Annotated in this window: 45 protein-coding genes, 1 tRNA gene, 1 rRNA gene and 1 pseudogene; 32 read left to right on the top strand and 16 right to left on the bottom strand. The window is 66.6% G+C overall.

Annotation, left to right across the window (positions count from 1 at the left end):
* Window positions 1–213 precede the first annotated feature (213 nt).
* A complete protein-coding gene (locus tag QN357_RS02565) occupies window positions 214–624 on the bottom strand; it encodes a DUF4383 domain-containing protein (RefSeq protein WP_134448480.1) in 411 nt (136 codons plus the stop codon).
* An 84-nt stretch (window positions 625–708) separates the two neighbouring features.
* Here QN357_RS02565 and QN357_RS02570 point away from each other — a divergent pair, with 84 nt between their 5' ends.
* Entirely contained in the window at window positions 709–1,242 is a 534-nt protein-coding gene (locus tag QN357_RS02570; protein ID WP_323504420.1) for a DinB family protein, read from the top strand.
* 72 nt (window positions 1,243–1,314) lie between these two features.
* Here the strand turns inward: QN357_RS02570 and QN357_RS02575 are convergent, their stop codons facing one another.
* Complete coding sequence (locus QN357_RS02575) at window positions 1,315–1,581, bottom strand: GlsB/YeaQ/YmgE family stress response membrane protein (protein ID WP_134448476.1); 267 nt, start codon at window positions 1,579–1,581, stop codon at window positions 1,315–1,317.
* A 291-nt stretch (window positions 1,582–1,872) separates the two neighbouring features.
* Here QN357_RS02575 and QN357_RS02580 point away from each other — a divergent pair, with 291 nt between their 5' ends.
* Entirely contained in the window at window positions 1,873–3,333 is a 1,461-nt protein-coding gene (locus QN357_RS02580) for a nitronate monooxygenase (protein ID WP_322136854.1), read from the top strand.
* Between the two features lie 62 nt (window positions 3,334–3,395).
* On the opposite strand, the gene QN357_RS02585 is transcribed toward QN357_RS02580, so the two are convergent.
* Both QN357_RS02585 and QN357_RS02590 read right to left on the bottom strand, forming a co-directional pair.
* Window positions 3,396–4,295 (bottom strand): D-hexose-6-phosphate mutarotase, encoded by a 900-nt coding sequence (locus tag QN357_RS02585; protein WP_322189047.1) that lies wholly within the window; start codon window positions 4,293–4,295, stop codon window positions 3,396–3,398.
* A gap of 114 nt (window positions 4,296–4,409) precedes the next feature.
* Window positions 4,410–5,348: an NAD(P)-dependent oxidoreductase gene (locus tag QN357_RS02590; RefSeq protein WP_322189049.1), complete on the bottom strand. Its 939-nt coding sequence runs from the start codon at window positions 5,346–5,348 to the stop codon at window positions 4,410–4,412.
* 218 nt (window positions 5,349–5,566) lie between these two features.
* Between QN357_RS02590 and QN357_RS02595 the strand changes: the two genes are divergently transcribed.
* From QN357_RS02595 to QN357_RS02610, 4 genes are all read left to right on the top strand, one after another.
* The gene (locus tag QN357_RS02595; RefSeq protein WP_241975191.1) at window positions 5,567–6,508 is read left to right on the top strand and encodes a D-2-hydroxyacid dehydrogenase; all 942 of its coding nucleotides are present in this window, start codon (window positions 5,567–5,569) and stop codon (window positions 6,506–6,508) included.
* A gap of 19 nt (window positions 6,509–6,527) precedes the next feature.
* Window positions 6,528–7,295, top strand: coding sequence for an SDR family NAD(P)-dependent oxidoreductase (locus QN357_RS02600; protein WP_134448468.1), 768 nt, complete (start codon window positions 6,528–6,530; stop codon window positions 7,293–7,295).
* 79 nt (window positions 7,296–7,374) lie between these two features.
* On the top strand, window positions 7,375–8,430 hold the full coding sequence (locus QN357_RS02605; protein ID WP_134558142.1) for an L-idonate 5-dehydrogenase: 1,056 nt from the start codon (window positions 7,375–7,377) through the stop codon (window positions 8,428–8,430).
* A 6-nt stretch (window positions 8,431–8,436) separates the two neighbouring features.
* Complete coding sequence (locus QN357_RS02610; RefSeq protein ID WP_134448464.1) at window positions 8,437–8,967, top strand: gluconokinase; 531 nt, start codon at window positions 8,437–8,439, stop codon at window positions 8,965–8,967.
* A gap of 24 nt (window positions 8,968–8,991) precedes the next feature.
* Here the strand turns inward: QN357_RS02610 and QN357_RS02615 are convergent, their stop codons facing one another.
* A complete protein-coding gene (locus QN357_RS02615) occupies window positions 8,992–9,909 on the bottom strand; it encodes an NAD(P)-dependent oxidoreductase (protein WP_322189053.1) in 918 nt (305 codons plus the stop codon).
* A 130-nt stretch (window positions 9,910–10,039) separates the two neighbouring features.
* On the opposite strand from QN357_RS02615, the gene QN357_RS02620 reads away from it, so the two are divergent.
* The 8 genes from QN357_RS02620 to QN357_RS02655 all read left to right on the top strand — a co-directional run bounded on the left by QN357_RS02620 (window position 10,040) and on the right by QN357_RS02655 (window position 17,823).
* A complete protein-coding gene (locus tag QN357_RS02620) occupies window positions 10,040–10,831 on the top strand; it encodes an IclR family transcriptional regulator (RefSeq protein ID WP_134448460.1) in 792 nt (263 codons plus the stop codon).
* A gap of 229 nt (window positions 10,832–11,060) precedes the next feature.
* On the top strand, window positions 11,061–12,389 hold the full coding sequence (locus QN357_RS02625) for an MFS transporter (protein ID WP_241975193.1): 1,329 nt from the start codon (window positions 11,061–11,063) through the stop codon (window positions 12,387–12,389).
* A 41-nt stretch (window positions 12,390–12,430) separates the two neighbouring features.
* On the top strand, window positions 12,431–13,168 hold the full coding sequence (locus tag QN357_RS02630; protein WP_134448456.1) for a fumarylacetoacetate hydrolase family protein: 738 nt from the start codon (window positions 12,431–12,433) through the stop codon (window positions 13,166–13,168).
* Between the two features lie 126 nt (window positions 13,169–13,294).
* Window positions 13,295–14,017 (top strand): TetR family transcriptional regulator, encoded by a 723-nt coding sequence (locus tag QN357_RS02635; protein WP_134448454.1) that lies wholly within the window; start codon window positions 13,295–13,297, stop codon window positions 14,015–14,017.
* Complete coding sequence (locus tag QN357_RS02640) at window positions 14,014–15,072, top strand: ABC transporter ATP-binding protein (protein ID WP_134558145.1); 1,059 nt, start codon at window positions 14,014–14,016, stop codon at window positions 15,070–15,072. Before QN357_RS02635 ends, QN357_RS02640 begins: the two co-directional genes overlap by 4 nt.
* Window positions 15,069–15,896, top strand: a complete 828-nt coding sequence (locus QN357_RS02645) for an ABC transporter permease subunit (RefSeq protein WP_134448450.1) — start codon at window positions 15,069–15,071, stop codon at window positions 15,894–15,896. Before QN357_RS02640 ends, QN357_RS02645 begins: the two co-directional genes overlap by 4 nt.
* 64 nt (window positions 15,897–15,960) lie before the next feature.
* The gene (locus QN357_RS02650) at window positions 15,961–16,848 is read left to right on the top strand and encodes an NAD-dependent epimerase/dehydratase family protein (protein ID WP_134448448.1); all 888 of its coding nucleotides are present in this window, start codon (window positions 15,961–15,963) and stop codon (window positions 16,846–16,848) included.
* 132 nt (window positions 16,849–16,980) lie between these two features.
* Complete coding sequence (locus QN357_RS02655) at window positions 16,981–17,823, top strand: fructose-bisphosphatase class II family protein (protein WP_241975195.1); 843 nt, start codon at window positions 16,981–16,983, stop codon at window positions 17,821–17,823.
* Window positions 17,824–17,935: 112 nt separating this feature from the next.
* Here QN357_RS02655 and QN357_RS02660 read toward each other — a convergent pair whose 3' ends face one another.
* Entirely contained in the window at window positions 17,936–18,727 is a 792-nt protein-coding gene (locus tag QN357_RS02660) for a ferredoxin reductase (protein ID WP_241975196.1), read from the bottom strand.
* Entirely contained in the window at window positions 18,724–19,317 is a 594-nt protein-coding gene (locus tag QN357_RS02665) for a sulfite oxidase-like oxidoreductase (RefSeq protein WP_134558146.1), read from the bottom strand. Before QN357_RS02665 ends, QN357_RS02660 begins: the two co-directional genes overlap by 4 nt.
* An 87-nt stretch (window positions 19,318–19,404) precedes the next feature.
* On the opposite strand from QN357_RS02665, the gene QN357_RS02670 reads away from it, so the two are divergent.
* Both QN357_RS02670 and QN357_RS02675 read left to right on the top strand, forming a co-directional pair.
* Window positions 19,405–20,106: an SOS response-associated peptidase gene (locus QN357_RS02670; RefSeq protein ID WP_322189059.1), complete on the top strand. Its 702-nt coding sequence runs from the start codon at window positions 19,405–19,407 to the stop codon at window positions 20,104–20,106.
* A gap of 52 nt (window positions 20,107–20,158) precedes the next feature.
* The gene (locus QN357_RS02675; protein WP_134558148.1) at window positions 20,159–21,022 is read left to right on the top strand and encodes a Sir2 family NAD-dependent protein deacetylase; all 864 of its coding nucleotides are present in this window, start codon (window positions 20,159–20,161) and stop codon (window positions 21,020–21,022) included.
* Window positions 21,023–21,084: 62 nt separating this feature from the next.
* Here QN357_RS02675 and QN357_RS02680 read toward each other — a convergent pair whose 3' ends face one another.
* A complete protein-coding gene (locus QN357_RS02680) occupies window positions 21,085–21,954 on the bottom strand; it encodes a DeoR/GlpR family DNA-binding transcription regulator (protein WP_134558149.1) in 870 nt (289 codons plus the stop codon).
* 270 nt (window positions 21,955–22,224) lie between these two features.
* Here QN357_RS02680 and QN357_RS02685 point away from each other — a divergent pair, with 270 nt between their 5' ends.
* From QN357_RS02685 to QN357_RS02705, 5 genes are all read left to right on the top strand, one after another.
* Window positions 22,225–23,517 (top strand): ABC transporter substrate-binding protein, encoded by a 1,293-nt coding sequence (locus QN357_RS02685; protein WP_198413433.1) that lies wholly within the window; start codon window positions 22,225–22,227, stop codon window positions 23,515–23,517.
* Between the two features lie 84 nt (window positions 23,518–23,601).
* On the top strand, window positions 23,602–24,522 hold the full coding sequence (locus QN357_RS02690) for a carbohydrate ABC transporter permease (RefSeq protein ID WP_241975197.1): 921 nt from the start codon (window positions 23,602–23,604) through the stop codon (window positions 24,520–24,522).
* Window position 24,523: 1 nt separating this feature from the next.
* The gene (locus QN357_RS02695; RefSeq protein ID WP_134448438.1) at window positions 24,524–25,369 is read left to right on the top strand and encodes a carbohydrate ABC transporter permease; all 846 of its coding nucleotides are present in this window, start codon (window positions 24,524–24,526) and stop codon (window positions 25,367–25,369) included.
* Between the two features lie 51 nt (window positions 25,370–25,420).
* Window positions 25,421–26,281 carry a ketose-bisphosphate aldolase gene (locus QN357_RS02700; RefSeq protein ID WP_134448436.1) on the top strand — a complete coding sequence of 287 codons (861 nt, stop codon included), beginning with the start codon at window positions 25,421–25,423 and terminating at the stop codon, window positions 26,279–26,281.
* Between the two features lie 19 nt (window positions 26,282–26,300).
* On the top strand, window positions 26,301–27,488 hold the full coding sequence (locus QN357_RS02705) for an ADP-dependent glucokinase/phosphofructokinase (protein ID WP_323504428.1): 1,188 nt from the start codon (window positions 26,301–26,303) through the stop codon (window positions 27,486–27,488).
* Between the two features lie 84 nt (window positions 27,489–27,572).
* Here the strand turns inward: QN357_RS02705 and QN357_RS02710 are convergent, their stop codons facing one another.
* The 3 genes from QN357_RS02710 to QN357_RS02720 are packed head-to-tail and all read right to left on the bottom strand — an operon-like array spanning window position 27,573 to window position 28,854.
* Complete coding sequence (locus tag QN357_RS02710; RefSeq protein WP_322189066.1) at window positions 27,573–28,322, bottom strand: SDR family oxidoreductase; 750 nt, start codon at window positions 28,320–28,322, stop codon at window positions 27,573–27,575.
* 13 nt (window positions 28,323–28,335) lie between these two features.
* The gene (locus QN357_RS02715) at window positions 28,336–28,704 is read right to left on the bottom strand and encodes a GNAT family N-acetyltransferase (protein ID WP_323504430.1); all 369 of its coding nucleotides are present in this window, start codon (window positions 28,702–28,704) and stop codon (window positions 28,336–28,338) included.
* A 3-nt stretch (window positions 28,705–28,707) separates the two neighbouring features.
* Complete coding sequence (locus QN357_RS02720; RefSeq protein ID WP_323504431.1) at window positions 28,708–28,854, bottom strand: hypothetical protein; 147 nt, start codon at window positions 28,852–28,854, stop codon at window positions 28,708–28,710.
* A 364-nt stretch (window positions 28,855–29,218) separates the two neighbouring features.
* Between QN357_RS02720 and QN357_RS19510 the strand changes: the two are divergent.
* The 3 genes and pseudogenes from QN357_RS19510 to eda all read left to right on the top strand — a co-directional run.
* A pseudogene (locus tag QN357_RS19510) lies at window positions 29,219–29,653 on the top strand (gluconokinase); the annotation flags it as partial.
* 117 nt (window positions 29,654–29,770) lie between these two features.
* Window positions 29,771–31,603, top strand: coding sequence for a phosphogluconate dehydratase (gene edd, locus QN357_RS02725; protein ID WP_369125144.1), 1,833 nt, complete (start codon window positions 29,771–29,773; stop codon window positions 31,601–31,603).
* Entirely contained in the window at window positions 31,603–32,235 is a 633-nt protein-coding gene (gene eda / locus QN357_RS02730; RefSeq protein ID WP_322189070.1) for a bifunctional 4-hydroxy-2-oxoglutarate aldolase/2-dehydro-3-deoxy-phosphogluconate aldolase, read from the top strand. The genes edd and eda overlap by 1 nt, the downstream gene beginning before the upstream one ends.
* 38 nt (window positions 32,236–32,273) lie before the next feature.
* Here eda and QN357_RS02735 read toward each other — a convergent pair whose 3' ends face one another.
* Window positions 32,274–33,056 carry a hypothetical protein gene (locus tag QN357_RS02735; RefSeq protein WP_134448414.1) on the bottom strand — a complete coding sequence of 261 codons (783 nt, stop codon included), beginning with the start codon at window positions 33,054–33,056 and terminating at the stop codon, window positions 32,274–32,276.
* A gap of 71 nt (window positions 33,057–33,127) precedes the next feature.
* Window positions 33,128–33,198: transfer RNA gene (locus tag QN357_RS02740), tRNA-Gly, on the bottom strand.
* Between the two features lie 72 nt (window positions 33,199–33,270).
* On the opposite strand from QN357_RS02740, the gene dcd reads away from it, so the two are divergent.
* Together dcd and QN357_RS02750 are read left to right on the top strand one after the other, a co-directional pair.
* Window positions 33,271–33,873 carry a dCTP deaminase gene (gene dcd, locus QN357_RS02745; protein WP_134448386.1) on the top strand — a complete coding sequence of 201 codons (603 nt, stop codon included), beginning with the start codon at window positions 33,271–33,273 and terminating at the stop codon, window positions 33,871–33,873.
* A 96-nt stretch (window positions 33,874–33,969) separates the two neighbouring features.
* A complete protein-coding gene (locus QN357_RS02750; RefSeq protein WP_134558155.1) occupies window positions 33,970–34,503 on the top strand; it encodes a hypothetical protein in 534 nt (177 codons plus the stop codon).
* 7 nt (window positions 34,504–34,510) lie between these two features.
* On the opposite strand, the gene QN357_RS02755 is transcribed toward QN357_RS02750, so the two are convergent.
* The 3 genes from QN357_RS02755 to QN357_RS02765 all read right to left on the bottom strand — a co-directional run bounded on the left by QN357_RS02755 (window position 34,511) and on the right by QN357_RS02765 (window position 37,222).
* Entirely contained in the window at window positions 34,511–34,957 is a 447-nt protein-coding gene (locus tag QN357_RS02755; protein ID WP_134558156.1) for a hypothetical protein, read from the bottom strand.
* A gap of 68 nt (window positions 34,958–35,025) precedes the next feature.
* A complete protein-coding gene (locus QN357_RS02760) occupies window positions 35,026–35,826 on the bottom strand; it encodes an isocitrate lyase/PEP mutase family protein (RefSeq protein WP_134448381.1) in 801 nt (266 codons plus the stop codon).
* Between the two features lie 76 nt (window positions 35,827–35,902).
* The gene (locus QN357_RS02765) at window positions 35,903–37,222 is read right to left on the bottom strand and encodes an MFS transporter (protein WP_134561011.1); all 1,320 of its coding nucleotides are present in this window, start codon (window positions 37,220–37,222) and stop codon (window positions 35,903–35,905) included.
* Window positions 37,223–37,418: 196 nt separating this feature from the next.
* Here QN357_RS02765 and dnaK point away from each other — a divergent pair, with 196 nt between their 5' ends.
* The 6 genes from dnaK to QN357_RS02795 form a co-directional block, all read left to right on the top strand.
* Window positions 37,419–39,287, top strand: a complete 1,869-nt coding sequence (dnaK, locus tag QN357_RS02770; RefSeq protein ID WP_134448377.1) for a molecular chaperone DnaK — start codon at window positions 37,419–37,421, stop codon at window positions 39,285–39,287.
* Window positions 39,287–39,892 (top strand): nucleotide exchange factor GrpE, encoded by a 606-nt coding sequence (locus QN357_RS02775; protein WP_134448375.1) that lies wholly within the window; start codon window positions 39,287–39,289, stop codon window positions 39,890–39,892. The genes dnaK and QN357_RS02775 overlap by 1 nt, the downstream gene beginning before the upstream one ends.
* Window positions 39,885–40,895: a DnaJ C-terminal domain-containing protein gene (locus QN357_RS02780; protein WP_134448374.1), complete on the top strand. Its 1,011-nt coding sequence runs from the start codon at window positions 39,885–39,887 to the stop codon at window positions 40,893–40,895. Before QN357_RS02775 ends, QN357_RS02780 begins: the two co-directional genes overlap by 8 nt.
* Window positions 40,896–40,897: 2 nt before the next feature.
* Complete coding sequence (locus tag QN357_RS02785; protein ID WP_134448372.1) at window positions 40,898–41,314, top strand: heat shock protein transcriptional repressor HspR; 417 nt, start codon at window positions 40,898–40,900, stop codon at window positions 41,312–41,314.
* A complete protein-coding gene (locus QN357_RS02790) occupies window positions 41,301–42,470 on the top strand; it encodes a methyltransferase (protein ID WP_416347605.1) in 1,170 nt (389 codons plus the stop codon). The genes QN357_RS02785 and QN357_RS02790 overlap by 14 nt, the downstream gene beginning before the upstream one ends.
* Window positions 42,471–43,047: 577 nt before the next feature.
* Window positions 43,048–43,114, top strand: a 16S ribosomal RNA gene (locus tag QN357_RS02795); the annotation flags it as partial.

Consider the following 43,114-nt stretch of genomic DNA (forward strand, 5'->3'; position numbering starts at 1 on the left):
CGGCGCCCCAGCCGAGCTCGGCAGCGCCGAGCCCGACCAGGGTGATCATGAGGAGCACCGGGGCGCTCGCACCCACGGCGAGGTGGATCGTTCCCGCGCCGATGGCGGCAGAGGAGAGCCAGAGGCGGCTGATCGGGGTCATCGAAGCTCCTGTTCGTGGATGCGTGGTGCGGCGTGCTGCGTGGCGAATGCGGGTGTGGAGCGGCCGGCGGTTCAGGCGACCGCGGAGTGGCGGACGACCTTGTCGGCGGCGAGGCCCGCACCGAGCAGCACGATCGCACTGGCGAGGTGCAGGAAGTGGTCTGGCGTGTTGAGGGCGAGGATGTTGAGCTCCGAGCCAGCGATGAAGAACCCGACGATGCCGAGGAGCAGGTAGACCGCGCCGATCGTGGTGTTGACGGACTTGGCCGCGGTGACGCCCGAGAGGCCGGCGATGAGCAGTGCGGCGCCGATCAGCAGGTGGGCGACGTTGTGCAGCGGGTTGACGGCGAAGAGGCCGAGCAGGAGCCCGCCCTGGGTGGCGATGAAGCTGACCCCACCCGTGACGGCGAAGCCGAGCAGGCCGACGAGCAGGTAGACGGCTCCGAAGACGGTGGCGACGAGGCGGTTCGGTGAAGTGCGCATGAGATTTCCTCCTGGTAGAGACCGCGGGGGTGCGGTTGCCAGTAGTTCGGAATGAACCTCACAGCGGATTGGTAGGCTCGCGGCATGAATATTCCCCCGGACACCAAGGACTGGACCTGGGTGCTCGAGCGCCCCTGCCCCGAGTGCGGTTTCGTCGCCGCGGATGTCGTCTTCGAGGACATCCCACGGTTGATCCGCGAGAACGCCGCGGCCTGGCTGCCCGTGCTCGAGCGAGCGGATGTCGCGGTGCGGCCGAGCGAGCACACCTGGTCCGCCCTGGAGTACGCCGCCCATGTTCGCGATGTGTTCCGTAGTTTCACCGTCCGGCTCGCGCTGATGCGCTCGGAGGACGACCCCCTGTTCCCGAACTGGGACCAGGACGCGACGGCCGTGGCGGAACGGTACGGCGAGCAGGCCCCGGAACGGGTCGCCGTCGAACTGGCCGAGGCCGCGGCATCCGCGGCCGTTGCGTTTACCGCGGTCCCCGCCGCCGAACTCGGTCGGGTCGGCAGGCGCAGCGACGGCGCCCGGTTCACTGTGACGACGATGGGACAGTACTTCGTGCATGACCCGGTGCATCACCTGCACGACGTCACCGCGGTGTCAGAGCACCGCTAGAGTCGCGGCTGCCGTTTCTGAGGCGGGCAGCGCAGGTGACGGTGGTGATGCACCGGGCGTGTGCGGCCGCCGCTACGCGGTGTGCCTCCGGTTGACGACGGCGCCATAGATCAGCAGCACGATGATCGACCCTGCAATGGCGAGCAACCAGCTGGACAGCTGGAAGAAATCGCCGATGCCGACGCCGAAGAGGAGGGACCCGAGCCAGCCGCCGAGGATCGCGCCCACCACTCCGAGGAGCAGGGTCACGAACCAGCCGCCGCCCTGGGTGCCGGGCAGGATGGCCTTGGCGATCGCGCCGGCGATCAGGCCGAGAAGTAGAAATCCGATGAAACTCATGTCAAGCGTCCTTTCGCTTACAAGCGTTGTCTCACATGGTGTGTCATCACATGCCTGCCCGCAGACTCTGGCGCGGGTGCAGGCCAACCTCCATCTCCGTCTTACTCATCGAGTCTGCCACGATCCGGTATCCCGGTCACGGGGTCGCGGCCCGAATGCAACCCGATTCGGGAATATGCCGTGAGTTACGATTGCCCTGCGCCCTGCAACTGATCACCCCCGGTCTCAGCGACTGCAGTGGCACCCCCGTTCTCGCGGCGGACGCCCCGGCGCAGATCGACGGAGGCCCTCTTGTCCGACAGAACACTGCCCGTGGTCATCCAGGGCGGCATGGGCATGGCCGTCTCGTCCTGGCGGCTCGCCAATGCGGTGGCCCGCACCGGCCAGCTCGGCGTCGTCTCCGGCGTCGCCCTCGACTCCGTCCTCACACGCAGGCTTCAGGACGGCGACGCCGGCGGACACATCCGCCGGGCGCTCGCCGCGTTCCCGGTTCCCGCACTGGTCGGGCCCGTTCTCGAGCGCTACTTCCAGGCCGAGGGCCGCGCGGAGGGCGAGCCGTACCTTCCCGTACCCAAACTGTCCCTGAAGCCCACCCGCGAGCAGCAGGAGCTCAGCGTGCTCGGCAACTTCACCGAGGTCTGGCTGGCCAAGGAGGGCCACACCGGGATCGTCGGGATCAACTACATGGAGAAGGTGCAGATGGCGACCCCGCCGGCCGCACTCGGCGCCATGCTCGCCGGGGTCGACTACGTCCTGATGGGCGCCGGCATCCCGCGCCAGATCCCGCACCTCCTCGATGAGCTCGCCGCCGGCCGGGTCGGCACGATCGACATCGACGTGCACGGGGCCGAAGCGGATGCCGTCCACACCGTGAGCGTGGATCCCGTCGACGTCCTCGGGCTGACGCCGGAGACCTTCCCGCCGCTACTCCGCCCGTTCTTCCTCGCCATCGTCTCGGCGCACGTGCTCGCGTTCTACCTCGCGCGCGATGCGGACATCCGCCCGGACGGGTTCATCATCGAGGGCCCGACGGCAGGCGGGCACAACGCGCCCCCGCGCGGCCGGCTCACCCTTGACGACGACGACCAGCCGATTTACGGCCCGCGCGACGACGCGAACATCGTCAAGATCGCCGAACTCGGCCTGCCGTTCTGGCTCGCCGGCGGCTACGGGCAGCCGGAACGCCTCGCCGTCGCGCTCGCCGCGGGAGCACAGGGCGTGCAGGTCGGCACCCTGTTCGCGCTCAGCCAGGAGTCCGGCCTCGCCCCCGAACTGCGCGACCAGGTGCTCGGCCGCCTCGACGCGACGGAGCTCTCGATCCGCACCGACGCCGCCGCCTCGCCGACGGGATTCCCGTTCAAGGTGGCCCAGCTGCCGGGCACGTTGTCCGAACCGGCGGTCTACGCCGACCGGGTGCGTCTCTGCGACCTCAGCTACCTGCGCGAGCCCTATGCGAAGAAGGACGGCACGGTCGGGTTCCGCTGCCCGAGCGAACCCGTGCACATGTACGTGCGCAAGGGAGGCACCGCCGAGGATGCTGCCGGCCGCGCCTGCCTCTGCAACGCGCTCACCGCGACCGTCGGCCTCGGCCAGACCCGCAAGACCGGCTACGTCGAGGCGCCGCTGCTGACGCTCGGCAACGACATCGACGGGGCCGCCGTGCTCCTCGCTGCACATCCGGAAGGGTGGAGCGCCGCGGACGCCATCGGCTGGCTGCTCCGCGACGCCCCGGTCTCCCCGACCGCCTCCTGACCACTACCTTTCCGGTCGAGAGTGCCCGTTACAGCGGTCACTCTCGACCGGAAAGGTGACTCTCAAGCTGCTTCAGTGACGGTGAACTCCGCTGTCATCGTGTGGCTCGTGCCGGGGGCGAGGGTGATCGCGGCTGCGCCCACGTTGCAGGTCTCGACGCAGACCATGCCGGTCCATTCCTGGGAGCCGAAGTCCGCCATTGCCGCGGCCTTGTCGATCCATGGGTTCCAGACGACGGTGCTCTCGGAGCCGGTCTTCGCGACGGCGATGCTGCGCGTCCCGTCCTTGATGACCGTGGTGGCCGTGGTGCCGGGGTAGACCCGGTCGGTCTCCGCCACGAAGCCGACGGGGCCGTCGGCCCCTGGCTCGAGCGTGCCGCCTGAGACCTTGTCGAGGAACGGGGCGCCCTCGAGCCCGGTGACCGTCGTCCGGTGGATGTCGTCGATCGCGAAGTAGCTGTGCAGCGCCTCCTCGACGGTCACGGCCACCGTGTCCCGGTTGGTCACGGTCAGCTCGAGGCGGAGCGTCGCACCGACGGTCACGGTGTAGCGGGCTTCGAACGGATGCGGCCACGCCGACGCGCGCGTCGCGGGCGAGTCCGTCAGGTGGAAGGTCAGCACCACATCGTCAGCGACCTCGGCGGCGCCGGACAGCTGCCACTCGGTCACGCGGGCGAACCCGTGGGCCGGCGCCGTCGTATCCGCTGCGTTCGGACCGAACCAGGGGAAGCAGATCGGGATTCCGCCGCGGATGGCGGTGCCCGGGGTGAAGCGGCTCGCCGCGCTCATCCAGAGCACGGGGGCTCCGCCGGCCGGAACCCACGAGGCGACGTGCGCACCGTGCAGGTACACCTCGGCCGACCCGGCGCGGCCGGTGACACGGACGATGGGGAGCCCGCCGACGCCGGGGGCGAGGTGGACGGACGCCGGCAGGACGGGAAGTGCTGTGGGAATGGTTGACATGGGAAACCTCCAGGGTTCACCTGATTTTCCCACAGTGGGACTGTTGATGAGCGGGCGCGATTCTCAGCCGGTGCCTGCCCGCTGTGTGGCAGACATCGGACCATCAGGGTGCGGTTAGGCGACTGCGACCGGTGGCGGGTTCTTCGACTCGACATAGGCCCGCGTGACCGCAATGTCCTGGTCGCCGAAACCGTGTGCGGTGAGATCGGTGAAGGTGTCGAGCAGCAGACGCAGCTGAGCGGCATCGGTGCCGGTTCGATCGGCTTCTTCGAGTGCGTAGCGGAGGTCCTTGATCATGTACCTGGCGACTCCGGACGGGCGATAGTCCGCGTCGACGATACGCCGCTTCCGGCTGTCCAGGACCCGACTGCCCGCGTACCCGTTTTCGAGAAGGTCGAAGAGGGCGCCGAGGTCGAGGCCGCTCCGTTCCGCCAGGACCGCAGCTTCGCCGAGCGCCAGAATATTCGCCGCCACGATGAGTTGATTGCAGAACTTGGCGATTGCGCCGGCACCGAGCGGACCGAGGTGCGCCGGGGTCCCGATGGCCCGTAACACGGGCAGTGCGAGGTCGACATCGTCAGCGCTGCCGCCGACCATAATCGAGAGTGTCCCCGCGACCGCACCGTCTTCGCCGCCGCTCACAGGGGCATCGACGACGTGGAGGAGACCGTTGGTCTCAGTTGCGAGCCTGTCCGCGAGCTCACGGATGCCGGACGCGGAGGACGTGGAGGAAATCACCAACAAAGTGAGGGTCGTGATACCCGAAACGATACCGTCGGGGCCGTTCAGAACCTGTTCAAGTTGCGGAAGGTCCGGGAGCATGTCGACGATGATGTCGGCCTGTTCAGCGAGCCGCCGCGGGGATTCCGCCCAGGAGGCTCCCGAATCCAAGAGTTCGGAATAGCGTTCGCGTCCTCGGTCGCTGATGACAACGTTCCAGGAGGCTGCAGGGCTGCGCAGGAGGCTTGCAGCCATCGGGCGGCCCATCACTCCCAATCCAATGACTCCGACAGTAAGCGAATTTGCAGCAGGAAAACTACGTTGGTTTGACATGTCGTTCACTCTAGCGAACTCTGTTCAGTAGGATGGATGCAGCTTGACATTCAGGAGCGCCGCACACCGACCCCTATTCGGCGCAGAAAAGGGTAAATACAGTGATCGAATCAGATACTCGCCTTCGAGTCGTTGTCGCGGCTCCACTGTCCGAGGAACTATGCCACCGCATCGAAACGGGTGAACCCCGCCTGCAGCTCATCCGCGATCAGGAGCTGTTGCCCCCGCAGCGCCATCCCGGCGATTTCAACGGCGACCCTTCCTTCCACCGCACTGCTGCGCAGCAGGAGCGCTTCACGGCCCTCGTCGATAGCGCGGACGTGCTCTACGGCATCCCGGACGTCGATTCCGCGGCACTGAAGAAGACCGTCGGAGTCAACCCGCGCTTGCGCTGGGTGCAAACCATGGCGGCGGGCGGCGGCGGACAGGTTGCCGCCGCAGAGCTCAGCGCGGCGCAGCTGGAACGGGTTGCCTTCACGACTTCCGCCGGCGTGCATGGCGGTCCCCTCGCCGAATTCGCACTCTTCGGGGTGCTCGCCGGCGCCAAGTCATTGCCGCGCCTCCTTGCCCAGCAGCACGACCACACCTGGAGTGGCCGCTGGACCATGGGGCTTGTGAGTGAGCAGACGGTCCTTGTCGCCGGTCTCGGTGGCATCGGTGCCGGAGTCGCTTCCCGTCTTGCCGCACTCGGCGCACGCGTGATCGGCACGACCCGTGGCTCGCAGGACATCCCGGGAGTCTCCCGCTTCATCCAGCCCGAAGAAATCCCCTCCGTGGCGCACGAGCTGGATGCTGTCGTCGCGACCCTGCCCGGGACCGCTGCGACCAACGGACTCTTCGGCAGCGACTTCTTTTCCCGGATCAAGCCGGGCGCGACCGTCGTGAACGTGGGACGTGGGACCGTCATCGACCAGGACGAACTGTTGCGTGCGCTGCGGAACGGCCGGGTCGGGTTCGCGGCCCTCGACGTGTTCGCCGAAGAACCCCTCGCCACCGACAGCCCATTCTGGGATCTGCCGAACGTCCTGGTCAGCCCGCACACCGCCGCTCTCAACGCTGCAGAGGACCGGCTGATCGCCGAGCTCTTCACCCGCAATGCCACTCGCTTCCTCGACGGACAACCCCTGATAAACCGGGTCGATACCGTCGAGTTCTACTGAAAGACACAGGAGAGAACTGATGAACACGCTATTTGACGTCTCGGGGAAGACGGCACTCGTCACGGGATCGAGCCGAGGAATCGGACTTGCGCTCGCGGGCGGCCTCGCGGACGCGGGAGTGCGGGTTGTCGTCCACGGACGCAACCGCGATCAGGTTGACGCGGCCCGCTCCGGGCTGGAGAAATCCGGCCGGGTGGAAACGATCGCATCCACCTTCGACATCACCGACCCGGCCGCCGTCGCCGATGGAATCGCGGCGATCGAGAATGAGTGGGGTGTGCTGGACATCCTGGTCAACAACGCCGGAATTCAGCGCAGGGCCCCGTTCACCGAGTTCACCTTCACTGACTGGAACGACATCGTCGCGACCAACCTCACCGGTGCATTCCTGGTCGGCCAGCAGGCCGCTCGAGGGATGGTGACCCGCGGCAGCGGCAAGATCGTGAATATCGGATCGGTGCAAAGCCAGCTCGGGCGAGCAGGCATTGCGCCATACGCTGCGACCAAGGGCGGAATCTCGATGCTGACGAAGGGCATGTGTGCTGATCTTGCGGTCAGCGGCATCCAAGTGAACGCCCTCGCGCCCGGGTATTTCGCGACCGAGCTCACGAAGGCTCTGGTCGCGGACGAGGCCTTCAGCTCCTGGGTGCGCACGCGAACACCTGCCGGACGCTGGGGCGATGTCGCAGACCTGGTCGGCACCCTGATCTACCTCGTGTCGCCCGCGTCGGACTTCGTCAACGGGCAGACGATCTTCGTCGACGGCGGAATGACCGCCGTGGTGTGACGAGACCCGGTCAGCAACCTGGCCTGCGCACAGCGGATTCAGCGAACGGAACCACATTCACAGGACAGAGGAGTCCAACATGTCGAATATTCACACCGGCGTTCTCGGCGTTGTCGCCCACGCCAAGGGAGACCTTCGGGTCGAGGCCATCGGAGAGCCGCGGCCTGAGGCTGATGAGGCGGTCGTTGAGGTCGCCTTCGGTGGCATTTGCGGATCAGACCTGCACTACTGGCTCGATGGGGCGGCCGGAGAATCCATTCTCCGAGAGCCGCTTCTGCTCGGGCATGAAATCGTCGGAACGGTCGTCACGTCGGCCGCAGACGGATCCGGACCCGTTGCCGGGACCCGTGTCGCGGTACACCCCCTGACGCCGGGGCCGGGTGATGGCAGTCGCTATCCGATCGAGCGGCCGAATCTTGCACCGGGCGGGACCTATCTCGGCAGTGCTGCCCGGTTCCCGCACCGGTCGGGTGCATTTGCCAGGCGGGTCGCGCTGCCCAGCCGGATGCTGCGGAAACTCCCGAAGGGGCTGTCGCTTCGCGACGCCGCTCTCGTGGAACCGGCCGCCGTTGCGTGGCACGCCGTTGGGCGAGCAGGCGAGGTGCGCGGCAGACGAGCTCTCGTTGTCGGGTGCGGTCCGATCGGGTCGCTCGTGATCGCCGTGCTGCGGCACCATGGCGCAGCGGAGATCATCGCGGTCGACACGGTCGAGCCGCCCCTGTCGAGGGCGCGCCTGCTCGGTGCGACCCAAACGCTCCTCGCCACCGATGCGGACGCGATTGCGCGCGTCGACGCCGATATCGTGATCGAGTCGTCCGGCAACTACCGGGGACTCGAATCGGCGGTGCGCGGTGCCACCCGTGGAGGACGCATCGTGATGGTCGGACTGCTGCCGTCCGGCGAGCAGCCGGCCCTGATCTCGCTGGCGATCGTCCGCGAGCTGGAACTCGTCGGATCGTTCCGGTTCAATGACGAGATCGACGAGGTCGTGGCCGCTCTCGCCGACGGCTCCCTCGACGTCGGCGGAATCGTGACCCAGGTCTTCCCCGTTGGTGAGGCCGCTGCGGCCTTCGAAATCGCCCGCGACCCCGCTGCATCCGGCAAGGTCTTACTCAGCTTCGAAGAACGGGACTAGAACGCCATGATCAACTCCGTCCAACATCCGCTTGTCGTCGTGATGGGAGTGTGCGGTGCGGGCAAGTCGACAGTCGGTGAACAGCTTTCGCGGGCCATCGGCGAGTCGTTCATCGACAGCGACGTGCTCCACCCCGCGGCCAATATCGCCAAAATGGCCGCAGGCCGTCCCCTCGACGACGCGGACCGGATGCCGTGGCTCTCGCTCGTCGGCGGCGCCCTTTCCGCCGCGCGAGCCGATGGCCAGGGGCTCGTCATTGCATGCTCCGCGCTCAAACGGAGCTATCGGGACGCGATTCGTGCCGAGGCGCCTGGAACGTACTTCGTGCACCTTTCTGGTACTCCTGAATTACTGGCGGCGCGCCTCCGCGACCGCGGAGGACATTTCATGCCGCCTGAGCTTTTGGAGTCCCAACTCCGTACTCTTGAGCCGCTCTGCGACACCGAGGAGGGAACCGTCGTCGACATCGCCGCAGGGGTCAGCGAAATTGTTGCCGCTGCGGTCACGTCCCTGCGGGTTCCGGCGGTGTCTCAGTAGCTGCCGAAGCCTCGACCAATGAAATCAAAGACTGCCGACGTATCGGTGGATGACGGCGAGATCCTGGTCTCCGAGGCCCGCTTCGGTCAACCGTAGGAAGGATTCCCGCACGGCGGCCAGGGTCGGGGCCACCGTGCGGGTATCTGCAGCAGCGGCTGCCGCGAAACTCAGGTCCTTGACCATGAATTTGGCCGCCCCTGTTGGCGTGTAGTCGCGCTCGACGAGCCGTCGACCCTTCGTCTCCAGAACGCGGCTGCCCGCATAGCCGCCCTGGAGAAGGTCCAACAGGGCGCCAAGGTCAAGGCCTGAGCGTTCGGCGATCACGCTCGCTTCGGCGATCGCGCTCATTGTCGCAGCGACGATGAGCTGGTTGCAGGCTTTGGCCACGGCGCCGGCTCCAAGTGGCCCCAGTCTCAATGGGGACCCACAGGCGCTGAGGACCGGCAGGACGCGTGCGACGGGTTCGACGTCGCCGCCGACCATGATCGAGAGTATTCCTGCTTCCGCGCCTTCGGTGCCGCCGCTGACGGGGGCGTCGACAAGAACCATTCGCCCGTGCGTACCGTGACGGAGTCGAGCGTCGACCGTGCGCAGTCCGGCAGCTGAGACCGTGGCCGAGACGACCACGACAAGCTCCGTGGACGCTTCGGCGACGCCGTCTGGCCCGAAAAGAACCTCCTCCACCTGAGGCAAATCGGGAACCATGAGGATGAGGACGTCCGACTGCTCCGCGAGTTCGCGCGGCGTGCCTGCCCATGCCGCTCCGGCTGCCAGTAGCGCCGCAGAACGTTCTCGTGATCGCCCCGTGACCGTGACTTTGCGGATGTGCCTGTCCGGTCCGCTGGCGCGGAGCAGGTTCAGGGCCATGGGCAACCCCATGTTTCCCAGCCCGATCATTCCCACGGATACAGGACCTGATTCGGCGGGGGGCAACGTTGACATTTGAACAGCATACAGAACCGCATTCACCACTGTGGATGGTGGTCGCCCCGTGAAAGTGGGCGACTGGTACCATCGGGGTGTGTTTCGGCTGCCGCCATGCGGCGCAGCGCGGCGCCAAGGAGGAAGCGGAATGAGCGTCATCGAGGTTGAAAAGGGTGCTCAGGCGCCGGCAGTCTTGAAGGCGGTCAGGATCCTCGATCTGCTCGCGCTCTCGCCCGGCCGCGCCCGTTCCTTGAGCGATATCGCGCGAGAGTTGGGTATAGCCAAGTCGTCGACGTCCAATCTGTGTGCGTCGCTCGAAGAGGGCGGGCTCATCCGGCGAAGCGGTGGAGGATATCTACTGGGCAGACGCGCGGTCGAGCTCGGAAGCGCTTACCTCGCGGGGTTCGACCAGATTCGGGAGTTCTACCGGATCTGCGAAGAGTCGGAGGTGCTCACCACACAACTTGTGCAGATTGCAATGTTGGACGGAGCCAGGGTCCTCTATCTGGCGGCGTACGAAGGGAGGGAGCGGTTCCCGTTGTCTGCGGGCGTCGGAGATCGCTACCCGTCGTCAGCGACCGCGGTGGGTACGGTACTCCTCGCGGAACTACCACCGGACGAGGTTGAAGCGCTGTACGCGGACCCCAATCGACTCGTGACTTTCACTGATCGTTCAACGAAGGACCTGGAGACGTTGCAGCGGAAGTTGAAGATGACGCGTGAGCGCGGATATGCCATCGATGAGGGTGAGATCCACTTGAGCGTGGTCGGTTTGGCAGTCCTCGTCCCTTCGACGCGAAGCGGAGAACCATCGTTCGGAATCGGTGCGTCGCTGGTGCACCCGAATGATTCACCGGAGGAGCGGGCGCGCGTCCTGGCGGCTCTTCGGATGGCGGCAGCGGAGCTGACGCGACCGACGATTGTTCCTGTCGAAAAATAATCGTTCAGAATGCCGAACTCTGTTCAGCCGGGTGTAGCATCATTCCTACGGGCACAGACGCCCGCATCGACGCCTCGACTTGGGTGAATTCCGAGTAATTCATTCGACTCAGGGGTCATCCAATGGAGGGTGAGACATCGTGAGCAGTGAGAATCAACCGGGCGGTTCCAGTGGGGCTTCGGATCCGGATTACGCGGCGAATCTTCGTCGGGCCACTTTGGCATCAAGCGTGGGCAGTGCGCTGGAATATTACGACTTCGCCCTGTACGGGCTCGCGTCGGCCCTGATCTTCAGCAAGGTATTCTTCTCCAACCTCACACCTGCCGTTGCCCTGGTCGCGAGCTTCGCCACCTTTGGGGTGGCCTTCGCCGCACGTCCACTCGGGGGGCTTTTCTTCGGCACGATCGGCGACAAGCTCGGTCGTAAATGGGTTCTACTCACGACGATCGCCATCATGGGTGGCGCATCCACTCTCGTCGGCGTCTTGCCGACCTATGAGCAGGCCGGCCTGTGGGCCCCGGCTCTCCTGGTTTTGCTCCGGCTCTTGCAAGGCTTCGGTGCTGGCGCCGAACAGGCGGGCGCGACGGTCCTTATGGCCGAATACGCACCCGTTCGCCGACGCGGCTTCTTCGCGGCCCTCCCCTTCATTGGGATTCAGGCAGGAACCTTGCTTGCCGCGGGAGTGTTCGTCTACCTCGGCACCCTCCCCACGGAGGTCCTGCTCGCGGGAGTGTGGCGCATTCCCTTCCTCGCCTCCATCCTGCTCATCGGTGTCGCCGTCTTCATCCGGATGCGCCTGCGGGAAAGCCCGACATTCATCACTCTCGAAAAGCAGGATCAGGTTGCCGAGAGTCCCCTCCGCGAGGTTTTCCGCGGCTCATTCCCCTCGGTTCTGCGTGGAATCGGCCTGCGGATGGCGGAGAACGGGGGCTCCTATATCTTCAGCACTCTCGCCGTGAGTTTCGTGGTCACAACCGTTGGAGTCGGCACGTGGATCGGCCCGCTCGCCGTCGCGGTTGGATCGTTGGTCGGGATGGTGACGGTTCCGTTCGCCGGTCACCTCTCTGATCGCTTCGGACGGGTCCCCGTCTACCGGTTCGGCGCGGCGGTCCTTCTGGTGCTTGCCTTCCCCGGCTGGTGGCTGCTGTCGCTCGGAAACCCTGTAATCGTCATCATCGTGATCGCCGTTGCAATCGGCCTCGGAGTCAACACCATGCTCGGCGCGCAGTGCGCGCTCCTTCCTGAAATGTTCGGCAACCAACACCGGTATCTCGGTGTTGCGACGTCACGGGAATTCAGTGCCATCCTTGCCGGCGGGATCGCGCCGGTCCTCGGTGCTTTCCTCATCGGCGCCAGCGGTGGGGCCTGGTGGCCGCTGGCCATCTATGTCTTCATCCTCGCCGCGATCACGTTCGCAACGACTTTCGTGACACCCGAGACCCGCGGCCGTGACCTGACGCTTCTCAACGACGCACTGTTCGACAGCGCGGTTCAGGTTGAGACACGTCCCGAACACATGGTGTCGCACAAGGAATTCCTCGCACGTGTCGGCAGCTGACGCAGCTTCTCTCCTCATTCGACCAAATCAGAAAGCACAGCATGCGGATAGCACGACTCGAAACTCCAGAAGGGCCCCGCTCTGCGGTGGCCGTGGACGATCGTTGGGACTTCATCATCGATCCTTTCGCCCGGGAAATCATCTTCACCGGGGACTCGACACCCATGGACGGTGCCGTGCTCCTTGCCCCGGTGCAACCCGGCCTCGTCGTCGGAATTGCTCATAACCTCACCAACAACAACCACGTCCTGCCCATTCAGGCCTGGCAGAAATCGGCACACACCGTCGCGGGGCCTGGCGACGAGATCCTGGCTCAGCGTGGCGTGGGAACGGTCAACGTCGAAGGAGAACTTGCCGTCGTCATCGGGCGATCGGCTACCGCGCTCACTGTAGAAAACGCCTTCGACTACGTTCTCGGATTCACGGTCGCGAACGACGTGACGAACGTCGATCAGGTGCCCGTCGACGAAAAGAACTTCCAGAGCAAAAGTGGAGTCAACTACACACCGCTCGGCCCCTGGATCGAGACCGAGGTGGCCGACCCCGAGAACGTGAGCACAGAGGTCGCGATCAACGGTGAGGTGCGCGCCCGGTCCGGGTCGTTCAACCTCCCGTCGAGTGTTGCCGCGACACTCGCATACGTGACGCGCTGGCTCACCCTGGAACCCGGGGATGTGATCATGACCGGTGCTCCGAACACCTTTGTCGCCGTTCATCCCGGTGATCGCGTCGACATCACTCTCGAGGGGATCGGAACGCTCAGCAGCACCGTCGGCTGATCGTCAACCGGGAAGTCCCGGAGCCCGGATGCTCGCCCTGCAGGCTGCAGGGCGAGCACCCGGGCTCCGGCATGTCACGCACCGAGGGCCTTGACCCGCACTGAACAAGTGTTTAGCATGTTGAACATGCGTACAGCTCGTCCCTCTCCACCGGAGGACCTCACGGCGCGCGCCTTGATCCGGGATGCCGCGATCGTTCATTTCGCTCAGGACGGCTTCCGCAAATCGAGCCTGCGGGCGATCGCCGCCACCGCCGGCGTGAGCGCGAGCCTCGTCGTGCATCACTTCGGCAGCAAGGAGCGCCTCCGCGGGGAGTGCGATGAATTCGTGATCGGCACCATGCTGGCCGCGGCCCGCGACAAGGCGAGCCCGGCGGGACTCCAGGCCGTGATCCAGGGATACCTCGCGAACCCCGCGGAATACGAGGTCGACGTCGCCTACCTGTCGCGGGCGATCGCGGAGGAGACGGCGGCCGGCCGGACCTTCGTGGACACGATCGTCGACGAGACCGAGGCGATCATCCGGGCCGGAATCGCGGACGGAACCATGAACCCCTCCTCCGACCCGCGCGCGGTGGCGGTCCTGATCGCGACGACGAGCCTGGCGATGATGACGATGAGCGCACACCTCGCCCGGTCGCTCGGCTTCGAGGGCCTGGGTCTCGGCCAGGAGACGATGCGGCGGCTCGCGCTGCCGTCGGTCGAGCTGTACACCCACGGGCTCTACACAGACGAGACCGTGCTGAACGTCACCCGGAAGGCGCTCGCGGCAACGCCGGAGCCCGCTGCGGCACCCCCGGCAGAGCCCATGCCGGCCCAGGAATACCCCAGTCGAGAGGACACCCGATGAGTCACGTCGAAACAGCGAGCTGGCCACATCCCGGGGCGTCGTCCCCGCCCACGGATGCCGCGATCCAGGCCGTCGAGATCACCAAGCGCTTCGGCAGCACCCAGGCCCTCCATGGTGTGACCTTCACGGTTCCCCGCGGCAGCGTCTTCGGCGTGATCGGCCCCAACGGAGCGGGCAAGACCACGACCATGCGCGCCCTGCTCGACATCATCCGGCCGAGCTCCGGGCACGCGACCGTTCTCGGCACCGACTCGCGCAACGCCGGCCCCGAGTTGCGCCGGCGGATCGGCTTCCTGCCCGGAGAACTCATCCTCGAGGGCCGCATCACCGGACGAAAGCTCCTGCAGCACTACGCCGACATCTCCGGTCCCGTCCGCACCGGGCACATCGAAGAACTCGCCGAACGGTTCCATCTCGACCTCGCACAGCCGGTGCGCAAGCTCTCCCGCGGCAACAAGCAGAAGCTCGGCATCGTGCAGGCGTTCATGCACGAGCCGGAACTCCTCGTGCTCGACGAACCGACGAGCGGGCTCGACCCCCTGATGCAGCAGGAGTTCCTGCTGCTCGTCAAGGAGGCCCGCGACGCCGGCCAGACCGTATTCCTGTCCTCGCATGTGATCAGCGAGATCCAGCAGGCCGCCGACGAGGTCGCGATCCTCCGGGACGGGCGCATCATCACCGTCGCGAGTGTCGAGGCACTGCGCCAAACGGCCGTGCGTCACTTGCGGATGACGGCCACCGGCATCCGCCCCGCCGACCTCTCCGAGCGGCTGGGCCGGCTCGACGGCATGGCCGGGCTCGTCTGCATGGCCGTCACCAGCCCCGCTGGGGCCGCAGCCACCGAGGCGACCGCAACCCTCGAGGGTGCGATCCAGCCCTTCATCCAGGCCGTCTCCACGCTCGACCTCACGGATCTCGTTCTCGAGGAACCCGACCTCGAGGAATCCGTGCTCGCGCTCTACACCGCGCCGGAGGATTCCGCAGAGTCGCACAGGGCCTCCCGGGCGACCCGAACCGCCCGCGGGTCCCGAGCGGAAAGGAAGGAACCGAAATGACCGCGTCCACGGAGACGGATGTCCGCCGTGCGCCCCTGCCGATCTTCGGCAAGGCGTTCGCAGACGGCCGGCGAGCCCTGCTCGGCTGGGGAATCGGCATCGCGGCGGCGATCTTCCTCTACCTGCCGCTCTACCCGAGCATGATCGGCACGTCCGAGATGCAGAAGCTCATCGACTCCCTGCCGCGGGCCCTGATCCGTACCCTCAATTACGACCAGATCAGCACCGGGGCCGGCTACACCCAGGCGACGGTCTTCGGCCTGATCGGGTTCCTGCTGATGAGCATCGCCTCGATCGGCTGGGGCGCGGCCATGCTCGGCGGCGACGAGGAATCCGGCCAGCTCGAGCTGACCCTCGCCCACGGCGTCACCCGGGTGCAGGTGGTCGTGGAGCGGTTCGCGGCGCTCGTGCTGAAGGTCCTGTTGATCACCGCCCTGATGTTCGTGCTCATCGCGCTCCTCAACGGCCCGAGCCAGCTCGGCATCGACGTCGGGTACCTGGCCCAGACCTGCCTGCTTTTCGCGGGCCTCGTGCTGCTCTGCGGCAGTGTGGCGATGCTCGGCGGCGCGCTCACGGGCCGCAAGGTGTGGGGCATCGGTGCCGGAGCGTTCGTCGCGGTCGTCGGCTACGTCTTCAACGCCCTCGGCAACCAGAGCGCCGACCTCGAGTGGTTGCACGGGCTCTCGCCCTACTACTGGGCGTTCGGAAACTACCCGATGACGAACGGGGCCCCGCCGCTTGCGCTCCTCGCGTTCTACGGCGGTTCCCTGCTCGTCGCGGCGGTGACGGCACTCGTGCTGCGCCAGCGCGACATTGGCGTCTGAGCGGAGCCGGCAGGCCCCGGCGCGGTAGCGTGAGGCTTTCACCACGTTCAGCAAGGGAGCGCTCATGAAGGTTGTCGTCACCGGTGCCAACGGAAAAGTCGGTCGGGCCGCCGTCCAGGCGCTGCTCGCAGCCGGCCACGACGTGACGGGGGTCGACCTCGCCCGCCCGGTCTTCGAGCGGGCGGTGGAGGGCGCGGCGCGCTACCAGATGGCCGACCTGACGGATGCCGGTGAGGCCTTCGCCGTGATCCGCGGAGCCGACGCTGTCGTGCACACCGCCGCGATCCCGGACCCGACCGCGAATCCCGCCCACGTCGTGTTCCGCACCAACCTGATGGCGACCTTCAACGTTCTCGAGGCCGCCGTCCGCTTCGGCGTGCCGCGCTTCGTGAACATCTCGAGCGAGACGGTGCCGGGATTCCTGTTCGCCGAGCGCGGCTTCCTGCCTGAGTATGCGCCCGTCGACGAGGACCACCCGGCGCACCCGCAGGACCCGTACGCGCTCACCAAACTCTTCGGGGAGCAGCTGATGGATGCCGCCGTCGCACGTTCGGACATCCGGTGCATCTCCCTGCGGCCGAGCTGGGTGCAGAACGAGGACAACTACGAGCAGAACCTCGGGCCGCTCGTGCGCGACGCCGCGTTGGCCAGCGGCAACCTGTGGAGCTACACCGATGCATACGACCTCGCGGACGCCATCGTGCTCGCCGCCGAATCGGAGCTGCCCGGCCATGAGGTGTTCTACATCGCCGCGCCGGACACTGCAGGCGGGCGCGACTTCGCCGCGATCCTGCACGAGCACTATGGCGACACGATCCCGCTGCGGCCCCTCTCCCGCCCGGATGCCTCGGGCATCTCGAGCGCGAAGGCGCAGCGCCTGCTCGGCTGGGCGCCGAAGCGGTCCTGGCGAGACTACCTCGACGCCGACGGCAGGGCGCTGGCGAGCTCGTGACCCGCGTTCGTAACACGGAAGAGTTAGGCTGACGCCATTCCAGTCTCCGGTACACCCGTCCCCGTCCGTCCCTCCGCCGAGCCGGAAATCGAGCCGACGGGCATCCCCCGTGGCTCCGGTTCCGGCGCCGTCGTGCTCGGCGCGCACTCCTATCCCGCCGCCCTCGTCGCCCGCGTGCGTGAGGCGACGGATGCCGCCGCGGCGGCCTGCCTGCCCTGGCTCGGCCGGGGCGACAAGATCGCCATCGACGACGCCGCCGTCACGGCCATGCGGGACGTGCTCGCCGATGCTCCGTTCGAGGGCACCGTCGTCATCGGCGAGGGCGAAAAGGATGCGGCCCCGATGCTGGCCAACGGCGAGGCGCTCGGCCAGGGCGGCGCCCCGCTCTGCGACGTCGCCGTCGACCCGCTCGACGGCACCCGCCTCGCGGCCTCCGGTCTCCCCGGCTCGATCTGCGTGATCGCGCTCGCCCCCCGCGGCACGATGTTCGATCCCGTCGACGTCTTCTACATGGACAAGCTCATCTGCGGCGCGGCCGGCCACGGGGTCGTCGACATCCGCCGCCCGATCGCCGAGAACCTCGCCAGGCTCGCCGCCGTCACCGGGGTCGCCGTGAGCGACCTCGTCGTCGTCGTGCTCGACAAGCCCCGTCACGCGGTGCTCATCGCCGAGATCCTCGCGACCGGCGCCGAGCTCCGGCTCGTCGGAGAGGGCGATATCGTCGCCGCCGTCGCGGCCGCGACCTCAGGGACCGACGTCGACGTCGTCGTCGGCATCGGTGGGACACCCGAGGGCATCATCGCGGCCTGCGCCGTGCGGGCACTCGGCGGATTCATGCAGGGGCGCCTCGCGCCCCAGACGCCCGAGCAGCACGCCGCGGCGCTCGCGGCCGGGCACGACCTCGACCGGGTGCTCGAGCTCGACGACCTCGTCGCGAGCGAGGCTGTGCTGTTCGTCTCGAGCGCCGTCGGCTGAGCCGGCTCAGTCGGAGATTCTCGCGAAACGCCGCTGGGCCGGTCGGCGGATGCGGCGTGTCGCGAAAATCTCCGACTGAGCGCGTGCGCAGGGGCGCGGGGGCGCGGAAACGTCAGGCGCCGTCCGCGCCGCCGTACCGCTCGGTCCGGATCCGGGCGGGATCCCGGCCAGCCCGCACGAGGGCGTCCGCCACGAACTCGACAAAGGGGGTCGCGCCGCACACGAACGTGAGCGCGCTGGTGCCGAGGGTCTGAACGCTCGCCGCGAGGCCGGTGACGTCAAGGCGGCCGGGTGCGTGGGGCCATCCGCTCGGGGCACGCCGGGTGTACACCCAGTCGAGGTCGAAGCGCGGGGAGACCCGGGCGAGCTCCTCGAGTTCGGCGCGGTAGTACGCCATCTCCGGTGAGCGCACCGAGTAGAGCAGGCGGAACGGAGCCGGGTGCGCGGCCGCCTCATGGGCGCGGATCATGGCCATCAGCGGAACGACGCCGGAGCCGCCGGCGATGAGCTGCACCGGCGCGGGTTCCTCCTCGCGCCAGACGAACCAGCCGCCGATCGGTCCGCGGATCTCGAGCCGGTCGCCGACATCGAGGCCGCGCACGAGATACGGCGAGACCTCGCCATCGTCGAGTTCCTCAACGGTGATCTCGAGAACCCCACCCGGTGCGGCCGAGGCGAGCGAGTACGAGCGCACGGCGGTGTACCCGTCCGGTGCGGTCAGGCGAACGTCGATGTGCTGGCCCGCGACGAGCTCGGGCAGCTGGGGCAGGGCGGCTGAGGCGGGCAGCCGCATCCGGATCGTGCGGGCCGTCGGGGTTTCGGCGTAGGCCTCGACGACCAGGGCGTCGTGCCAGTCCGATGCGTTCCACGTGGAACGGGCGGCGCTCGCCGGGACGTCGCTCACCAGTACCGTTCTTCACGCCAGGGGTCGCCGTGCATGTGGTACCCGTTCTGCTCCCAGAAACCGGGATCGTTGCGGGTCGACAGCTCAATGCTCCGCACCCACTTCGCGCTCTTCCAGAAGTACAGCGCGGGCACGAGCAGCCGGGCAGGGCCGCCGTGCTCCGGAGCCAGCGGGGCGCCGTCGAACTGGTGCGCCACCCAGGCCTTGCCGCCGCGCAGCTCGTCGAGCGGCACATTGGTCGTGTACCCGCCGTAACTGCGGGCCATCGCGAACCCGGCCCCGGTGTCGACGCCCTCGAGCAGCGTGTCGAGGGAGACGCCGCGCCAGCCGGTGCCGAACTTCGACCAGCTCGTCACACAGTGGATGTCGACGGTCACGTCTTCCTGCGGCAGCGCCTGGAACTCGTCCCAGGTCCAGGTGGTCATCAGCCCGGACTCGCTCGTGATGCTGAAGCGCCACTCCTCGGTGGACACCCGCGGGGTGGGTCCGATCGAGAGTACCGGGAAGTCCGTGACGAGGTGCTGTCCCGGCGGCAGCCCGGGGACGGGTTCGCGGCGACGGCCCATGAAACCGGGCGAAAAGAGACCCATGGCGACTCCTCCAGAGATGCGATTGCCGGATTCGCACAGCCTAGCGGCGCGATTGTCAGGACGCACCTGCCGGAATACCCTGAGCACATGTGCGGACGCTTCGCGATGGACAAGGACACCGACGATCTGATCCAGGAGTTCGTCGCGACCGGCGGCGACTTTCGGGACTGGCGGCCGTCGTACAACATCGCGCCGACCGATCGGGTTCCCGTGGTGCGCGAGTGGGAACACGACGGAACGATCACCCGCGAGGTTGACGCGGCGACCTGGGGGCTCACGCCGGCCTGGTCGACCGGCGGCAAACGACCCGCGCCGATCAATGCGCGCCTCGAGACCGTTGCCACCAACGGGATGTTCCGCACGGCCTTCGATTCGCGCCGGTGCATCGTCCCGATGACGGGCTACTACGAGTGGGAGGACCTCCCAGACGGCAAGCAGCCGCACTTCATCCACGGCGACGGGCTCCTCGCAGCGGCCGGACTCTACGCGGCGCGCAAGGAGAGTGACGACTCCTGGTCCCACAGTATGACGATCATCACGAGGGAGGCCCGCGACGCTTCGGGCGAGATCCACGACCGGATGCCCGCATTCCTCGAACGGAATGTGTGGGACGAGTGGCTCAGACCGGGGAAGCTCACCGACCCGAATCACCTGCTCGACCTGCTCGACCGAACGTCCAGCGCCGTTGCGGCCCACATCGAGAGCTACCCCGTGTCCCGGCGGGTGAACAGCGTGCGGATGCCCGACGCCGAACGGCAGGACCCGGCACTCATCCGGCCGCTGTCCTGAGGCGCACAATGGAAGGGCGGCCGTCGAATAGGGCCGCAGCTGGAGATACTCCGTGCCCGTCCCGTCCGCCCAACCTGCAGCATCCGTTCTGCACACCCCGCTCGCCCCGAGTCGCGCACTGCTCGCGCGGGCGCAGCGGGTCATCGTGATCGCCGGCGCCGGGATGAGCGCCGACATCGGGACGCCCGTCTACTGGACCGGGGACAACGCGGCATACGGTGACACCGTCTCGCACTACGGCCACACCAACCTCGAGCATTCCTGCGCGCCGCTCTGGCTCGAGGAACCCGACCAGCAGGCCGCGTTCTTCCGCGAGACCTGGCGGGAGATGCGCGAATCGGAGAAACCTTCCCGGCCCGCCGACCCGTACTTCGTGCTCCAGGACTGGCTGGATGCCGCCGCGAAGGACTCCTTCGTGCTCACCTCCAACGTCGATACCGCCTTCACCGACCACGGCTTCCCTGCCGAGAAGCTCCTCGAGATCCACGGCGCCTACGATCGCTCCCAGTGCCTGGCCGAACCGGAGGCGCACGGCGTCTTCCCGACCGTCGACCCGACGCTTGCCACCACCTTCTGTCCCACCTGCGGGAGCCTTGCCCGGCCGAACGTGCTCTTCTTCGACGACTACTGGTTCAACAACGCCGCGAACGAACTCCAGGAGGACGACTTCCTCGACTACCAGCGCCCCCTCGCAGCGGAGGACCCCGGCAGCACGGTCATCCTCGAGATCGGGGTCGGCCTCACCGTGATGAACCTGCGCAACCTGACCTGGGACCTGCACTCCCGGTACGACATCCCGATCGTGCGCATCAACCCGTTCCACGTCGGCCGCGGCGATGACGTGTCCGCGGGGAGCGCGCCGATCTATGAGCACCAGCTCACCGCGCTCGTCGGGCTCCGCGCCCTGCTCGGCTAGCCGGCGGGCACGCTGCGGCCTGCCGGGCCTGACGGGTCTGTCCGCCGAACGAGAGACGAGCCTCAGGGGGCCTGTCGCAGGTCGGGTTTGTCCGGTGAGCCGGGCGGCGGAGTCAGCACTTCCACATTGCTCTTCCGGAAGGCCTTGGCCAGGTCGGGCGGCGGGGCCTGGTCGGTGATGAAGTAGTCAGCCCGGCCCAGCTCGGCGACCTGGGCGAAAAGCTGACGCCCGAATTTCGTTGAGTCCGCGAGGATCGCGACGCGCGAAGCCCGGGCGACCATCTCGCTCATCATGACCGCCTCGGCGAGGTTGCTCGTCGAGTATCCGCCATCGGCGGAGACGGCCCCCACCGAAATCAGGGCCAGGTCGCAGCGCACATCGAGGTCATTCCCGCTGCCCGCGAACTGAAACCCGACGGGTCCGATGGTCGACTGGCCGCTGAGGCGCACGGCGCCGCCGAAGACATAGAGGTCACGACAGACATCCGGTGGCATCTCGATCGGAATACGGAGGTTGTTGGTGGCCACCGTCAGGTTGCGGTGCTTGTCCAGGTGGCGCACCGCTGCCAGCGTCGTCGTGCCGGCGTTGATCATGATGACGGAGCCGTCCTGCACGAGTCCGGCCGCCAGGGCGCCGATCTTGTCCTTCGCGGATGTCTGCAACCGCAACCGGAGGTCAAGTTTCTTCTCCGTCGTTTCCATGACCGATTGGCTGACCGCTCCGCCGTGGGTCCTGACCAGTACCCCGTCGGCATCGAGCTGGTCGAGGTCCCTTCGGATGGTGTCGGCCGAGACTCCGAAGTGCTCCGCGAGAGCCCCGACCGTGACCTGACCTGCTTCTGACACGTACAGGGCGAGATCGGCCTTGCGTCCCGCGGGCAGGCGGGCGGCCTGATCGGGCCGGTTCGAACGCGGGGCCGGGGAAGGGGACATGCCTGATATTAGCATTTTCTTGCATTTTCGTTCCGTGCTTTGTTGATTTCATCGGGCCAATTCCGGAGTTTCACGCATGACCCTGCATGCATGAGTGACTCCGACTTGGTCGGCTCGACCGGTGAATCCGGCGAAATCAGGGTGTTGGCGCGTACAAATTGGTGCATTTGTATGCTTGACGATCGGCAATTCACTCCGCTACTATCATGCAACAAGGCGCAGAAAAGCGCATACAACAGCAGAACACAGCAAAACTTGGAATGGAGAACCATGAATAGCAAAGGCGCTATGGTCCGGAGGGCTGTCGTCCCTCTTGTCGTCGCAGGAATGGCCGTCACCCTCATCACCGGGTGCAGCACCAGTAGTTCGGTCACCGCGACTGCGGATCCGAACGAGAAGGTCACGCTGGAGTTTTCCCAGTGGTGGGAGCCGGAACTGCCCGCTGGTGCACTGCGCACCCTGATGGACGAATTTCAGACGGAGAACCCGAACATTACGGTCAAGCTGCTCAGCGCGCCGTACGCGGCAACCAAGGACCAGACGGTTGCCGGCGCGGCCTCGGGAGTTATGTCCGACGTTGTGGGACTTGACGGGGCCTGGGTGAGCGACTTCGCCAAGCAGGGCGCGCTCGCCGACCTCTCCCAGCTGATGAAGGACGCCGGGTACGACGAGAGCCAGCTGGCCAGCCAGGTCAAGATCAAGGACTCGACCTTCATGATCCCGGTGCTCAACTTCGTCTATCCCATGTTCACCAACGACGATCTGTTGGCCAAGGCCGGCGTCACGGCACCGCCCACCAACCGCACCGAGTTCACCGCGGCGGCCGAAGCTGTCACCAAGACCGGGGACGCCAAGGGTTGGGTCCTCCCGCTTTCCCTCCAGGCGCCGAACGGAATCCAGAATGACGTCATGTCCTGGGCGTGGGCATCCGGTGGCAGCATGCTCAAGAACGGAGCCCCGGACCTCACGAACGCCGCGGTGAAGAGCGCGACCAATTACGTGAAGGACCTCTGGGACAAGGGCGTCATCGCCCCCGGTTCCCTCACCATGACGGAACAGGACAAGGTGGAGGAATTCACCAACGGCCGGGTCGGCATGATGATCGACTCCCTGTCGCACGTCACGAGCATCCGGGAGAAGAACCCGAACCTCAAGTTCAGCATTTCCGCCATTCCCGCGGCGGACGGTTTCACCGGCAAGCGCGGCATCCCATACGCGTCGTGGGGCATCGGTGTCTCCGACACCGGAAAGCACAAGGCGGAGGCCTGGAAGCTCGTGCAGTTCCTGATGAGTGAGAAGACCAACTCCACCTTGTCCACTCTCGCCCACGCCTTCCCCGGGAACACCAGCTCCACTCCGGACTTCACCGGAACCGACCCGCTCTTCAAGACGGCATTCGACATCTACAAGAGCGGCACACCCGTCAACGAGTTCGTCGGTCTCCCGGTCGCGGAACAGCTGATGCGTGACTTTGACGAGCAGTTCCAGGGCGCGCTGACCGGGACCCAGTCTGTCGACGACATGCTGACCAAAGCCCAGGGGGCCTGGACCGCGAAGTTCTAGCCAGTCGGAGACAACTCAGCCTCGCGTGGCCGCGTCAGGACTCGTGCCTGACGCGGCCACCCAAACTCAAGGAGGGATCACGTCTTGAGAACAACACGCACCACAGGTGCTGAGCGGACTACCGCGGCAAAGTCGCTGACCGGCAGGCTCACGCCGTACGGATTCATCTCCCCGACGGCGGCCCTGCTCTTCATCCTCATGTTCGTCCCGATCGCCATGGTCATGGGCTACTCCGTCATGGACAACGTCATCACCAACAAGCATCCGGAGTTCGTCGGGCTGGACAACTACGTCAAGGTCCTCACCAACGGCGTCTTGCCGACTGCCGTACTCAATACGGCGATCTTCACCATCGTCAGCGTGATCGCACACCTCGTGCTCGGCCTGTTGTTCGCGATGATGCTCAATACGAAACTACTCAGCAATCTCACCACCGGGCTCTTCCGGGTGATCTACGTGCTGCCCTGGCTGTTCACGGTCGCCATCATCGCCATCCTCTGGCGGCTCCTGCTCAACCCGAACGGCGTTATCAACTATGTTCTGGTCGGCCTCGGGATCACTCCCACCGGCATCGAGTGGCTGTCGACACCGGGAACGGCGCTTCTGGCCGTCACGTTCATCAACATCTGGGCCGGGTACCCGTTCTACATGGTCAGCCTCCTGGCCGGCCTGCAGGGAATTCCGACGGACCTCTATGAAGCAGCCAAGGTGGACGGGGCTTCAGCGCTCCAGCAGTTCTGGCACATGACCCTGCCCCAGCTCAAGCCCATCATCATCAGCATGTCCCTGCTCGACGTCATCTGGACGTCGCAGCAGTTCGCGCTGATCTGGATGACCACCGGCGGTGGGCCCATCAACGCAACGGAGATGCTGAGCACATTCACGTACAAGCTGGCCTTCAGCAACTACGAGTTCTCCCAGGCCTCCGCGAGTGCCGTCCTGCTCCTGGTCGTGTCGACAGTCCTCGCATACGTCTATGCCCGATACCAGAAAGCGCGGGAGTGATATGGCTGCGACCCAAAGACGCGTTCGCCTGGTGAAGAAGGCCGGGCTGTTCATCGGCCTGCTGATCGGCGCCGTGTTCGCCGGATTCCCGGTGGTGTGGATGGCGTCGAGCTCGTTCAAGTCGAATACCGAGATCTTCGCCTCGCCGCCGAAACTGATCACGGACAACTTCTCCTGGGATGCGTACACGTCGATCCTGACCGACCCCACCAAGGTGCGGTTCTTCATCAACAGTTACGTGGTGTCCCTGTCCGTGACGGTGCTCACGCTCCTCATCGCCATCCTGGCGGCGTATGCCTTCAGCCGGTTCGAGTTCCGCTTCAAGAAACCCCTGAACATGATCATCGTGAGCGTGCAGGGCGTCCCGCCCATCACGCTCCTCATTCCGTACTTCGGATTGATGGTGACTCTGGGCCTGTACAACACCTACCTGGGCTTGATCCTCACCTACATGGTGTTCACGCTGCCCTACGCGATCATCATGATGACCGGCTACTTCAACACCCTGCCCAAGGAACTGGACGAGGCAGCCCGGGTCGATGGGGCGAGTGCGATGGGAGCGCTCTGGCGCATCCTCGTGCCGATATCCATCCCGGGCATCGTCTCGGTGGGTATCTACACCTTCATGATCTCGTGGAACGAGTTCCTCTTCGCGCTGACCCTGACTCGCACCCAGGACATGCGTACCGTGCCCATCGGCATCCAGTTGCTCATGGGCCAGAACTCCTACGAGTGGAACCAGATGATGGCGATGAGCATCCTCGGGTGCATCCCGGTCCTGCTCCTCTTCCTCTTCTTCCAACGCTTCTTCATCGGCGGCATGACTGCAGGAGCGGTCAAGAACTAGCCGCGTCTGCCTTTTCCCTCTCGTCTCACCCCAACCAAGGAGAACCACCGCATGTTAATGAATGGAATCGACCTTCTGGCCGTCGCGAATGCGAACGACTTCGCTGTCCCGGCGTTCAACGTCAGCGACTACGCGATGATGAACGGCCTCTTCGAGATCAGCGAGGAGAAGAATTCCCCGCTGATCATTGCGATCCACCCGGACGAACTGAGCCACATCGGCGTCGACATGCTTCCCGCGATCATTGCGCGCGCTCACCGCTCGACCGTACCCGTCACCATCCACCTGGACCACGGGGCGACCTACGAGCAGGTGCTCGTGGCCATCCAGAGCGGCTTCACATCCGTCATGATCGACGGATCGCTGCTCCCGTTCGCCGATAACGTGGCGATCACGAAGCGGGTCGTCGATGCCGCGCATGCCGTGGGCATCTCGGTCGAGGGTGAGCTCGGCACGATCGGCAAGACGGACAGCGAGGCCGAAGACGGCACGGCGACCATCATCTTCACCGATCCCGACGACGCGGTGAAGTTCATCGCATCCACCGGCGTGGACAGCCTGGCCATTGCCATCGGCACGAGCCACGGCATCTATCCCGCAGGCATGAAGCCAGAGCTCAGGCTGGACCTGCTCCGCGAGATCACCGGCAAGGTCGGCATCCCCCTGGTCCTTCATGGCGGATCCAACAACCCGGACCAGGAAATCGGGGAGGCCGTGCGGCTGGGAATCAATAAGATCAATATCTCGAGCGACATCAAATCGTCGTACCACTCCAAGATGCGGGAGGTTCTTGCCGACCCGGGTGTGCGGGAGCCGAACACGATCCAGCCGCCGTGCGTCGCCGCCATGAAGATCACCGCGGCGCAGAAGATCGACCTGTTCAATGCGGCCGGAAAAGCAGCACTCTACTAATCGAATGGCACATATCTCCATGCGCGAAAAACTGGTGTTGGGGCTCGGCGGAACCGTCGACTACGAGATCGCCTGGGACTCCCGGGTGATCGAGCACCTCATCCGCGAGTACTCCATTCGCGCGTCGGAGCTGGATGCCTCGATCCCGGTCATGAGCGAGCGGGACCTCGTCGTCACGTTGCTCGCCTTCCTCGAGGGCGGTGCCGGAGGAGAGCGATTCGTCGCCTCCTCCGACATCGTGGAGACGTTCGCCGCCCGGTTCGATAGAAGGATCACCCTGGGCGGCACGTGCGTGCGCGCCGCGATGGCGATGCAGGCGCTCGGCATCGAGAGCACTGTTCACTTGATCAGCATCGACGATCACGTTCGCAGGCTGCTCCCCGCGGGATGCGCCTACCTCTGCAGCGCAGACCACGACACGACCGATCCGCATCTCATCGTGCAGTTCAACGCGGGCGCGCGCGTCCAGGCCGGCGACATCGACCTGCGTGCGCCGCACCCGAATCGGGTCATCTACGCCAATGATCCACCGAACGAACAGCTGCTGTTGAGCAACGCTCTCGGAGAGGTGCTCCGAGATGCCGAGGTGTTCCTGATCTCGGGGTTCAACGTCATCCAGGACACGGACCTGCTCCAAGAACGGTTGGTGGACATCCTGCGGCACATGCAGCAGTTGCCGGTAACAGCAGTCGTCTATTACGAGGACGCCGGATTCCATGTCCCGGCGATGAGCCGGTACGTGCGCGACGCGCTCATCGGGGTGATCGACGTGTACAGCATGAACGAGGACGAAATGCAGGCATACCTGGGACGCCCCGTCGACCTCCTGGCCGTCGACGAGGTGGCCGAGGCGCTCCGGGAATTGCAGCGGCTGATCCCCGCCGCGACCCTGGTCGTGCACACGAAGTATTGGTCTCTCGCCCTGGGCGAGTTCGCCGCCTCCTATGGCGCGAGCCTCCAGGGCGGCATCACGATGGCGAGCACGCGATACTGCTATGGGGACGATTTCACCGAGCGGGACTACCGGGAAGTCGACAACCGGATGCCCAGCGTGCCCGGTACTCGGTTCGCCTCCGATCTCGAGGACCGGATGGGGCACACCGTCCGGTGCCTGCCCGCGTTCGCGCTCACCGTCGCCGCGCCGACGACCATCGGACTGGGCGATTCGTTCGTCGGCGGGTTCATCGCTGCCCTGGCTCGGCGCTAGCCGGGCGGACAGTGGTCGAAGCCGGGCCGGCTGCCGTTCCAGTGAAGACCGGGTCGCTCCGGTTCCAGAGAGTGCGGCCCAGGACTAGGACGACCGTTCGCCGGTCAGCCACTCGTCGAATGTCGTGGGAGCCTCGCCCTCGTCCCCGGTGCCGCGCAGCACCCCGGAACGCATTCCGCGCCAGTACGCGCCGGGAAGGGACACCCCGAGTGCCGGCATCCGTCGCCCGTCGGCCCGGATGACCTTGCGCACCATGCCGAGGAGGATCTCATCCCGCGGCCCGCGCAGGTCGCGGTGACGTCCCCGCTCGGTGCCGTCGGCGATCGCAACGAGGGCGTCGGCCACGTCGACGGCCGCGATCGGACGCAGCAGTCCGGCGGGGACCAGGGCGATCGGGCCGAACGACGCGCGACCGAGCACCTGCCGCGCGAACTCGTGGAACTGGGTGGTTCGCAGGATGCTGAACGGCACCGGCCCGGCGGTGACGAGGCGCTCCTGTTCGACCTTCCCGGCGTAATACCCGAGCGGTAGGTAGTCGATTCCGACGATGGACAGCGCCACGTGGTGTCCCACCGACTGGCGCACTTCCGCGGCGAGCAGGTGCCTGGTCGCCGCGCCGAAGAACTCGACGGATGCTGCGGCTGAGGTGCTCGCCACGCTCGTGACGTCGATCACGGCATCCGCTGCCGTGAGCGCCGCGTCGAGTCCGACGCCGGTGCTGACGTCCTGCCCGGTTGACCGTGACAGCGGGACGACCTCGTGACCACGGCGTTGGGCGACCGCAACGACGTGCCTGCCGACGGTGCCGGTCGCCCCGGCTACGACGATCCTCATGATGCGACCCCTCCTAGGACGTTGTGAGTTGCTTGACCATCTCGAGTTCCCGGGTCGTCGGGTCGAGGTCGTAGGGCGCGGTCACGCCGGTTGCCGCGAAGCCGCGGTGCTCGTAGGCGGCGCGGGCGCGGTCGTTGTGCTCGTGCACGTGCAACGTGAGCCGACCCGATTCCGTGAGCGCCCAGTCCTCGATGCGCGACAGGAGAGCATCCGTAACGCCGGCCGCCCCGCCGCGGTAGTCCGGCGCGACGTAGACACCGACGAGCAGCGCACCCGTCGCCTCGTCGGGAACGTAGCCGCCCATCGTCCCGACCCAGCGCCCAGAGGGCGCGATCGCCACGACGACGATCGAATGCTCATGGGTGCCGCGCGCTCCGCGCATGGTTCATTCGGCCTCGTCGTGGGCGAGCGCGGCGTCGAAGGTCTCCCCGAAGGCGAGGGGCGTGTCGTGGAGCATCTCCAGTCGAAGTTCCCGGATCTCGCGCCAGTCTGCCGCCGTCGTGCGGCGAATCGTGAACCCCTCGGTCATCATCCACGCACGATAGCAGGGAAGCGCGCCGGGTCGAGGTGAAGCGCCGCGCTCACCGGGTCCGCGCCGCGTGCGGGCCACGCACGCCTCGACTTGACGGCTCTCTCCCGGAGTGCCACACTCGCAATATCTGATTAATCAGATTAATCTGATTAATGAAATTCAGCGTCAACCTCGCTGTGCCCGCGCCAGCGGAGCGCGGTGACCTGGGCCTGACAATGAGGTCGCGCCGAAGCGTCCTCGCGAGAGGACGACGATGTACTCATCCACACCACCCGGACTGACGAACGCAACCCCACCAGCCCGCGTCAGCAGCGACCCGCACACCCCTGTCGGCGTGCCCGGCCCGCAACCCGTCCTGGTCATGATGGGGGTTTCCGGCTCGGGCAAGTCGACCGTAGCCGCTCTCCTCGCCAGCCAGCTCGGGTGGGACTTCGTCGAGGGCGACGATCTGCACCCCGCGGCGAACGTGGCCAAGATGGCGTCGGGCACTCCGCTCACCGACGAGGACCGCTGGCCCTGGCTCGACACCGTGTCGTCCTGGATCGTCGAGCACACCACGGCCGACCTCCCCGGCATCGTCACCTGCTCGGCGCTGAAGAAGAAGTATCGGGACGTGCTGCGCGAGCAGAACGTGATCTTCGTGCACCTCGTCGGCTCAAAGGACCTGCTCGGCGCACGGATGTCTGCCCGACTCGACCACTACATGCCGGCCAGTCTTCTCGATTCGCAGCTGGACACCCTGGAGCCGTTGGATTCCGACGAGCGCGGCATCCTGATCGACGCGGCGAGACCGCCCGCCGAGGAGGCCGCCAGGATCGTCACGATGCTCGGCCTGCGGCCGGCCGCAGGCTCGTCCGCACCCGGTGCGGCCACATCAGGACAGTCGACCGCCCGGACGCCGAACACCACCGTGGCCATGCACCCGGTCGTCGAAGCGGTCACGCGCCGCATCATCGAACGCAGCGCACAGAGCCGGGCCAGGTACCTCGCCCGGATCGATGCCGCCGCGGAGCAGGGACCGACCCGCGGTCGCCTGGGCTGCGCGAACCTCGCCCACGGGTTCGCTGCCACCGGCCAGCAGGACAAGGCGGCGCTGCGCGCCTTCGTGAAGCCGAACATCGGGATCGTGTCCTCGTACAACGACGTGCTCTCCGCGCACCAGCCGTTCGCGGCCTACCCGGCGATCCTCAAAGACGCCGTCCGGAAGGCCGGCGGCATCGCGCAGGTCGCGGGCGGCGTGCCCGCGATGTGCGACGGCATCACCCAGGGCAGAGACGGCATGCAGCTGTCGCTGTTCAGCCGCGATCTGATCGCCATGGCGACCGGCGTCGCGCTGGCCCACGACCTGTTCGACGGAGCGCTGCTGCTCGGCGTCTGCGACAAGATCGTGCCAGGCCTGGTCATCGGCGCGCTGGCCTTCGGTCACCTCCCGGCCATCCTGGTGCCGACCGGACCGATGAGTTCCGGGATTCCGAACAAGGAAAAGAGCCGCATCCGCCAGCTCTACGCCGAAGGCCTGGCCGACCGCGAGCAACTTCTCGAGGCCGAGACGGCGTCGTACCATTCCGCAGGCACCTGTACCTTCTACGGGACGGCGAACTCCAACCAGATGCTGATGGAGGTCATGGGACTCCACCTTCCCGGCGCGAGCTTCGTCAGCCCGGACTCCCCGTTGCGCGAGGCCCTCACCGCCGCCGCGGCCCGCCAGGTGGTCGCGCTGACCGAGCTGAAAGACCGGTACACCCCGATCGGACGCGTGGTGGACGAGCGGTCGATCATCAACGGCGTCGTTGCCCTGCTTGCCACCGGAGGGTCGACCAACCACGCGCTGCACCTCCCGGCAATCGCGGCCGCCGCGGGGATCCAGCTCACCTGGCAGGACTTCGCGGACCTGTCCGAGGTCGTTCCCCTGCTTGTCCGCATCTACCCCAACGGCCCTGCCGACATCAACCACTTCCACGCCGCCGGGGGCACGGCGTTCCTGATCGGCCAGCTCCTCGACGCGGGCTTGCTGCACCCCGACGTCCGCACCGTTGCCGGCGCGGGACTCGACGCCTATCGCCGGGAGCCGGTGCTCGACGGAAACGCCCTGAGCTACCGCCCGGGACCGACCGAGAGCCTCGACACGGACGTGCTGCGGCCCGCCTCAGCGCCTTTCGCGCCGAACGGCGGACTCCGGATCCTGGACGGCAATCTCGGCAGTGCGGTCATCAAGGTCGCCGCGGTGGCGACCGAACACCACGTCATCCAGGCGCCCGCGGTGGTGTTCGACGACCAGCACGTCTTCCTCGCAGCGTTCGAAGCCGGTGAGCTCGACCGGGATCTCGTGGCCGTGATTCGGTATCAGGGCCCGTCCGCAAATGGAATGCCCGAGCTGCACAAGCTCACCCCGGCGCTCGGCATCCTCCAGGATCGCGGCTATCAGGTCGCTCTGGTCACCGATGGGCGGATGTCCGGCGCGTCGGGAAAGATCCCGGCCGCCATCCACCTCACCCCCGAAGCCGCAGCGGGCGGTCCGATCGGCCGCATCCGCGATGGCGACCTCGTACGCCTCGACGCGACGGCGGGCACCCTCGACGTCCTCCTCGACGACGACGTCTTCGCGGCCCGCGAAATCACCGGTGCTGCGCTCGACGACGTCAGCTGGTCCGGCACCGGTCGGGAGCTCTTCTCGGTCTTCCGCCGGCAGGTCGGCCCGGCCGACCGTGGCGCCAGCGTCATCACCAACACACTTGAAGGAGTCCTCTGATGTCCACCCTGAACGCAGCCCAGCTGCTCGAGCTCGCACCCGTGATCCCCGTCGTCGTCATCGAGGATGCCGACCGCGCGGTGGCACTGGCCCGGGCACTCGTGGCGGGTGGCCTGCCGGTTATCGAGGTGACGCTGCGCACCCCGGCTGCACTGCGTGCGATCAGTGCCATCGCCGACCAGGTGCCCGACGCCGTCATCGGCGCCGGAACGGTCAACAACCCGGAACTCGTGCGTCGGGCCGCCGAGGCCGGGGCCCGGTTCCTGATTTCTCCCGGGTCGACCGATGCCCTGCTCGACGCGATGGACGCATCCGGTCTGCCCTACCTGCCGGGAGCCGCGACCGCGTCGGAGGTCCTGCGGCTGATCGAACGCGGACACCCGGAGATGAAGTTCTTCCCTGCCCAGGCGTCCGGCGGCCACGCGGTGCTGCGCTCACTCGCGGCGCCCCTGCCGGAAGCGCGGTTCTGTCCGACGGGCGGGATCACGCTCGCGAGCGCGCCCGTCTACCTCGCGCTTCCCAACGTTGGGTGCATCGGCGGCACGTGGATCACTCCGCTGGATGCCATTGAAGTCGGCGACTGGACGCGTATCGAAGGACTGGCCCGCCAGGCCGCCGGCCTGCGGCCCTGAACTGCGGCACTCGGCTTGGGCTCTGGCTTCGGCCAGGCCTAGCCGAGGCCCGCGATCCGGTTCAGTGCGGCACGCATGATGAGCTCGGCGGGGTCGTCGAGGACCTCGTGGTTGAGGTAGAACGCTTCGAACCACGCGCGCACTTCCTCCTCGGGGAGCCCGACCGCAACCCAGTCGACCCCGGCGACCGCTTCGGAGACCGGTTCCCCCGTGCCGGCATCGAGCCACGCCCGCACAATCGGCGTCTCGGGGTCCGCGTCTTCCGGGTTCCAGGTGAGGATCAGGCTGCGTGCCTCGTCGTCCGTGTGCAGATGGTCTGTGCGCCCGGACCCCAGCCAGGGCAGCATCATCTGCTCGCCGGGAATGGCAACGTCCACGATCTCCAGGGGCACCGCCCCGAAGTCGCGGGCGTAGACCCGAAGTCCTTCGTGGTGCCAGTCGGCGGCCTCTTCGGCGTCCTCCGCGAGATCTTCGAGCAGAGGGAGAGTGTGCTTGACGAGCGCCAGGGCCCACGCCACGAGTTCCTTCGTCTCCCGCTTCGGCCACGGGCTGCGATCAGTCTCTTCTCCGTCGGCGCCATGGAAGTGGTGCTCGACACCGTCAGGCGTCGTTTCCAGGTGCAGCTCTCCGCCCTCGAACCCGAGGGAGAACACAGCCACCTCTTCTTCGTCGGCCTCGCCCTCACCGTCGACGAACCAGTCGGCGTTCAGCACCGGGTTCCGGAACTGGGTCGGCAGCGGCGGAGCCTCCAACGGCAGGTCGCCCAGGTCCAACACCGCCCGGAAAACAGTGTCCGGCATTCGCAAGGTGGGGTCAGTCACAGGTACTCCTCAGTCCGCGTCGAGAATACCGGAAACGAGGCGTCGGGAAGTGACGTCGGGAAGTGACACGGAGCGGATGACGGGAATCGAACCCGCGCTATCAGCTTGGGAAGCTGAAGTTCTACCATTGAACTACATCCGCGCGTCCGGCCGCGGGCAGTGCCTGCACCGGAACCGTGCCAGCATATCAAGTCCTCGCCGTTAGGCTGGACCCGTGCTGCTCTCCGATCGTGATATCAAGGCCGAAATCGACGCGGGACGTATCGGGCTCGAGCCCTACGCTCCGGAGATGATCCAGCCGTCGAGCGTCGACGTGCGCATCGACCGGTACTTCCGGTTGTTCGACAACCACAAGTACCCCTATATCGATCCGGCCGAGGACCAGCCCGAACTCACCCGGCTGATCGAGATCCCCCACGACGAACCGTTCATCCTGCACCCCGGTGAATTCGTGCTCGGCTCCACCTATGAAAAGGTCAGCCTCGCCGACACGATCGCGGCCCGCCTCGAAGGCAAGAGCTCGCTCGGCCGCCTCGGCCTCCTCACCCACTCGACGGCCGGATTCATCGACCCGGGCTTCACCGGCCACGTGACCCTCGAGCTCAGCAACGTGGCCACCCTGCCGATCAAGCTCTGGCCCGGCATGAAGATCGGCCAGCTCTGCTTCTTCCAGCTGAGCTCGGCCGCCGAACGCCCGTACGGCTCGAGCCAGTACAGCTCGCGCTACCAGGGCCAGCGCGGGCCGACGGCGTCGCGCTCCTTCCAGAACTTCCACCGCACGGATGTCTCGATCGCCCCGACGACGGACGTGCAGTAGCCGCAACCCCCGTTCCGCCCCCGCCGGAAAAGTCCTGATCCAGAGCGAGAGGACGGGTTCACACGGGCGCAACATGCGGCCGGTAAAATCGGGAGCATGACGACGACATCCGTACCCGGTTTTGCCGAGGCGCTCATCGCGCCCGGCCCGACGCCCGAATACCCGGGCCGGATGCGTCGCTTCGGCCAGCTCGTCGGCAGCTGGGCCGCGAAGGGCTCACGCCTCGACGAAGCGACCGGCGACTGGCACGAGCGTCAGTTCACCTGGATCGTCGAGTTCGTGCTCGACGGGCGTGCGGTGCAGGACGTCGAGATCGTCGATGTCCCCGTGAGCGACACGCATCCCGACGGACGGGAAACCGTGGCCATGGCCGTGCGCGTCTACGACCCGCACGCGGGCGCCTGGCGGGTCAGCTATTTCGCCCCCGCCATCGGCGAGTACTGCCACCTCGTGGCAACCCCGCACCGCAACGGGCTGCGCCAGGACGGTACCGGCACCGACGGCCGGCCGATCCGCTGGAACTTCGTGTCCATCACCGCGGACGCCTACTCCTGGGAGGGCTGGGTCTCCAACGACGAGGGCGCGACCTGGGTGCTCGTCGAGCACAACGAGGCCACCCGCATCCGCTGACCGGCAGCTACCGGGCCACTCGCTCCCGGATCGGCTCCAGACCCCGCACCACGCCGGGTGCGAGGCCCAGCAGGGCGTAGACGGCGATCAGTTCGAGTGCGCCGAGGCTGAAGTAGATCGTCTGCAGGTCCGCGTACTGCCTGATCAGGGCGATCTCCACGAAGATCCAGATCATCATGCCGAAACCTGCAACGACGGTCGCGATCAGTGCCCAGTCCTTGCGGCGCAGCAGGCCGATCGCCGCCAGGAGCTGGGTACCGCCTGCGACAACGCCGAGCACGAGCCCCGGAACGAAGTAGGACGTGAACGGTGTGCCCTCGAGGTAGGCCAGCGGCAATCCGCCGCCGTTGAACCCGGAGCAGAGAACCATCCCTGCGAAGGCCGACACCGCTCCGAACAGGAGCAGACCGATCAGGATGCCGCGGACCAGCGCGGCGGAGACGCTGAGTTTCATGTCGGGAACCTCTCACTTTCTCCCGAGCATATTCCCGAACTCACCGCGCCGCCGGCCACGGCATTCCGCTAGAGCGAGAAGGGAAAGCCCAGATCTGCAGGATATTCTCCGAGAGAAGTGAGCTGGGTCGCCGAGCGCTGCAGTGCGGCGAGGGTGAGGCCGAGCGTGCCCGGCCCGAAGCTCACCCGGGAGACGCCGAGTTCGGCGAGACGGGCCAGGGGAACGGCGCCCGGGTGCCCGATCACGGAGATGCGGCCGTTGACCTCGTCGAGGGCCCGCTTGACCTTGTCCTCGTCGCCGAGGCCGAGGAAGAAGATCACGTCGGCGCCCGCGTCGAGATACGCGTTGGCGCGGGCCACGGCCTCGTCCCATTCGCCGCCGCCGGCCAGGGTGTCCACCCGGGCGTTGATCACGAGCGGCACGCCCGCGGCGTCGGCCCCGGTGCGCGCGGCGGCCACCCGGGCTGCCGCGGTCGCGATGTCGTACTGCGGTGCCTTCGCGGCGCCGATCGAGTCCTCGAGGTTGATGCCTGAGGCGCCGGCCTCCTCGACGAGGCGACGGACGTTGCGGGCGACGCCGGCGGCATCCGCTGCGTACCCCTTCTCGAAGTCGACCGACACCGGCAGGTCGACCGCGCCGATGATGATGCGTGCCGCCGCGATCGCCTCGTCGACAGTGAGCCCGCCGCCGTCTTCGAGGCCACGCACATTGGACACGGAGTGCGAGGCCGTTGCCAGGGCCCGCACGCCGGGCGCCTCCGACACGATCTTCGCGGTGATGGCGTCCCAGACGTTCGTCACGATGAGCGGTGTGCCCGGGACATGGAGCGCGTTGAGAAGTTCGGCCTTCTGGATCTGCTGAGTTGTCATCTCTCCAGCCTGACAAAGATGCCGCCCGTGGGCGAGATCACAGCGGATGTCCAGTCGATGAACAGAGATCGCCCAGCTACCCGAGCGGGTGCTGCTTCGCCTTCACCGGGATCAGCATCAGCAGCCCGACCAGGAGCACGAGCGCGATGCCGAGGATGCCCCAGACCTGGCTGCCCGAGACGCTGACGAACAGGGCGAAGAGCGTTGGTGCGAGGAAGGTCGCCGCCTTGCCGGTCGTCGCGTAGAGGCCGAAGATCTCGCCCTCGCGCCCGGCCGGGATGCCACGGGCGAGGAAGCTGCGGCTCGCGGACTGGGCCGGGCCGACGAACACGCACATCAGCAGGCCGAAGATCCAGAACATGGTCGCGCCGCCGGTGGCGAAGAAGAAGACGGCGAGGCCGGCGACGATGGTACCGGACAGGGCGACCACCATCACGTTCTTGGCCCCGAGGCGGTCGTCGAGGCGGCCGACGAGCACGGTGGAGATGCCGGCGATGACGTTGGCGACGATCGCGAAGATGATCACGTCGCCGCTCGAGAAACCGAAGGTGCCGGCCGCGAGGATGCCGCCGAACTGGAACACCCCGGTGAGGCCGTCGCGGAAGACCGCGCTCGCGATCAGGAAGAGCGCCAGCTGGCGGTCGCCGCGCCAGAGTGCGGCCACGTCGCGCCCGAGCAGTACATAGGAGCGGAAGAAGCCGACCCGCTCGCGCCGGGCGGCGGTGGGAGCCGCGTACTCGGGCACCCGGAAGAGCAGCGGCAGGGCGAACAGGCCGAACCAGGCTGCCGCGATGAGCATTGACACCCGCACCGACAGCCCGTTTGCGTCGGTGACGCCGAAAAGACCGACGTCGGGGTGGATGAAGCCGAAGTAAAGGATGAGCAGCAGCACGATGCCGCCGAAGTAGCCCATCGACCAGCCGAATCCGCTGACCCTGCCGATCGTCTTCGGCGTGGAGACCTGGCCGAGCATCGCGTTGTAGTTGACGGTCGCGAATTCGTAGAACACGGTCCCGGCGGCGAGGAGGATCAGTCCGAGCAGCAGGAAGTCGGGCGAGGCCTGCACGAAGAACATCGCGGCGGTGAGGCCGACGACGATGAAGGTGTTCACGCCGAGCCAGAGTTTCCGGCGACCGGAGGCATCGGAGCGCTGCCCCGTGATCGGCGCGAGCAGGGCCACGAGCAGGCCTGCGATCGCGAGCGCCCAGCCGAGCTGGGCCGAGATGACATCCTTGTCGCCGAACGACGACCCGGTGAGGTACACCGTGAAGACGAAGGTCGTGACGACGGCGTTGAATGCGGCCGAACCGCCGTCCCAGAGGCTCCAGGCGATCACGCCGCGCCCGGCCGGGGTGGGGTGATCTGCCGTGCCGCGCTGTTCCGCTGTCCCAGTCATGCGCTCAGAGTAGTGGTCGCCGGGGAACAGTGGGGAAATTGATCGGGAATCCAAAGTTGAGTCACTCACACTCAACTTTCAGCTGGCTGGCTTGACTCCGATTTCGGGCGGTGCCACACTTGAGTCAATACCGCTCAACTCTGGTCGATCATACCGATTGTCCCGTTGAGCTCACACTTTGAAGGAGAACGCACACATGGCCCGTGCAGTAGGCATCGACCTCGGAACCACCAACTCGGTGGTGGCCGTCCTCGAGGGTGGAGAACCCACCGTCATCGCGAACGCCGAAGGCTTCCGCACCACCCCGTCCGTCGTCGCATTCACCAAGGACGGCGAGGTTCTCGTCGGTGAGACCGCCAAGCGCCAGGCTGTCACCAACGTCGACCGCACCATTTCTTCCGTCAAGCGCCACATGGGCACCGACTGGACCGTCGGCATCGACGACAAGAAGTACACCCCGCAGGAGATCTCCGCCCGCATCCTCGCCAAGCTGAAGCGCGACGCCGAGCAGTACCTCGGCGACAAGGTGACGGATGCCGTCATCACCGTCCCCGCGTACTTCAACGACGCCGAGCGCCAGGCCACGAAGGAGGCCGGAGAGATCTCGGGCCTCAACGTGCTCCGCATCATCAACGAGCCGACCGCAGCAGCACTCGCTTACGGCCTGGACAAGGGCAAGGAAGACGAGCTCATCCTGGTCTTCGACCTCGGCGGCGGAACCTTCGACGTCTCGCTCCTCGAGGTGGGCAAGGACGACGACTTCTCGACCATCCAGGTGCGTTCGACCGCCGGTGACAACCGCCTCGGCGGCGACGACTGGGACCAGCGCATCGTCGACTACCTGATCAAGAAGTTCAAGGAAACCACCGGCGTCGACGTCTCCAAGGACAAGATCGCCAAGCAGCGCCTCAAGGAAGCCGCGGAGCAGGCCAAGAAGGAACTCTCCAGCAGCATGTCCACGAGCATCCAGCTGCCGTACCTCTCCCTGACCGAGAACGGCCCGGCCAACCTCGACGAGACGCTGACCCGCGCCCAGTTCGAGAAGATGACCGAAGACCTCCTCGACCGCACCAAGAAGCCGTTCCAGGACGTCATCCGTGAAGCCGGCGTCAAGGTGGGCGACATCGCCCACGTCGTGCTCGTCGGTGGTTCGACGCGTATGCCCGCCGTCTACGAGCTCGTCAAGAGCGAGACCGGCGGCAAGGACCCGAACAAGGGCGTCAACCCGGACGAGGTCGTCGCCGTCGGCGCCGCACTCCAGGCCGGTGTGCTGAAGGGCGAGCGCAAGGACGTCCTCCTGATCGACGTCACCCCGCTGAGCCTCGGCATCGAGACCAAGGGCGGCATCATGACGCGCCTCATCGAGCGCAACACGGCCATCCCGACCAAGCGCAGCGAGACCTTCACCACGGCAGACGACAACCAGCCGTCCGTCGCGATCCAGGTCTTCCAGGGCGAGCGCGAGTTCACCCGCGACAACAAGAACCTCGGCACCTTCGAGCTGACCGGTATCGCACCGGCCCCGCGCGGCATCCCGCAGGTCGAGGTCACCTTCGACCTCGACGCCAACGGCATCGTGCACGTGTCCGCCAAGGACAAGGGCACCGGCAAGGAGCAGTCCATGACCATCACGGGCGGTTCCTCGCTCGCGAAGGAAGACATCGAGCGCATGGTGCGCGAGGGCGAAGAGCACGCCGCAGAAGACAAGCGTCGTCGCGAAACCGCCGAGACCCGCAACACCGCCGAGCAGCTCGCGTACTCGATCGAGAAGCTCCTCAAGGAAAACGACGAGAAGCTCCCGGCCGAGGTCAAGACCGAGGTCCAGGCCGACGTCGACGCGCTCAAGTCTGCGCTCGCCGGAGACGACGAGGCCGCGGTCAAGACCGCGTTCGACAAGCTCAACGAGAGCCAGGGCAAGATCGGCGAGGCCATCTACAAGTCGAGCCAGGCGGATGCCGCGACGCCCCCCACCGAGTCCGGCGAACCGACCGCTGACGCGGGCAAGTCCGACGAAGACGTGGTTGACGCCGAGGTTGTCGACGACGAGGAAGAAACCAAGAAGTAATGGCCAAGGACAAGGGTCCGGTCAACGGGCCGTCCGACGAAGAGGTGGAGCCGGTCGCCGCGGAGGAATCTGCGGCAGCCGAGGCGTCCGCCGAATCCGAGGCCGCTGCATCCGCTGAGGGCATCGAGGAAGACGAGCTGACGGTCCAGGACATCCTGGACGCCGCCACGCGCGAGGTCGCAGAGCCGACGAGTGAACATCTCGCCGACCTCAAGCGGGTCACCGCCGAGTACGCGAACTATCGCAAGCGCACCGAGGCGAACCGCGAGATCGAGCGTGAGCGCGTGACCGTGGACGTCGTCAAGGGCCTGATCCCGGTGCTCGACGACCTGGACCGTGCCGAGAAGCACGGCGACCTCGTCGCAGACACCGCATTCAGCACCATCGCAGCCAAACTGCGCACGAGCGTGGAGCGCCTCGGCGTGAAGCCGTTCGGCACGGTCGGCGAACCGTTCGACCCCACCGTGCATGAGGCCATCTTCCAGATGCCTACGCCCGATGTGACGGTCGACACGGTCGGCGAGGTGGTCGAGACCGGCTATTTCCTGGGCTCGACGCTGCTGCGTGTTGCCAAGGTCGTAGTCCAGGTACCGAGCGATGGCTAGCCAGGACTGGTTCGACAAAGACTTTTACAAGGTCCTCGGCGTCTCGAAAGACGTGACGCCGGCCGACCTCAAGAAGGCCTATCGCAAGCTCGCCCGCAAGTATCACCCGGACTCCAATCCGGGCAATCCTGCGGCCGAAGCGAAGTTCAAGGAAATCAGCGAGGCGCACTCGGTGATCGGCGACCCCGCACAGCGGAAGGAATACGACGCTGTGCGGGCCATGGGCGGTGGAGCACGCTTCACCGCCCCCGGTGGCGGAGGCGCCCAGCAGGGTGGCGGCTTCGACGACGTCTTCGGCGGCATGTTCGGTGGGGGTGCCCGGCAACAGGGCTACTCCTACCAGCAGCAGGGCGGGTTTGACGACCTGCTCGGCGGCATGTTCGGCCGGGGCGGCGCCGGCGGCGGCGGTTTCGGAACGTCCACGGGAGGGTTCCGCGGTTACGGCGGACCGACCCGCGGGCGGGACGTGATCGCATCCACGACCGTCGACTTCATCACCGCGACCCACGGCGACCAGATCACCCTGCAGACGCAGGATGGCCGGGCCATCAAGGTCAGGATTCCCGCCGGCGTCGCCGACGGGCAGAAGATCAAGCTCCGCGGCCAGGGCCAGCACAGCCCGGACGGCGGCGAGGCCGGTGACATCGTCCTCACCGTGACGGTGCGCAAGCACCCCGTCTTCGAGCGTGACGGCCTGAACCTGAGGCTGCACGTGCCCGTGACGTTCGTCGAGGCAGCTCTTGGCGCGACGATCGAAGTGCCGACCCTGGGTGGAGCGCCGGTCAAACTGCGCATCGCCCCCGGCACGCCGAGCGGGCGGGTCCTGCGGGTCAAGGGACGCGGCGTTGTGACTCCGAAGGGCACCGGCGACTTGCTCGCCGAGGTCCAGGTCGCGGTGCCGTCGCACCTGTCGAAGGACGCCGAGGAGAAGCTCGCTGCTTTCGCGGCGGCCCTTCCCGACGAGAACCCGCGCGACGAACTGCTGGCGAGAGCGAGAGACTGACGGTGGACGAGAACTCCCGGGTGTTCGTCATTTCGACGGCCGCAGAGCTTGCGGGCATGCACCCGCAGACGCTGCGACAGTACGATCGCCTGGGACTGGTGAGTCCGGACCGCACCCCGGGCCGGTCTCGCCGGTATTCGATGCGTGATGTGGTGAAACTGCGCGAAATCGCGGAGCTGGGTGCCGAAGGCGTGAGCCTCGAGGGCATCCGGAGGATCATCGCGCTCGAGGACCACGTGCGCCGCCTCGAATCGCGTTTGCGCGAACTCGAAGCGGCCCTCGCCGATGAACTGCTGAACCGGTCGGGTCGCCGCGTCTTCGCGGCCGGCTCGGCCGGTGAGGTCATCTCGATGCGCGCGGGCACCCGAACCCGCCGCGCGAACCAGGTGGTCATCTGGCGCCCGCTTGACGGCCGCTGATCCCGTGGCGCCCGACCCCACTGCGTTCGACCCCACTGCGTTCGACTTCGGCGCGCTCCGGCGTTTCCCCGACGTCGAGGCCTCCAACCTTTTTGCCGTCGACGCGAGCGACCGGCTGATCCTCGACGAGGCGGCAGAGAGCCTTCCCGCCGAACGGCTCGTTGTCGTCGAGGACCGGTATGGCGCCCTCACCCTCGGCGCCGCTGCGCTCTTCGGGGCCACCGGCATCCGCGTGCACCAGGACGCGCTCTCGGGCGAGGCGGCCCTGGCCCGGAATGCCGACGAGTTCGGCCTCACCGACCGCTACCGCTCGTTCCCACTGGGCCACGAGCTCCTGTCGGGCGCAACCCTTGTCCTCCTCCAGCTGCCCCGCAGCCTCGCCGCGCTCGACGAGATCGCCGAGGCGATCGCCCGGTACGCCGATCCCACGGTCGTCGTTGTCGCCGGCGGGCGGCTCAAGCACATGACCCCGGCCATGAACGAGGTCCTCGCACGGCACTTCGAGCGGCTCCAGGTCTCCCCGGCCCGGCAGAAGTCCCGGGTCTTGCGTGCCTCCGGTCCCCTCCGGGCGACGGAACAGGCGAGCCAGGCCTGGCCGCACGTCAGCAGGCATGACGACCTGGGTCTGACCGTGTGCGCGCACGGCGCCGCGTTCGCCGGCACCACGATCGACATCGGAACCCGGTACCTGCTCGAGTTCCTTGACCGTATGAAACCGGATGCCGTCCGCGCGATCGACCTCGGCTGCGGCACGGGCGTGCTCGCGGCCGCGCTCGCGCTACGCCGAACCGGACTCACGATGATCGCGAGCGACCAGTCGGCCGCCGCCGTCGCATCCGCCGGGGCCACCATGATCGCCAACGGGGTCGCCGATCGGGTCACGGTCGTGCGTGATGATGCGCTCGGATCCCAGGCGGATGCGTCCAGTGAGTTGATCCTGTTGAATCCGCCGTTCCACATCGGATCCTCCGTGCATGCCGGCATCGCGCTCAAGCTCTTCGCTGATGCCGCGCGGGTGCTCCGGCCCGGCGGTGAGCTCTGGACGGTGTGGAACACACACCTCGGCTACCGGCCGGCGCTCACCCGCCTGGTCGGGCCGACGCATCAGGTCGGCCGGAACGCCAAGTTCACGGTCACGGTCTCGGTGCGACGGTAGGCAGCCGCAGGGCTTCGGGAGGCCTTCAGGGGTGCGAAACCTTCCCGAAACAGAGGTGCAATCCATCCGACACGCCCGGGATGTGACCGGGAGTTGCGGCCCCCCACGGTTCACCGTAAAGTCATCTAAGTCACCCCACAGGTTCGGAAAGCCGAAGCGCTTACCGGCCTCAAGCGGGACCACTTCCAATCCCGATCAACGCGTAAATTCGCTGATCGAGATTGATGGCGTTTCACCAGATTCCCTTAGCGGGGGACCGAGCGAAACGACACGAAAGAAGAATAAGGAATTGCCTCGGAGCGACAGCCACTAAGCCGGTTACGGTGTGGCCTGAAGCCGGGTGCGTCCGATCCTTGAGAACTCAACAGCGTGCACAATGTCAAATGCCAAAAACCTCGTGGTTTGGATCCGTTTCTAGCGGTGAAGGGCCAGGAGATTCCTTTGGAAAACATTTATAACAACAAAGCAAGTCAGTAATGATTTGTTCTGTCAGTTTCAAACTTGTGTCTGGTCCGCCCATTCCGGCGGTCAGTCACACTAGATGTGCCGGGGCTTTCGGGTCTTGTGCAATCAAACATTTACGGAGAGTTTGATCCTGGCTCAGGACGAACGCTGGCGGCGTGCTTAACACATGCAAGTCGAAC

The sequence above is a fragment of the Cryobacterium sp. RTC2.1 genome, assembly GCF_035018685.1.
GTDB lineage: Bacteria > Actinomycetota > Actinomycetes > Actinomycetales > Microbacteriaceae > Cryobacterium > Cryobacterium glucosi.

Coding starts and splice junctions, on each gene's coding strand:
- QN357_RS02565 (WP_134448480.1), bottom strand. CDS start 624: ATGCGCACTTCACCGAACCGCCTCGTCGCCACCGTCTTCGGAGCCGTC.
- QN357_RS02570 (WP_323504420.1), top strand. CDS start 709: ATGAATATTCCCCCGGACACCAAGGACTGGACCTGGGTGCTCGAGCGC.
- QN357_RS02575 (WP_134448476.1), bottom strand. CDS start 1,581: ATGAGTTTCATCGGATTTCTACTTCTCGGCCTGATCGCCGGCGCGATC.
- QN357_RS02585 (WP_322189047.1), bottom strand. CDS start 4,295: ATGTCAACCATTCCCACAGCACTTCCCGTCCTGCCGGCGTCCGTCCAC.
- QN357_RS02590 (WP_322189049.1), bottom strand. CDS start 5,348: ATGTCAAACCAACGTAGTTTTCCTGCTGCAAATTCGCTTACTGTCGGA.
- QN357_RS02600 (WP_134448468.1), top strand. CDS start 6,528: ATGAACACGCTATTTGACGTCTCGGGGAAGACGGCACTCGTCACGGGA.
- QN357_RS02605 (WP_134558142.1), top strand. CDS start 7,375: ATGTCGAATATTCACACCGGCGTTCTCGGCGTTGTCGCCCACGCCAAG.
- QN357_RS02610 (WP_134448464.1), top strand. CDS start 8,437: ATGATCAACTCCGTCCAACATCCGCTTGTCGTCGTGATGGGAGTGTGC.
- QN357_RS02615 (WP_322189053.1), bottom strand. CDS start 9,909: ATGTCAACGTTGCCCCCCGCCGAATCAGGTCCTGTATCCGTGGGAATG.
- QN357_RS02620 (WP_134448460.1), top strand. CDS start 10,040: ATGAGCGTCATCGAGGTTGAAAAGGGTGCTCAGGCGCCGGCAGTCTTG.
- QN357_RS02630 (WP_134448456.1), top strand. CDS start 12,431: ATGCGGATAGCACGACTCGAAACTCCAGAAGGGCCCCGCTCTGCGGTG.
- QN357_RS02635 (WP_134448454.1), top strand. CDS start 13,295: ATGCGTACAGCTCGTCCCTCTCCACCGGAGGACCTCACGGCGCGCGCC.
- QN357_RS02640 (WP_134558145.1), top strand. CDS start 14,014: ATGAGTCACGTCGAAACAGCGAGCTGGCCACATCCCGGGGCGTCGTCC.
- QN357_RS02645 (WP_134448450.1), top strand. CDS start 15,069: ATGACCGCGTCCACGGAGACGGATGTCCGCCGTGCGCCCCTGCCGATC.
- QN357_RS02650 (WP_134448448.1), top strand. CDS start 15,961: ATGAAGGTTGTCGTCACCGGTGCCAACGGAAAAGTCGGTCGGGCCGCC.
- QN357_RS02665 (WP_134558146.1), bottom strand. CDS start 19,317: ATGGGTCTCTTTTCGCCCGGTTTCATGGGCCGTCGCCGCGAACCCGTC.
- QN357_RS02670 (WP_322189059.1), top strand. CDS start 19,405: ATGTGCGGACGCTTCGCGATGGACAAGGACACCGACGATCTGATCCAG.
- QN357_RS02680 (WP_134558149.1), bottom strand. CDS start 21,954: ATGTCCCCTTCCCCGGCCCCGCGTTCGAACCGGCCCGATCAGGCCGCC.
- QN357_RS02685 (WP_198413433.1), top strand. CDS start 22,225: ATGAATAGCAAAGGCGCTATGGTCCGGAGGGCTGTCGTCCCTCTTGTC.
- QN357_RS02695 (WP_134448438.1), top strand. CDS start 24,524: ATGGCTGCGACCCAAAGACGCGTTCGCCTGGTGAAGAAGGCCGGGCTG.
- QN357_RS02700 (WP_134448436.1), top strand. CDS start 25,421: ATGTTAATGAATGGAATCGACCTTCTGGCCGTCGCGAATGCGAACGAC.
- QN357_RS02705 (WP_323504428.1), top strand. CDS start 26,301: ATGCGCGAAAAACTGGTGTTGGGGCTCGGCGGAACCGTCGACTACGAG.
- QN357_RS02710 (WP_322189066.1), bottom strand. CDS start 28,322: ATGAGGATCGTCGTAGCCGGGGCGACCGGCACCGTCGGCAGGCACGTC.
- QN357_RS02715 (WP_323504430.1), bottom strand. CDS start 28,704: ATGCGCGGAGCGCGCGGCACCCATGAGCATTCGATCGTCGTCGTGGCG.
- QN357_RS02720 (WP_323504431.1), bottom strand. CDS start 28,854: ATGATGACCGAGGGGTTCACGATTCGCCGCACGACGGCGGCAGACTGG.
- edd (WP_369125144.1), top strand. CDS start 29,771: ATGCACCCGGTCGTCGAAGCGGTCACGCGCCGCATCATCGAACGCAGC.
- eda (WP_322189070.1), top strand. CDS start 31,603: ATGTCCACCCTGAACGCAGCCCAGCTGCTCGAGCTCGCACCCGTGATC.
- QN357_RS02750 (WP_134558155.1), top strand. CDS start 33,970: ATGACGACGACATCCGTACCCGGTTTTGCCGAGGCGCTCATCGCGCCC.
- QN357_RS02755 (WP_134558156.1), bottom strand. CDS start 34,957: ATGAAACTCAGCGTCTCCGCCGCGCTGGTCCGCGGCATCCTGATCGGT.
- QN357_RS02760 (WP_134448381.1), bottom strand. CDS start 35,826: ATGACAACTCAGCAGATCCAGAAGGCCGAACTTCTCAACGCGCTCCAT.
- QN357_RS02765 (WP_134561011.1), bottom strand. CDS start 37,222: ATGACTGGGACAGCGGAACAGCGCGGCACGGCAGATCACCCCACCCCG.
- dnaK (WP_134448377.1), top strand. CDS start 37,419: ATGGCCCGTGCAGTAGGCATCGACCTCGGAACCACCAACTCGGTGGTG.
- QN357_RS02775 (WP_134448375.1), top strand. CDS start 39,287: ATGGCCAAGGACAAGGGTCCGGTCAACGGGCCGTCCGACGAAGAGGTG.
- QN357_RS02780 (WP_134448374.1), top strand. CDS start 39,885: ATGGCTAGCCAGGACTGGTTCGACAAAGACTTTTACAAGGTCCTCGGC.